The organism is Kribbella lupini (assembly GCF_039529595.1).
Classification (GTDB): domain Bacteria; phylum Actinomycetota; class Actinomycetes; order Propionibacteriales; family Kribbellaceae; genus Kribbella; species Kribbella lupini.
Map to the genome: position 1 here is coordinate 1,462,512 of NZ_BAAANC010000001.1, position 48,019 is coordinate 1,510,530.

Consider the following 48,019-nt stretch of genomic DNA (forward strand, 5'->3'; position numbering starts at 1 on the left):
GACGCCGAGCGTGCCGCGCAGGTGGTGGCGCAGCGAGGCCGACGTACCGAGCCCTGCCGCTTCAGCGATCCGGTCCACGGTCAGGTCGGTCGTCTCCAGCAGGTGACACGCGTGCCGGATCCGCTGCTGCAGCAGCCAGGTGCCAGGGGATTGGCCGGTCTCGGCCTTGAAGCGCCGGCTGAACGTGCGCACACTCATCCGCGCGTACGACGCCATGTCGGCCAGGCTGATCTCCTGGTCGAGGCGCTCGAGTGCCCACACCCTGGTCGGCCCGGTCCCGTCGCTGCCCTCGTCCGGGATCACCCGCTCGATGAATTGCGACTGGCCGCCGTCACGCCACGGCGGTACGACGCAGTGCCGCGCCGCGCGGTTGGCCACCTCGCTGCCGAAGTCGCTGCGGACGAGGTGCAGGCACAGGTCGACCCCGGCGCCGAGTCCGGCCGAGGTGAGCACGTCGCCGTCGTCGATGAACAGCAGGTCCTCGTCGAGCTTCACCTGCGGGTAGAGCGACCGGAACAGCTCCGCGCGGATCCAGTGGGTCGTCGCGGGCCGGCCGTCGAGGAGCCCAGCGGCGGCGAGAACGAACGCGCCGGTGCAGATCGAGGCGATCCGGGTGCCGGGCCGGATCAGCGCGAGCGCCTCGGCGACGTCGTCCGGCAGCGTGCCGGTCTGTCGCGCTTCGGGCAGGTAGGTGCCCGGGATGATCACGGTGTCCGCCTCGGCCAGTGCCTCGGCGCCGTGGTCGGGGACGATCGTGAAACCGGCGGAGGCCCGGACGGGCTCGGCGCGGACGCCGCAGACCTTCACGTCGTACAGCCGCGTGCCGTCGGCCCGGGTGGCGTTGCCGAAGATCGTCGACGGGATGGTCAGGTCGAAGCCGACGACGGGGTCCAGGGCCAGTACGGCGATCCGGTGTGGTCTGCCAGCAAGAGCCATGGCCATATCTTGACACATGGTGGCGGTCAGGCCACTGGTTTGGCGGTCGGGCGGTGCTCATACTCGGCTGGGTGACCGAGATCCTGGAGAAGAAGACGTACCGGCTGCACCGCGCCTGGCCGGTCGCCGCCGTCGGTTTTGTCACGCTGATCGGGGCCGCCGGCTTCCGGTCGGTGCCCGGCGTACTGCTCGACCCGCTGCACGAGGAGTTCGGCTGGTCGCACGCGACGATCTCGGCGGCGGTCTCGATCAACCTGCTGCTCTACGGCCTGATCTCGCCGTTCGCCGCCGCGCTGATGGACCGGCTCGGCCTGCGCAAGGTGGTCAGCGGCGCGTTGGTGCTGATCGCGCTCGGCAGTGGGCTGACGATCTTCATGGACTCGTCCTGGCAGCTGCTGCTGTGCTGGGGACTGCTGGTCGGCGTCGGGACCGGGTCGATGTCGATGACGTTCGTCGCGACGATCACCGGACGCTGGTTCGTGGAGCGGCGTGGGCTGGTCACCGGCATCCTGACTGCTGCTGGTGCGACCGGTCAGCTGGTGTTCCTGCCGCTGATCGCGGCGCTGGCGACGTCGTACGGGTGGCGGGTGCCCGCACTGGTCGCGGCCGGCGCCGCGCTGGCCGTCGTACCGCTGGTGCTGCTGTTCCTGCGGGACTACCCGAGCGACGTCGGACTGCGCGCGTACGGCGCTCCGGAGGGAAGCCTGGCCGGGCAGCGGGTGACGACGACCGGCAGCAGCGCGATGCGAGCGCTGACCGCGCTGCGGGACGCGTCGAAGCGTCCGGCGTTCTGGATGCTGGCGGGTGGGTTCGCGATCTGCGGCGCGTCGACGAACGGGCTGATCGGTACGCACTTCGTCACCGCCGCGCACGACCACGGGATGCCGGTGACGACCGCCGCGTCGCTGCTGGCGCTGGTCGGGGTGTTCGACGTGGGCGGGACGATCATCTCGGGCTGGCTGACCGACCGGTGGGACCCGCGGTACCTACTGATCGCGTACTACTCGCTGCGCGGGCTGTCGCTGCTGGTGCTGCCGTCGCTGCTCGGGCCGACCGCGCAGCCGAGCGTATGGGTGTTCATCATCTTCTACGGGCTGGACTGGGTGGCGACCGTGCCGCCGACGGTCGCGCTGTGCCGCGAGTGGTTCGGCGTCGACGGGCCGATCGTGTTCGGCTGGGTGTTCGCGTCGCACCAGGTGGGCGCTGCGCTCGCGGCGACCGGCGCGGGTGCGATCCGGGACGTGCAGGGAAGCTACAACCTCGCCTGGTACCTCGCCGGTGGGCTGTGTGCCGCCGCGGCGTTGATGTCCGCAAGCATCGGGCGGCGGCTGGTGGTCCCGACCTGATCGGTTAGCCTCGACTTTAGTTGAGGTTGGACCGGAGGGAGTGGGCCGTGGACATCGAGCCGGGCGAGTTGACCGTCGGACAGCTGTCGGAGCGCAGCGGGGTCGCCGTCTCCGCGCTGCACTTCTACGAGCGCCAGAACCTCATCGTCAGCCGCCGTACGTCGGGCAACCAGCGCCGCTACAAGCGCGACACCCTGCGCCGGGTCGCGCTGATCCGGATCGCCCAGCGCGTCGGCATCCCGCTCGCGGAGGTCGCGGCGATCCTCGCGCTGCTGCCCGACAACCGCACGCCGACCCGCCAGGACTGGGAGCACATCTCCGAGTGCTGGCAGGCCGAGCTGGACCGCCGCATCCTCCAGCTCGAACAACTCCGGGACGACTTCAAGGACTGCGTCGGCTGCGGCTGTCTGTCCCTGGACCGCTGCAGCCTGGCCAACCCGTACGACGTGCTGGCGTCGAACGGGCCTGGGCCCCGACGCCTGGTCGACGAGAAAGGCAACCCACGCCATCCGGAGGCGAGCTGCGCGAGCAACACCTGCGAGGCAACCGCTTAACCGGCTTTTGCCAGCAGGGCCAGTTGAGTTCGGGCGACCTCGGCGGCGACCGCTGATGCGTCGATCGTCACCACCGTGTTCTGTTCGACAACTGCCTTGCCGTTGACCAGCAGCAGTTCCAGCGGCGGAGGTGCGCCCAACACGAGCGCAGCCACCGGATCGGCGATCCCGGCGTGGGGGAGCGTGTCCAAACGCCACAGCGCGAGATCAGCCAGCTTGCCGGTCTCGATCGAACCGATCTCGTCCTCCCGGCCCAGCAACCGAGCACCTCCCAGCGTCGCCAGCTCCAGCGCAGCGCGAACGCCGAGTGCCTCCGGCCCGCCGCGGGCGCGCGCGAAGAGGACGGCGTGTCGGACCTCCTCGAGCAGGCTCCCGGCTTCGTTGCTGGCGGCACCATCCACGCCGAGGCCCACGGGAGCGCCCGCGGCCCGGAGGTCGGCGACCCGGGCGATGCCGGCGCCCAGGCGAGCGTTCGAGCTGGGGCAGTGGGCGACCCCGGTGCCGGTCCGGCCGAGCTGCTTGATCTCGGTATCGGTGAAGTGGATGCCGTGCGCGAACCACACGTCGGGTCCGATCCAGTCGACGGACTCGGCGTACTCGGACGGCGTCCAGCCGAACCGCTCGGCACACCAGTCGACCTCGTCGGCGGTCTCGGCAAGATGCGTGTGCAGCCGGACGCCTCGACGCCGGGCGAGCGCGGCCGCCTCACGCATCAGCTCGCCGGTGACGCTGAACGGTGAGCACGGCGCAACGGCGATCCGCAGCATCGACCCCGGCGACGGATCGTGCCACCGATCGATCGCGGCCTCGGTGGCCGCCAGGATCTCGTCACGATCCTGGACGACGGAGTCGGGCGGCAGCCCGCCGTTCTTCTCGCTGAGGTCCATCGACCCCCGCGCCGGGTGGAACCGCAGTCCCACCTCGGCAGCGGCTCGGATCTCGGCGCCGAGCAGGTCGCCGCCGCCGCGCGGGAACACGTAGTGGTGATCAGCGGCCGTCGTGCACCCGGTCAGCGCGAGCTGCGCGAGCGCACCTTGCGCGGCGACGTGGACCGACTGCTCGTCGATCCCCGCCCACGCCGGGTACAGCGTCGTCAGCCACCGGAACAACCCGGCGTCCGGCACCAGCCCGCGCGTCACCCACTGGTACAGGTGCTGATGCGTGTTGACGAACCCGGGCGTGAGCAGGCACCCCCGCCCGTCCACCACCCGAGCCCCCTCGTACGCCGGTGCGGGACCAGGGCCGACAGCAACCACAGTGCTGCCGTCGACAACAACATGGCCGACGAACTCCCGCCGGCCCGGATCGAGGGTGATCACGGTCGCGTTCTCGATCACGACCGCGCCGCGCTGCTCACTCATCCGCGGGGCTCAGCAGAAGCCCGGTACGGCGTGCCAGGCACTGCCCGCGTCGCTGGCCTCGTCACGAACGACCGTTGCCTCGATCAACCCGTACGGGCGGTCCGCGGCGATGAAGACCTCACCGGGGTTCTCGACCTCGAACGGCGACAGGTCGACCAGGAAGTGGTGCTTGTTCGGCGCCGAGAACTTGATCTCCGCGACCTCCGGGTGCCGCTCGAGCACCGCCTCGCCCATCCCGTACAGCGTCTGCTGCAACGCGTAGCTGTGGATCCGCGCGAACTGCTCGAGCAGCAGTCCCTTGATCTCGTCGTACGACTTGTCCCAGTCGACCTCGGTGTGGTCGTAGCGCCACCGGGCGACCAGCGAGGTCGCGAGGATCCGGTCGTCGGTCTCCGGCAGCGTCGTGTACTTGTCCTTGCGGAACCCGTGGAACTCCGAGCCGGTCGACTTCAGCACGGTGAGGTCGTGGATCCCCGAGACGACGTGAGCGCGCCGCTCGGCACCGCGGCCCTCGACGTTGACGATCGTCGACCGGATGCCGCTGCCGGACCGGACGAACGAGTGGTCGTGCTCCTGGCCGTCGACCAGGATCCGCTCCCACGGGTACTCCTCGATCGCGATCCGGGCGCCGTCGGCGGCCGGCGTGGCCTCGAGGAAGTGGTCGCCGAGGGTCAGCGCGAAGTCCTCGATCGCGCCGACGCCCTTCTCCTTGGCGAACGCGAACGCGGTGTTCTTCTGCGTGTCGGTCGGCAGCACCTCGGCCTGGTTGCCGGTGATGTGCGCGTCCTCGAACCGGCCGCGCAGCGCGGACGAGACGTTGAGGTCACGGATCTGGTGGCGCGGGGTGTCACGGTAGATGCGCACGACGCGGCTCTCGGCCTTGCCGTACTGGTTGGCTCCCAGGTGGATCGCCATCGGGTCAGCTCCCTCGATAGGTGGAAAAGGCGAACGGGCTGAGCAGCAGCGGGACGTGGTGGTGCCGCTCGTCGGTGATCGTGAAGGTCACGGTGACCTCGGGGAAGAAGATCTCCTGGCCGGACGCGGCCGCGTAGGCGGCGACGTCGAACCAGAGCTGGTACGTGCCGGGCGCGAGCCCGTGCGGGGTCAGGTCGTTGACGCGGCCGTCGTCGTTGGTCCGGCCGGAGCCGAGCTCGACCACCAGGTCGGCGGCGCGGTCGCCCGGCCGCTCGGTGCCGATCCGCGACAGACGAACCGGTACGCCGGCCGCCGGCTTGCCCAGCGCGGTGTCGAGAACGTGCGTGCTGACGGTGCTCATACGGCCACCTCCTGGTCGACGACCTTGGTCAGCCGCAGGACGGCGATCTTGCGCAGCTCGTCCCGTACGACGGTTCGCTCGGTCGCGTCGTCGTGACCCATCCGCTCGCGCAGCGAGGCCAGCATCTCCGCGGCCGACAGCCCGGTCGCGCAGATCAGGAACACCCGGCCGAACCGCTCCTCGTACAACCGGTTGCCCTCGGCAAGTGCAGCCCGCACGGCGGTGTCCTCGCCGACCCCGGACTGCTCGTCACGCGACCAGGCGGCCTCGGTGGTCGCACCGGACGCCTGGTCGCCGATCCGCGGGTGCGCGGCCAGCGCCTTCTCGACCTCGGCGTCGTCGAACGTGCTGACGGTCCGGTCCGCGACCGCGGTCAGCGCCGCGAGGTCGTCGTACGGGCGCCCGGCGAGCACGCTGTCGACCCAGCGGTCGACGTCGCAGCAGGCCGACAGCGTCGGTCTCAGTCGTTCGGCCGGCTCGGCGTTGAAGGCGCGCAGGTCCATCAGTTCTCCCCAGTGGTGAGCAGCTCGCCGTCGATCCAGACGGCGCGGACGTCGGCGGGTGTGCCGAGCGTGAAGATCCGGGCCAGTACTTCCTCCGCGTCGGCCGCGTGCGTGATGCCGACCGCCAGCGGTGAGCTGTCGGCGGGTCGCAGCAGCTGGGCGTCGAAGCGTTTGCCGACGCTCAGGTCGCCGACCGCGTCCAGACCGAGCGCTTCGGCCCCGGCCGAGGTGGACAGGTGGAGCAGGTGCGCCGAGGTCAGCGGGTGACCGTTGTCGCCGAGGAGCTGCTGGCAGAAGTACGCCTGCAGGCCCTCTTTCAGCAGGGAGAAGCCCGTGCCCGCGCCGACGTCCGATCCGAGCGCGACGCGGACGCCGTGGTCGAGGTGCCGGCCGATCGGGAACAGGCCGCTGCCGAGCGCCGCGTTGCTCGTCGGGCAGTGCGCGACGGTCGCGCCGCTCGTACCCAGCAGCTTCAGCTCGACGTCGGTCGGGTGGACGTTGTGAGCGAAGACGCTGTGCCGTCCGACCAGGCCGTGCTTGTCGTACGTGCTGAGGTAGTCGCTGCCGCCGAACAGCTCGGCGACCGTGGCGATCTCGGCGTCGTTCTCGTTCAGGTGCGAGGTGAACCACGCGTCCGGGACGTCGTTCATGACGTCGTGACAGGCGGCGAGCAGCTCGTCGGTGCACGACAGCGAGAAGCGTGGCGTCACGGCGTACCGGTTGCGGCCGACGTCGTGCCAGCGGTTGGCGAGGGCAACGGACTCGGTGTGCGCGCGATCCGGGGTCGTGAGCAGGTCGGGGCGTAGCAGCCGGTCGCTGACGACCAGGCCGCTGGTGACGCGCAGGCCGACGCGGGAAGCGGCGGAGAAGAGTGTGTCCATCGCGTCGACGTAGTGGGCGCCGAAGACCAGCGCGCTCGTCGTACCGGCGGCCGCGAGACCGCGGACGAACTCGTCGGCCACGCTACCGGCGTACTCCGGGTCGGCCATCCGGGCTTCCTCGGGCAGCGCGTACTTGTCGAGCCACTCCATCAGCGGCATCCCCATCCCGCCGACCGCGCGGATCTGCGGGAAGTGCACGTGCGTGTCGACGAACCCGGGCAGTACCAGCCCGCCGGTCAGGTCGACGACCTGCTCGGCCGGGTGGGCGCGGCGCAGCTCCTGGTAGGGGCCGCGGGCACGGATCACGCCCTCCTCGACCAGGAGTGCGGCGTCCGTGGCGACGCGCAGGGTGCCGCCGGTGAACGGGTTCTCAGGGGTGTCGAGGAACGTGCCTCGGAAGAGCGTCATGCTGTTGCCTCACGATGGGCCGGCGCCTGGTTGCGCTCGGCAATGAACTGGTGGAGCAGCCAGGCCGCCACGCTGACGGCGATGGTGGCCGGCTCCTTGCCGGGCAGGTCCGGCAGACCGATCGGGGTGGTGATCCTGGCGATCGCCTCGGGCGGGTTGCCGTCCTCGGCGAGCTTGCGCTGGAACCGCGACCACTTCGCGCTGGAGCCGATCAGGCCGATCGTCGCCAGTTGACCGTTGCGCAGCGCGGCGTCGCAGAGGGCGGCGTCCTCCGCGTGGTCGTGGGTCATCACCAGTGCGTGGGTGCCGGGCGGCAGCTCGCTGACGACGAGCTCGGGGAGCACGGGAACCTGGTGGATGTGGACGCCCGCCACAGCGTCGTCCAGGACTGAGAGCCGTTGCGCGGTCAGCTGCTCGGGCCGCGAGTCGATCAGGTGCAGCTCGAGGTCGTGCCGTGCCAGGATCCGCGCCAGCTCGAGCCCGACGTGGCCGATCCCGAAGATCGCGACCGACGGCACCACAGCGAGCGGCTCCAGCAGCAAGTTCACCTCACCGCCGCAACACTGCACGGCCTGCTGGTACGGCGCCTTGTCCGACAGCTTGAACTCCAGCACCTCGGGCTCTGCCAGTTGCTCGGCGATCATCGCGCGGGCCCGGTCGACGGCAACCATCTCCAAGTTGCCGCCGCCAACGGTCGCCCACACCTGGTCAGCACCGACGACCATCTTCGCGCCGGCCTCGCGTGGAGCATGCCCCCGCACGGACACCACCGTCACCAGCACCCCGGGACGTCGTTGTTCTCGCAACCGCTGGACTGCTCTGACCCACTCCATCTCAGACACCACTCAAACTCAAAGCAGGTTGTACGGAACGTGCCTTCTCCAGTGCCCAGAACACCGCTTCCGGGGTTGCGGGGGAGGGGAGGTCGACGCTGGTTCCGGCCGGGCCGAACGCAGCGGCGGCTTGGCGCAAGGCTTCTCGCACCGAGAACGCCAGCATGAGCGGCGGTTCGCCGACCGCCTTGGAGCCGTACACGGCGCCGTCCTCGTGCGCCTTCTCCAGCAGGTGCACGTTGAACACCTGCGGCATCTCCGAGAAGCTCGGCAGCTTGTACGTGCTCGCCGCCTGCGTCGCCAACCGCCCGCGGTTCGGGCCGTCGCTCTCGTCCCAGCGCAGGTCCTCCAGCGTCAGCCAGCCGGCGCCCTGGACGAAACCGCCCTCGATCTGGCCCACGTCGATCAGTGGGCTGAGGCTGTCGCCGACGTCGTGCACGATGTCGACCCGGCGCAGCGTGTAGCCGCCGGTGAAGCCGTCGACCTCGACCTCGGACGCCGCGACGCCGTACGCGAAGTACTTGAACGGCTCGCCGTGCATCGCGTTCGCGTCCCAGTGCAGCCCTTCGGTCCGGTAGAAGCCGGCCGCCCAGAGCTGGACGCGCTGGTGGTACGCGCTGTGCACGATCTCCTCCCACGGCACGCCGTCACCGGACAGCCCGCGAGCGATCCCGTCGACGAACCGGACGTCGTGCGGGCTGATCCCGAGGCGCCCACCGGCGACCTGTTCGAGCCGCTCGCGGATCTGCTCGCAGGCGTTCTTGATCGCCGCACCGTTGAGATCGGCGCCCGAACTGGCCGCGGTCGCCGACGTGTTCGGCACCTTGTCGGTGCGCGTCGGCGCGAGCCGCACCCGCTCCAGCGGTACGCCGAGCGTCGTGGCCGCGACCTGCAGCATCTTCGTGTGCAGCCCCTGGCCCATCTCCGTGCCGCCGTGGTTGATCAGCACCGAGCCGTCCTTGTAGACGTGCACCAGCGCACCGGCCTGGTTGAACGCGGTCAGGTTGAACGAGATCCCGAACTTCACCGGTGTCGCCGCGAGCGCGCGCTTGCGGTTCGGGTGCTCCGCGTTGAACCGCGCGATCTCCTCCTGCCGGCGCGCGATCTCGCCGTTGCTCAGCACCTCGCTCCAGCACGCTTCGAGCCGCTCCGCGTGCCGGACCGGCTGCCCGTACGGCGTGGTGTGGCCGGGCTGATAGAGGTTGCGCCGCCGCAGTTCCATCGCGTCGTATCCGAGCAACGGCGCGCAGCGCCCGAGCAGGTCCTCGATGACGAGCATGCCCTGCGGGCCGCCGAACCCGCGGAACGCGGTCTGCGACGTCTTGTTCGTCTTGGCAATCTGTCCGTCGACGCGCACGTTGGGGATCCAGTACGCGTTGTCGATGTGGCACATCGCGCGGGCCAGGACGGGCTCGGACAGGTCGAGGCTCCAGCCGCCGTCCGCGGTGAGCGTCGCGTCGAGCGCGACGATCCGGCCCTCGTCGTCGAACCCGGCCCGCCACCGGCTGTGGAAGCCGTGCCGCTTGCCGGACATCGTCACGTCCTGTGTGCGGTTGAGCCGCAGCCGAACCGGTCGTCCGGTCAGCGTCGCGCCCAGCGCGGCGATCGCGGCGAACCCGTGCGGCTGCATCTCCTTGCCGCCGAAGCCGCCGCCCATCCGCAGGCACTGCACGGTCACCGCGTGACTCGCGACACCGAGCACGTGCGCGACGATCTCCTGGGTCTCCGACGGGTGCTGCGTGCTGCTCTGGACGAAGATCTGACCGCCCTCGTCGACCAGCGCGAGCGCGCAATGGGTCTCCAGGTAGAAGTGCTCCTGCCCGGCGAACTCGAACTCGCCCTGGAACACGTGTACCGCCTCGGAGAGCGCGCTCTCGACGTCGCCGTGCTCGAGGTGCCGGCCGGTGCCCTGGAAGTTGCCTGCGGCAATCGCTTCGCGGACCGTGACCAGGGACGGCAGTTCCTCGTACTCGACCTCGACCGCCGCCGCGCCGAGTCGCGCGGCCTCGAGCGTCTCGCCGAGCACCCAGCAGATCGCGTGGCCGTGGAACATCACCTCGGTGTCGGGGAACAGCGGCTCGTCGTGCTTCACCCCGGCGTCGTTGATCCCGGGGACGTCGTCGGACGTCAGGACGCGGACAACACCTGGTACGTCGTACGCCGGCTTGACCCGCAGGTCGAGGATCCGGGCGTGCGCGTGCGGGGACTGGACCGGGTAGGCGTGCAGGACGTCGCGGGTCCGGACGACGAGGTCGTCGGTGTAGAGGGCCTCGCCGGTGACGTGCAGCGCGGCGCTCTCGTGCGGCAGCGGTACACCGACCACCGCCTGGGCGGGACGCTCGGACAACTGGCTCATGCGCTGACCTCCTCGACGTCGAGCTGCTGGGCGTGGAAGCGGAGGAGCGACTGGCCGAGCATCGCCGACCGGTACGACGCGCTGGCGCGGTGGTCGTCCATCGGGGTGCCTTCGGTCGCCATCACCGCGGCGGCCTCGCGGACCGTGCGCTCGGTCCACGGGCGGCCGATCAGGGCTTGCTCGGTCGCCGTCGCGCGCAGCGGGGTGGCGGCGACGCCGCCGAGGCCGATGCGGGCTTCGCGGACGATCCCGTCGACGACGTCGAGCGCGTAGCCGACGGCCACGCTGGAGATGTCGTCGAAGCGGCGCTTGGCGATCTTGTGGAACGCGGTCAGCGGAGCGAGGGGCCGCGGGACGAGGATCGCGCGGATCAGCTCGTCGGGGGACTTGAGGGTTTGCCGGTAGCCGGTGAAGTAGTCGGCCAGGGCAACGACCCGCTCGCCGCGACGGGACGCCAGGACGAGCTGGGCGTCGAGCGCGAGCAGGGCGGGCGGGGTGTCGCCGATCGGTGAGCCGGTCCCGAGGTTGCCGCCGATGGTCGCGCCGTTGCGAATCAGCCGCGAGGCGAACTGCGGGAACATCTGCTCGAGCAGCGGGACCCGCCCCGCGAGCATCCGCTCGATCTCGGTCAGCGTCAGCGCGGCGCCGATCCGGATCTGGTCGTCACTGACCTCGAACTCGCGAAGCTCACTCAGCCGATCGACAGCAACCACCAGAGGAGACCGAACGCCCCGAAGGTTCACCTCGACCCCCATATCGGTCGACCCGGCAACGACCTTGGCTTCCGGGCTCTCGGCAAGGATGTCGAGTACGTCGCTCAACCGCGCAGGCCGCACGAACTCGGAGTCCCCCGACACCACCCGAGTCACCGCCGCCGGCGGAGGAGCAGCCGCCTGACGAGCAGCCAGCTTGTCGTCGACGTCCGGCTCACCCAACGCGTAGGCAGCGTCGCGAATCGGCCGGTACCCCGTACAACGGCACAAGTTCCCACTCAATGCATGCAGATCGAATCCGTTCGGGCCGTGCTCACCATCTCCTGTGCACGCCGTACGGGTTGGGCGGTAGAACTCGGCGGCCATGCTGCAGACGAAGCCCGGGGTGCAGAAGCCGCACTGGGAGCCGCCGCGCACTGCCATCTCCTGCTGGACGGGGTGGAGGGCCGAGCTCGTGCCCAGGCCTTCCGACGTGATGACTTCCTGGCCGTCCAGAGCGGCGACCGGGACCAGGCAGGCGTTGATCGCCGTCCACTCGGTCGGGCTGTCGATGCCCGGCCGCGCGACCAGGATCGAGCAGGCGCCGCACTCGCCTTCGGCGCAGCCCTCCTTCGCGCCGGTCAGGCCGCGGTCGCGGAGCCAGTCCAGGGTGGTGGTGTGGACCCCGGCGCCGTCCAGCGAGACGTCGGCGCCGTTGACCTTGAGATGCGTGCTCATCGGTTGCTGCTCCAGCGGGTGCGTGCGCTGTGGATGGGGTTGGCGTCGCTCAGGAAGTCGTCGAAGCGGTAGCCGGCGATCTTCGCGATCTCGAGCAGCGCGGCGGCGTGCTCCTGGTTCTCGCAGTTGCCGAGCCGATCGCGGCCCTGCTCGACGATCTTGGCGAACGAGTCCGCGTCGCGGACCGAGATGACCAGCGGGAAGCCGAAGCGTTCGCGGTACTGCTCGGTGATCGCCGCCAGCTCGTCCCGCTCGGGCTCGGCCAGGAAGGTGAGCCCGCGGGTGGCCTGGTCCCGCAGCGACGCCTCGCCGCTCAGACCGTCGGCGACGAACTGCGACCCGAGCTGCGGGTAGGACTCGATCAGCTCACGCTGCTCCTCGACCGACCCGGAGAACAGCGCCTCCTGGAACGACCGCCGCAGCGCGTGGGTGTCGGCGAACGGCCGCATCTCCCAGGCCCGCTCGACCATCCACCGCGGTCCCTGGAACAGCCCGGCGAACGTCTCGACGAACTCCTCCTGCGACATCTTGTTCACCTGGTCCAGCCGGACGGCGCTGGCTCCCGGCTGCCCGGCGACCGCCGGGCCGAAGTCCTTGCCGACGTGGTGGAACAGCAGGTTCAGCAGGATCGCGGTCAGGCTGCCGAGCGTGATGCCGCTGCCGAAGATGATCTCGGCCCAGTCGGGCACGGCCTGGGCGACCTGCGGCTGCGCGGTCACGTACATGGCCAGCCCGACACTGGTCGCGACGATCACCACGTTGCGGTGGTCGTGGAAGTCGACCTTGGTCAGCGTCTGGAAGCCGACGACGGCCACGGTCGCGAACATCGCCAGGGCGGCACCGCCGAGCACCGGGTGCGGGATGCCGGCCACGATCGCGCCGGCCTTCGGCAGCAGGCCGAGGACGATCATGATGACGCCGGCCGCCGCGACCACCCAGCGGCTCTTCACCCGGGTCAACCGGACCAGGCCGACGTTCTCGGCGAAGCAGGTGTAGGGGAAGGAGTTGAAGATTCCGCCGATGGTGGTGGCCAGGCCGTCGGCCCGCAGGGCCCGGGCGACGTCCTCGCGGCCGATCCGCTTCTCGACGATCTCACCGGTCGCGAACACGTCGCCGGTCGTCTCGACCGCGGTGATCAGCATGACGACGACCATCGAGATGATCGCGGCGATCGAGAACTGCGGCCAGCCGAAGTAGAAGGGTGTGGTCACTCCGACCCAGCCGGAGTCGGCGACGGCGCCGAAGTGGGCGTCCCCGAACGCCCAGGCGACCAGCGTGCCGGCGACCAGGCCGACCAGGACGGCGACCGTCGCCATGAAGCCCTTGAACACCCGCTGGATCAGCACGATCAGTCCGAGCGTGCCCAGCGCGTACGCGAGGTTCTTGCCGCTGGTCGGGTCCGAGGTCGGCCCTGCGCCGCCGGTGGCGTCCCCGGCCGCGACCGGCAGCAGCGCGAGGCCGATGATCGTGATCACCGAGCCGGTGACGACCGGCGGGAAGAAGCGGATCAGCCGGCTGAAGAACGGTGCGATGAAGAACGTCGCCAGACCGGCGACCAGGACCGCGCCGTAGATGACCAGCAGTCCGTCCGTGCCGCCGCCGGCGGCCATGCCGATCGCGATCATCGGCGACACGGCGGTGAACGTCACGCCCTGCAGCAGCGGGAGCCGGACGCCGACCTTCCAGAAGCCGACCGACTGGATGATCGAGGCGATGCCGCAGGTGAACAGGTCGGCGTTGATCAGGTGCACCAGCTGCTCGGTGCTGAGGCCGATCGAGTTCGCCAGCAGGATCGGGACGATCACCGCGCCGGCGTAGAAGGCGAGCACGTGCTGGGTGCCGTAGATCGCGAGTCGGCCGGGCGACATCACCTCGTCGACGGGATGACGGGCGGTGTGGCGGCGGGGGCGCAGGGCTGCCTTCATCGAACACCCTCCAAGGGGTCGGCGGCGGGGATTGTGACCTGCACGACAGCTTGCGTTCACCGCGCGGTCCCGGGCTAGCGAGGAACCTCCGAAGTTCGCCCGCTCCGGCCCGCCCGGTTCTGTGCGATCACCCAAAGAGCGGGGCTCAGAGCGACTTGAGCGCCAGGAACACGTCGATCTTGTCCTCGAGCTGGGACAGATCGCGACCGGTCAGTTGCTCTACGCGTTCGATCCGGTACCGGACCGTGTTGACGTGCAGGTGCATCGCCTCGGCGGTCCGCGCCCAGGATCCCGAGCAGGCGAGGAACTCGCGCAGCGTGGCGAGCAGGTCGCCGCCGGTCTTGCGGTCGTGCTCGAGCACCGGGCCGAGCACGCGGTGCGTGTACGTACGCCGTACGTCGTCCGGCACTGTGGCGAGCAGGAGCACGTGGGACGCGACCTGGTCCGAGGTGACCACCGACACGGGCGTGATGCCGGCGCGCGCGACCCGGTGGGCGAACCGCGCTTCCTCCAGTGCGCCGGCCAGGGCGTCGACGGAGGTCTCGCCGCTGATGCCGACGGCGATCCTGGAGCGTCCGAGGCCGGGAGCGAGCCGACCGAAGGCGCGGCGCAGGAGCACTGGCAAATCAGGGGCTGAAGGCAACAATCCGATCAGGAGGCCGTCCCGGCCGGGGGCAACGGTCGCCGGCCCGATCGTGCCGGCCACGTCCTCGAACACCGTGACCGCGACCTCGGCGTCCCGCGGGGCTTGGTCGGCGGGCTGCGGCGTGTGCAGCTCGGCGACGACGACCACCATCGGCCGGTCGGGCTGGGCGCCGGCCTGGCGCAGCCGGGTGGTGACCTCGGGCAACAGTCCGCCGGACTCGACCAGGCTCAACGCGTCGGCCATCAGCGGCCGCAAGGCGTGCCGGCCTTCGTCTCGTCGTACGCGGTCGAGGGCGGCGATGGCGCACAGCTCGTGCACGGTCTCGACCTGGTCGCGCGGCCACTGCGAGTGGTCGCCCTCGATCACCAGCAGCCAGGCGGTCAACCGGTTGCCGAGGCCGGACCCGACCGGGAACACGCTGTACGCCGCGTCGCCCGCGTCGGCGACGGCCGGTGTGCGGTCGGCCGTGAGGAACCGGCGAGTGACCGCGTCGAGCGTCAGGTCGTCCAACGGCTCCGGACCCGGTACGACGTGCCGCCCGGTCGGCGTGATCACCCGGCAGGTGTGCCCGATGTCGGCGGAGATCTGGGCCGCGAGCTCGTCGAGGCTGCGGCCGGACGCGATGGCCGAGAGCAGTTGGCGCTGGCGGACCAGGCTGGCGGAGAGCCGGGCGCCGCTGTCGGTGGCGGCCGCGACGTACTCCGTGACGTCCGCGAACGCGACCTCGGTCGGCACCTCGACCAGCGTGAGCTGGTGGCGGCGGCAGGCCTCGACCAGGTCTTCGGGGATCGTGCCGAACAGCGCCTTGCCGGCCAGGATCGTGGTCGCGCCGCGGCCCGCGACCGACGCCACGAAGGTCTCGCTGTCCGTGGGGCCGCGGCGCCAGACCAGACCGGTCAGGACCAGTTCGCCGCCGCTCAGGTAGTTGCCGGGCTCAAGCAAGTCGGTCGTGACGAGCCGGCCGATCGGGCGGTCGGCGGCGTCCTGGGCCTGGTGCAGCAACCGCAGGCCGAGCTCCGGCGCGTCGAACAGTTCGGACAGCAGCACGCGATCACCTCCGGCCCCTTTGGAGAAACCTACAGCGCCCGGGGCGCTTGACGCTGCCGGTGCGGGCAACTTATCGTCCTTTCGCAAGACAGAAACTAGATTCCACAATGCGGAAGATGAGGCCTGATCATGCTGCGCTACACGGTGAACTGCTCGATCCTGTTCACCGAACTCCCGCTGCTCGAGCGACCGTCCGCCGCGCGGACGGCCGGGTTCGACGCCGTCGAGTTCTGGTGGCCGTTCGCCGAGGCCGTCCCGGCCGACGCCGAGATCGACGCGTTCGTGCGGGCGATCGACAACGCCGGGGTCCAGCTGACCGGGCTCAACTTCTTCGCCGGCGACATGCCGGGCGGCGACCGCGGCCTGGTGTCCTGGCCGAAGCGGTCGGGGGAGTTCCGCGACAACCTCGACGTCACCGTGGGCATCGGCGAGCGGCTCGGGTGCGGGGCGTTCAACGCGCTGTACGGCAACCGGGTCGACTCGGCCCAGCCGGCCGAGCAGGACGAGCTTGCGGTCGAGAACCTCGGGCTGGCGGCTGAGGCCGCCGCGCGGATCGGAGCCGTCGTACTGGTCGAACCGGTCAGCGGCGCCGAGCGGTATCCGCTGCTGACCGCGGCCGACGCGCTGGCCGTGATCGACCGCGTGCAAGCGGCGTACGACGTACCGAACGTCGGGCTGCTCGCGGACCTCTACCACCTCGCGGTCAACGGCGACGACGTCGACCAGGTGATTGCCCGGCACATCGATCGGATCGCGCACGTGCAGATCGCGGACTCGCCCGGGCGCAACGAGCCCGGCACCGGCACGCTGCCGCTGCGGGCGCAGCTGAGCGCGCTCGAAGCCGGTGGTTACACCGGCCTGGTCGGACTGGAGTACAAGCCGTCGACCACCACTCTCAAGAGCTTTGACTGGAGCATCCAATGACCAACATCGCCTTCATCGGCCTCGGCATCATGGGCAGCCCGATGGCCGTGCACCTCGCGAACGCCGGCCACCGCGTCGCCGGGTACAACCTCGACATGGACCGTGCTAAGCCGCTGGTCGAGGCCGGCGGTGTCGCCGCGGCGTCGATCGCGGACGCCGTCAAGGACGCGGACGTGGTCTGCGTGATGGTGCCGGACTCGCCGGACGTCGAGCTGGTGCTGGCCGGTCCGGACGGAGTCTTCCAGAACGCGCCGACCGGTGCCCTGGTCATCGACTTCTCCAGCATCCGGCCCGACGTCACCATCGAGCTTGCCGCCCAGGCCCGGGCGAACGGGTTCCGGTTGCTCGACGCACCGGTTTCCGGCGGTCAGGCGGGGGCGGAGAACGCCGCGCTGTCGATCATGGTCGGCGGTGAGGCCGAGGACTTCCAGACCGCCAAGCCGCTGTTCGACCGGGTCGGCAAGACGATCGTGCACGTCGGCGGGAACGGCGCGGGCCAGACCGTCAAGGCCGCCAACCAGCTGATCGTTGCCGCGAACATCCAGGCGCTGTCGGAGGCCGTCGTCTTCCTCGAGGCGTACGGCGTCGACACGAAGGCCGCGCTCGAGGTGCTGGGCGGGGGACTGGCCGGCTCGGCGGTCCTGAACCAGAAGAAGGAGAACATGCTGTCGCGGACCTTCGACCCCGGCTTCCGGATCGACCTGCACCACAAGGACATGGGCATCGTCACGGCGGCCGCCCGCGAGGCCGGCGTCGTCGTACCGCTGGGTGCTCTGGTTGCTCAGCTCGTCGCGTCGGCTCGCGCCAACGGTGACGGTGGGCTCGACCACTCCGCGCTGCTGCGTGGCGTGGAGCGGCTGTCCGGCAAGGAGATCGGCTGATGGCCAGGATGCGCGCGGTCGACGCCGCGGTCCTGATCCTGGAGAAGGAGGGATCGACGCAGGCGTTCGGGCTGCCCGGTGCCGCGATCAACCCGTTCTACAGCGCGATGCGCAAGCACGGCGGGATCAAGCACGTGCTGGCCCGCCACGTCGAAGCCGCCTCGCACATGGCCGAGGGCTACACCCGCGCCACCGCGGGCAACATCGGCGTCTGCATCGGGACGTCGGGACCGGCCGGTACCGACATGATCACCGGCCTGTACTCCGCGTCCGCGGACTCGATCCCGATCCTGTGCATCACCGGTCAGGCTCCGGTCGCCAAGCTGCACAAGGAAGACTTCCAGGCCGTCGACATCGCGTCGATCGCCAAGCCGGTGGCCAAGTGGGCCGTGACGGTGATGGAGGCCGCGCAGGTTCCGGGCACCTTCCAGAAGGCGTTCTGGTTGATGCGCGAAGGGCGGCCGGGGCCGGTGCTGGTCGATCTGCCGGTGGACGTTCAGCTGGCCGAGATCGACTTCGACATCGACACGTACGAGCCGCTGCCGGTGACGCGACCCGCCGCTTCGCGGGCCCAGGCGGAGAAGGCGCTGGAGATGCTCAACGCGTCCGAGCGACCGTTGATCGTTTCGGGTGGCGGCGTGATCAACGCCGACGCTTCGTCGTTGCTGGTGGAGTTCGCCGAGCTGGTCGGCGTTCCCGTCGTCCCGACGTTGATGGGGTGGGGGACGATCCCGGACGACCACCCGCTGGCCGCCGGGATGGTCGGGCTGCAGACTTCGCACCGGTACGGGAACGCGACGATGCTGGCCTCGGACTTCGTGCTGGGGATCGGGAACCGGTGGGCGAACCGGCACACGGGCTCGCTCCCGACGTACACGGCGGGCCGGAAGTTCGTGCACGTGGACATCGAGCCGACGCAGATCGGGCGGGTGCTCGCACCCGACTACTCGATCGTGTCCGACGCGGCCGCCGCTTTGGCGGTGTTCGTGGAGGTGGCGCGGGAGTGGGCCGCGGCTGGGCGGTTGGTCGATCGGTCTTCGTGGGTCGCCGAGTGCACGGGTCGCCGGACGTCGTTGCAGCGCAAGACGCATTTCGACAGCGTGCCGATCAAGCCGCAGCGCGTGTACGAGGAGATGAACCGGGCGTTCGGGCCCGAAACCCGTTACGTGTCGACGATCGGGCTCTCGCAGATCCAGGCGGCGCAGATGCTGCACGTCTACAAGCCGCGGCACTGGATCAACGCCGGCCAGGCCGGACCGCTGGGGTGGACCGTGCCGGCGACTTTGGGAGTCGCGGTTGCGGACCCCGAGTCGACGGTAGTCGCGCTGTCGGGCGACTACGACTTCCAGTTCCTGATCGAGGAACTGGCGGTGGGGGCGCAGTTCCAGATCCCCTACATCCACGTCGTGGTGAACAACTCGTACCTCGGACTGATCCGGCAGGCGCAGCGTGGGCTGGAGATGGACTACTGCGTGCAGCTGTCGTTCGACAACATCAACAGCCCCGAGGTCGGCGGGTACGGCGTGGATCACGTCAAGGTCGCCGAAGGCCTCGGGTGCAAGGCGCTGCGGGTGACCGCGCCGGACGAGATCCTGCCGGCGCTGGAGCAGGCCAAGAAGCTGATGGTCGAGTTCCGGGTGCCGGTCGTCGTCGAGGTGATCCTGGAGCGCGTCACGAACGTTGCGATGGGCACCGAGATCGACGGCGTGGTCGAGTTCGAGGAGCTCGCCGAGTCGCCCGAGGACGCGCCGACCGCGATCGCCGCGCTCAGCTGATGAAGGTGCTGGTTGCCTCGGACAAGTTCAAGGGCACGTTGAGCAGCGCCGAGGTCGCGGCCGCGGTCGCCGACGGCGTACGGCGGGTTCGCCCGGACGCCGTGGTCGACACGGTCCTGATCGCCGACGGCGGCGACGGCACCCTCGCCGCCGCCGTCGCGGCGGGCTTCGAGCTGGTCCCGGTCGATACCTGTGGACCCACAGGTGAGCCGGTGGTGTCCGGCTACGCCCGCCGCGACGACACCGCGGTGGTGGAGCTAGCGGATGTCTCTGGCCTGATCCGCCTTCCTGCAGGTCAACTCGCGCCCATGACCGCCACCACTCGAGGCACAGGCGAGCTGATTGCCGCCGCGGTAGCTGCCGGTTGCACCCGAGTGATCCTCGGCATCGGCGGCAGTGCCAGCACGGATGGGGGTGCCGGACTCCTCCGAGCCTTGGGCGTCCGGCTGCTCGACGCGACAGGAGCCGAGATCCCGGAGGGGGGAGAGGCGCTGGCCGCGGTGGTCACCGTGGAGCTGGAGTCGCTTCGCAAGCAGTTCAACGGTGTTGAGGTGGTTGTCGCCTGCGACGTGGACAACCCGCTGACCGGCCCGTCTGGCGCCGCTGCGACGTACGGCCCGCAGAAGGGTGCTCGGCCTGAGCAGATCGACGTACTGGACAGATCACTTGGGCACTGGGCTGAGCTTGTTGCGCCTGATCTCAAAAATTCTCCTGGTGCGGGGGCAGCCGGGGGTGTTGGGTTTGCGGCTCTGGCGGTGCTTGGAGCTGAGCTGATGCCTGGGATCGAGCTTGTGCTCGAGCTCGTGGGCTTCCAGGACCGCCTTGCGGGGGTGGATTTGGTGGTGACCGGCGAAGGCGCCCTGGACGAGCAGACCCTGCACGGGAAGGCTGTGGCCGGCGTCGCCTCGGCGGCGAAGGCTGCGGGGATTCCCGTGGTAGCCGTCTGTGGGACCAACCGGCTGGACGACGGGAGATTACGGGCGGCGGGGATCGACGCGGTGTACGCGTTGACGGATCTGGAGCCTGACGTGAGCAGGTGCATCGCCGACCCGGTGCCGTTGCTGCAAGGGCTCGGGGAACGGATCGGCCTACGATGAGATCGACCGAGAGGGGCGTCGCATGACCTCGCTGGACCTTGTCATCCGGGCCCGCCGGGTCGTCACGCCCGCGGGGGAGCAGCCGCTGGCCGTCGGGGTCGCGGGCGGCCGGATCGCGGTCGTCGCGCCGTACGGGACCGAGCTCGACGCCGCCGAACAGATTGTGCTGCGCAACGACGAGGTGCTGATGCCGGGCGTCGTCGACACCCACGTGCACGTCAACGACCCGGGCCGGACCGAGTGGGAAGGTTTCACCAGCGCGACCAAGGCGGCCGCCGCCGGCGGCGTGACGACGATCGTCGACATGCCCCTGAACAGCATCCCGCCGACCTGCGACGTCGCGGCGCTGGAGCTGAAGCGGAAGACGGCCGAGCGGCAGGCGTACGTCGACGTCGGGTTCTGGGGCGGTGCGATCCCCGGCAATCTCGCGGACCTCCGCCCGCTGCACGACGCGGGCGTGTTCGGCTTCAAGTGCTTCCTGCTGCACTCGGGCGTCGACGAGTTCCCGGCGCTGGAGCAGGCGGAGCTCGAGGCGGCGATGCGCGCGATCGGCGCCTTCGACGGGTTGCTGATCGTGCACGCGGAGGACGCGCACCGGATCGATTCCGCGCCGGCAGCGAGCGGTCCGCAGTACGACGGCTTCCTGCGATCCCGCCCCCGCGAGGCGGAGAACGCGGCCGTCGCCGTGGTGATCGAGTTGGCGCGGCGGACCGGGTGCCGGGTGCACATCCTGCACGTGTCCAGCGCCGAGGCGCTGCCGTTGATCGCCCGAGCCCGGCGGGGCGGCGTACGGATCACGGCGGAGACCTGCCCGCACTACCTCACCTTCTGTGCCGAGGAGATCCCGGCCGGCGCCACGGCGTACAAGTGCTGCCCGCCGATTCGCGAAGCGGCGAACCGGGAACTGCTCTGGGACGGCCTGCGCGAGGGGCTGATCGATCTGGTCGTCTCCGACCACTCGCCGTCGACGATCGACCTCAAGCACCTGGACACCGGCGACTTCGGCGCGGCCTGGGGTGGGATCGCCTCCCTTCAGATCGCTCTGCCCGCGGTGTGGACGCAGGCCCGCCGCCGCGGTTTCGGCCTCGCGGAGGTTGCGCGCTGGATGTGCCAGGCCCCCGCCGAACAAGCCGGACTCACCCACAAGGGCCGGATCGAGCCCGGCCACGACGCGGACTTCTGCGTCTTCGCCCCCGACGACGCCTTCGTCGTCGACGCGAACACCCTGCAGCACAAGAACGCCGTCACCCCGTACGCCGGATGGCCGCTCGCCGGCATCGTCCGCCGGACCTGGTTGCGCGGCGTACCCGTCGACATCGACGCCGGCCCCACGGGCCGGCTGCTGACCAGAGGAGACCACCGATGAACCAGCCGCGCTACTACTCGCCGGCCGGCGGCCACCCCGCGCAGACCGAGCTCACCACCGATCGCGCGGTGTTCACCGAGGCGTACGCCGTCCTGCCGCGCGGCACGATGCGCGACATCGTCACCAGCCTGCTGCCGTTCTGGGACAGCACCCGGCTGTGGGTGCTGGCACGGCCGCTGTCGGGGTTCGCCGAGACGTTCTCGCAGTACATCGTCGAGGTCGGACCGGGCGGCGGCAGCGATCGCCCGGAGACCGACCCCGGCGCGGAGGCCGTCATCTTCGTTGTCGAGGGCAACGTGATCCTGACCGCCGACGGCGAGAAGCACGAGCTGGCCCCCGGCGGGTACGCGTTCCTCCCGCCGGGCACGGACTGGACGCTGCGCAACACCAGCGACCAGGTGAGCCGGTTCCACCTGCTGCGCAAGGCGTACGAACAGGTCGACGGGATCGACGTACCGCCGGTGCTGGTGACGAACGAGGTCGACGTCGAGGGCATCGAGATGCCCGGCACGGAAGGCCGCTGGAAGACCCAGCGCTTCGTCGACCCGACGGACGTCCGCCACGACATGCACGTCAACATCGTGACCTTCGAGCCCGGCGGCGTGATCCCGTTCCCGGAGACGCACGTGATGGAGCACGGCATCTACGTCCTCGAGGGCAAGGCCGTCTACCTGCTCAACAAGGACTGGGTCGAGGTGCAGGAGGGCGACTTCCTCTGGCTCCGCGCCTTCTGCCCCCAGGCCTGCTACGCCGGCGGTCCCAGCCGCTTCCGCTACCTGATCTACAAGGACGTCAACCGTCACCCGAAGCTGCCCCGCTAGGCGGCTCAGGCAGCTGGTCGCCGAGCGGGGAGTGCCACCGGTGGCCGATCGGGCGTTTAAGGTGATGCCTGTGCCTGATCACTCTCGGAGACCGCGTGTGCTCGACGTCCTCGGCGTTGAGGGGGCGTGGGAGGTGCCGGACGCCTGGATCGACGGCGTGCGGGGGCGGTTGCGGGAGTGGAGCGACGAGGCGGATGCCCTGCGGCCGGGGGTGTTTCCGGACTTCGTGGAGGGAACGCCGGCGGCCATCTGGTTCGTGCATCAGGTGGCGCCGTTGCTGGCCGGGTGGGTGCCGGTCCTGCGCGGCGAGTACGCCGATCTAGGCGCCGTACTGACTCGGGACTTCTACCGGCCGCAGGTGCGGGTCGGCGGCGACGGGTACGTCGTGCGCGTCGGCGCGACCGACTGGCCGTTGCAGGTGGTGTCGGGGGCTCGCGGGTTCCCCGCGGAGACGCGGGTGCAGGCGCTGCGGTTGTCGCGGGACGTGGTGAGTCTGTTCGTCGGCGCGCCCCCGCTGGCCGCGCGGGCGCAGGCCTTGACGGCGGCGTTCGACCGGGTGCTGGGGGACCGCGAGGCGACCCGGATGCACGCGGCGGCGGACTACGAGACGATCGCGCACTTCTGGCGGACCGCCGTACTGAGTGACGCGGAGCGGGCGGTGCTGCCGGAGCTGGGTGGGCCGGCGGCGGCGTTGCAGTACTCGCTCGACACGCTGCGAGACGTCCACGGGAAGCTGACGGCGGTGGTTGCGGACGACGAGACGCGGGAGTTCGCGCAGCTGCTGGCGCGGATGATCCGGGCGATCGGCCTGCGTGGTCAGCCCGCGGCGGTCGGGCAGGTCCTCGGCGTCGCCGGGTGGGACGTCGAGTACGCGATCGCGGACCTGGACAAGAAGGGCTTCGACCCGCGGCGCTGGCTGACGCGGAACACGGCGTGGCTCGCGCAGGCGGTCACCGACGACCAGGAGGTCCTGGCGCGAGCCTGGGCGGCCGCGGCGACGCGGGTGTCGGTGCACCTGGCCGGCGTACTGGAGCGTGGGGCGTGGCCGGAGCCGGAGGTGCCGGATCTGGGCGCGTTCTTCCGGCTGCTGGAGCGGCCGGCGGCGGTGGACGAGTCGATCAAGCTGGTCTGGGGCGAGAAGAAGCCCGAGGTCGCCGTACCGGAGCCGAAGTCCGAGCCGAAACCGGAGCCCGAGCCGGAGCCCGAGCCGAAGGTGGAAGCACCGAAGATCGAAGAGCCCGAGCCGGTCGAGCCCAAGCCCGAGCAGCTGGTCCTGCCCGAGCCTCTCCCGCCGAACGCCGGCGCGATGGCCGAGCTCGACGCCCTGGTCGGCCTGGAGTCGGTCAAGGACGCGGTCCGCCGGATGGTCGCCGAGATCAAGACCAACCTGCGCCGCCAGGAGTTCGGTCTGCCCGCGCAGGAACGCGCCCGGCACATGGTGTTCGTCGGCAAGCCCGGTACGGCGAAGACGACGATCGCCCGGTTGCTGGCCCGGATCTACAAGGAGCTCGGCGTGCTCGAGAGCGGGCACGTCGTCGAGGTCGACCGCTCCGACCTGGTCGGCCCGACCGTCGGGACGACGGCGCCGATGACCGCGGCCAAGTTCCGCGAGGCGCTCGGCGGAGTGCTGTTCGTCGACGAGGCGTACACGCTGGTGCCCGAGGGACAGCCGGGCGACTTCGGGCTCGAGGCCGTCGCCACGATCCTGAAGATGATGGAGGACCACCGCGACAAGTGCGTGGTGATCGTCGCCGGGTACCACCGCGAGATGCAGCGCTTCATGGAGTCGAACACCGGTCTGCAGTCGCGGTTCCCGAAGCTGCTGTCGTTCAGCGAGTACGACACCAACCAGCTGGTCGCGATCTTCGAGCTGCAGGCCCGCCAGCAGGGCATGGCCTACACCCCGGAGGTGCTCGAGCGGGTCCGCAAGGTCATCCCGCCCGCGCCCCGGGGCCACAACTTCGGCAACGGCCGCTTCATCCGCAACCTGCTCGAGGAAGCGATCTCCAACCAGGCGACTCGCCTGGCCCGCCGCGACCCCGACACCCTGACCGAGCGTGACCTGCGCGAGCTTCTGCCGGAGGACGTCAAGCCGGCCGCCTCGATGCGCGCCGAGGACTACCTGCTGCAGAAGCCCGGCACCTGACCGACCGGCAGCAACCGGTCGGCCAGGTTCCAGCGGTCAGATCGCCGGGACCTGTTCGCCGTCACGCACCGGTCCCGGGGGAGTGCCGTGACCGAACGGCTTGCCGCCGAGAGCCTCACGGCCGTGGGGCGTGTGCCAGTTGCTGAGCTCGGGACCCTTCGGCACGATCTGGGTCGGGTTGATGCCGGTGTGCACGACGTAGTAGTGCTGCTTGATCTGCTCGAAGTCGATCGTGTCGCCGAAGCCCGGCGTCTGGAAGAGGTCGCGCGCGTAGGCCCACAGCACCGGCTGCTCGCTGAGCTTGTTGCGGTTGCACTTGAAGTGGCCGTGGTACACCGGGTCGAAGCGGACCAGCGTGGTGAACAGCCGGATGTCGGCCTCGGTGATCGTGTCGCCGACCAGGTACCGGCGGTCGATCAGCCGGTCCGACAGCCAGTCCAGGGCCGCGAAGAGCTTGTCGTACGCCGACTCGTACGCCTCCTGCGAACCGGCGAAACCGCACTGGTACACAGCGTTGTTGACGTCGGTGTAGATGCGCTGGGCAACTTCGTCGATCTCGTCGCGCAACGCCTCCGGGTACAGGTCGGGCGCGCCCTCGCGGTGGAAGGCGGTCCACTCCGTCGACAGGTCGAGCGTCATTTGCGCGAAGTCGTTGGTGACCACGGCGCCGGTCGTCTCGTCCACGATCGCGGGCACCGTGATGCCCTTCGCGTAGTGCGGGTCGCGCTTGAAGTACGCGTCCTGCAGCCGCGGGATCTTCAGCACCGGGTCGACCCCACCGGGATCGAGGTCGAACGTCCAGCTCCGCTCGTCGTGCGTCGGGCCGCAGAACCCGATCGAGAGCACGTCCTCGAGGCCGAGCAACCGCCGGACGATGATCGCGCGGTTCGCCCACGGGCAGGCGCGCGCGACCACGAGCCGGTAGCGGCCCGGCTCCACGGCGAAGCCGTCGCGGCCGTCCGCGGTGATCCGGGTGGCGATGTAATTCGTGTCACGGTCGAACTCGTCGTTGGGGGGCACCCTTCCAGAGTGCCCCACCGACGACGAGTTCACTCGGTCACGGCGTGAGGCGTAGGTAGTCCACGTTGAACCCGCCGGTCTCGCAGAACACCGTCAGGTCCTGCTCGCCCGCGGGCAGCGTGATCTGAGCGGTCACCGACTGGTACGTCGCCCAGCCGCCGGTGTCCGGGACCGACAGCTTGGCGAGCACCGCCCCGGACGCGTCGCGCAGGGACACGGCGTCCGTCGCAACCGCCCCGGTCCCGTTCGCCGCCCGGAACTCGACCTGGTACGTCGCCGCCTGCGGCACGTCGAGCCGGTACCGCAGCCAGTTCCCGGCTGCCGTCCAGCCCACGTTCTTGCCGCCGCTGGCCGACGGGTTGGTCTCGACGAAGTTCGCGCCGCCGTCGGTCCAGCCGTGCTGGGCGACGTACGCCTCGGCCTCGACCTTCTCGCCGACCGGTGTGCCCTTGGCGTTGACCGTGATGTGCAGCGTGATTTCGTCGTACGCCGCACCGTCGGTGACGCGGAGCTTGACCTCCTGCTTCCCGGCCGTGGTCGGGCGCAACGTCACCAGGCCACTGCGCGCGTCCAGGCTGACACCGGCCGGCAGGTCCTTGGCGTAGTACGCGAGCCGGTCACGGTCCCGGTCGGTCGCGGACAGTTGCACCTGGGTGGTCGCGTACTGGTCGGCGACGACCTCCGGCACGTCGTTCAGCACCGGCGCGCGGTTGTGGTGCTCCGACGGCACGTCGCCCTTCCACCGGTACGTCGCGAACGAGTTCGCGGGCACGGTCGTCGTGAACGACTTCCCGGCGAGCACGACGCGCACGGTGGTCGGCGTCGGGTTGGAGTTGCCGAGGATCGCGACGAAGTGGTCGCCGCGGTCCTGGTAGACGACGTTGCTGACGCCGTTCGACGTGGCGCTCGACTCGACCCGCGTGTGCTCCGGCCCGAGGTAGCGGGCGAACTGGCCCATCGCGTAGAGCTCGTCGCGCACGGTGAAGGTGCGAGCGGTCGTGTCGACCTTGACCAGGCGGTTCGGCCACTTGGTGGTCCGGCCGACCTCCTCCCAGTCGATGTTGTTGTCGCGGGCCGGCGTCCAGTGCAGCGTTCCGCCGTCCTGGTCGGTGGTCTGAGCCCACATCACGTACGACGACGCGTCGAGCCGGAAGTAGTTCAGGATCGTCGCCGGGTTCAGGTCGCTGGTCTCGGTCATGTGCACCGGCTTGCCGGTCTGCTCGTACGCGTCCCGCATCACCGTGGGGTCACCCCAGTACGGGTGGAACGCGATCGCGTCACTGGCCTTGCGCGTCGCCGGGTCGTCGAAGATCCGGTGGTAGTTCTTGGTCTCGGTGCTGTTCGGGTCGCGCCAGTCGTAGAAGTTGAAGTCGTGCACGTAGAGCTCGGTGCCGAGCCCGGCGCGCCGGACCTCCCGCTTGATCGCGACTGCGAGCTTCTGCTGCTGCGCGATGCTGATGTCCATCGCCGGGTAGACCACGTCGATGCCCGGCTCGTTCAGCAGCGTCAGCGCGTCGACCTTCACGCCGTACTTCGCGTACGCCTGGACGTACTTGACGTAGTACCGGGCGAACACGTCGATGCAGTCGTCCCGCAGCTTGCCGACCTGGTAGTACGACGTGGTGCTGCCGGGCTTGAGCGCGACCTCGCCGGTGAACCGGTTGTTGGTCTTCATCCAGGCCGGCGCGCTCCAGGCCGAGGCGAAGAACGTCGCTCGCGGGTTGTAGCGCTGGATCAGCTTGATCGTGTCGATGATGTGCGCGTCGACGTCGCGCTTGATCGAGAAGTGCTTCAGGCCGAAGTCCTCGCTGACACCGGCGGGCAGCTCGTCGTACGACCAGAACGGCAGGTGCTCGATCAGGTCGGGGCTGCCGATGGTGAGCCGGAAACGGTCGAAGCCGGCGCCCTGGCGTGGGTCGACCAGCAGGCGGATCGCGCGGTCGCGCTCGGCCGGGGTCAGCTTCCACAGGTTCGACACGCTGGTTTCGTCGAGTGAGAAGCCGATGCCGGTGTACTGCTGCCGCAGGGTGCTCGGGTCGACGACGACGGTCGCGTCGGCGGCCCCGCCCTCGTCGCGCGTCACGTGCGTGGTCGGCAGCGGCTGCCACGCCTGGCCGGCGCCGCTGGAGTAGGTGCCGGTGACGGCGGCGCCGCGGTCGGGCCGACCGGCGGTGGCCGGGAGCCCGGCGGCGGCCAGCACGCTGCCGGCCGCCAGCGCGACGACGACCGCCGCGGAGATGGAACGCCTCACGAAACCTCCTGGAACTGGGGCGGAAAGCGCTTGCGCCCAGGACGCTACCGGCAGCATGCGCATTCCACACCCCCTTCCCGGTTCCGGAACTTCCGGCCGGTGCAGCGGATCAGCGGCCCGGCGCGCGGGTGACGATCTCCTGCAGGAACCAGCCGTTGCCGTCCGGGTCCTCGAACGACAGCCACGACCCGTAGTCGCGGCGGTCGGCGTCCGGGCCGTCCACGCGGTTCGCCGTACCGGCGCGGTGGAACACGCCGTCGGCGTCGTGCCAGACCTCGGAGACGTCGATGCCGAGCCCGAGCAGGTGCTCGCGGGCCGCGACGACGTCCTTGACGGTGAGCTGCAGGCCCTGGAGCGAGCCGGGCTCACCGTTGGTCACGCCGGTGCCGAAGATGATCGAGCACTCCGAGCCGGGCGGCGTGAACTGCACGACCCGGAAGCCGTCGCCGACCGAGAAGTCGGCGTCCTCGCGCCATTGCAGCTGCTGGTAGAACGCCTTGGCCTTGTCGACGTCCGCGACCGGTACCACCACGACCTCGAGCTTGAAGTCCACCGCTTGATCTCCTGTTCCGTCCTGGGCGCGCCCGCGCGCGCCCAGGATCGACAGTCGCAGGGCGGTGTGCACGTTGTGTCAGCGTTCTGTGCACGGCGGCTTTTGCGGAAGTGGACCGTCCGGGACGGCCGTTAGGGTCCTGGCCATGGAGATGATGACGGGCGCACAGATCGCCGCCGCGAACCTGACCGACTGGCGCAAACTGGGACAAGGCCTGCACGCCCGCTACGTGGTCGACGACTTCGGCGCCGGAGCCCGGTTCGTCGCCGCGATCGCGGAGGCCGGTACGGCGTTCGGCCACCAGCCGCGGGTGACGCTCGGCGACACTTTCGTCGACCTCAAGCTGATCAGCGAGGACGCGGTGTACGTCGTCGACGGCGTCGAGCACGTCGTCGAGTACACGACCCGCCGGGACCTCGACCTCGCGCAGCAGATCACCGAGCTCGCGGCCGCGCAGGGCGTCACGGCCGACCCGGCCGGGATCACCACGATCGAGCTCGCGCTCGACACCGCGAACGCGGCGAAGCTCGCGCCGATGTGGGCCGCCCTGCTCACCGGTGACACGGCCGCGGTCGGCCGCGGCAGCGTCTCGACCGACGTCCGCGACGCGACCGGGCGGGTCCCGATCCTGTGGTTCCAGAACTCCGACCAGCACGAGACGCCGCGGCAGCGCTTCCACCTCGACGTGTGGGTCGCCCCCGAGTACGCCGAGCAGCGGATCGCCGCGGCCGTCGCCGCCGGCGGCACGGTCGTGGACGACAGCGAGGCTCCGTCGTACGTCGTACTGGCCGATGCCGACGGCAACAAAGCCTGCGTCTGCACGGACCCGCTCGGGATCAGCCGCTAGCGCCGACGGCACCCCGGCACCGCCGCCTCGGAGTCCGCATCGGGCGGCGTCGCGGGAGCCGTGGTGGGCGGCGCTGCCGAGTCTGCTGCGGGCGGCGCGGCCGCCGTCCGGCGCCTCGTCGCGAGGGTCGCGGCGGTCACAGCGGCGGCCGTGGCGGCGACGGTCAGCCAGCCTGACGTGTGGTCGACGCCGGGGCCGACGGCGGTCGCGATCCCCACTCCGAGCGCGACCATCACCGCCGTACCGAGCTGCGCGGCGGTGTTGAGCAGTCCGGCGGCGGACGCCTGTTCCTCCGCCGGGACGTCCGTGCCCAGCGTGTAGGCGGCGACCGCGCCGATCCCGTTGCCGAATCCGCTAAGAACCAGCGCGACGACCGTCACCGGGATCTCCGGCTCGAGGACCACGCCCAGTGCGCCGAGGCCGATGAGGATCAGGCCGACCACCAGGACCAGTCGCGCGCCGCGTTTGACCAGCCGGGCGGCGAGCGCGGCGCCGAGCACGACGGCGAAGCTGAACGGCAGGATCATCAGCCCGGCCGCGCCCGGGCCGAGGCCGCGGGCGTCCTGGAACCACAACGTCGTGATCACCACGAAGGTGCTGGTGGTCGCCGTGATCCCGAAGGACCCGATCACCCCGCCGGCCGTGCCGTGCCGCCGCCAGATGCCGGGCGGGATCAGCGGACTCGCCGTCGACCGTTCCCGGACGACGAGGGCGGGCACCAAGGCGATCGCCAGGACGGCGAGCAGGCCCGCCGCGAGCCAGGAGCTGCCGAAGGCGTTGGCAGCAGCGACCAAGGCGCTGACCGACACGACCTGCAGGACCACCGAGCCGGCGTTCAGCGACGTCGCCGTTCTTGCGTCGGCAGGGCCGACCAGCCGCACGATCGCCAGGGCCAGTACGGCGGTTGCCGCCAGAGTGGCCCAGAAGATCACCCGCCAGCCGAGGCTGTCGGTGACCAGTCCGCCGACCAGCAGCCCGGACGCGCCGGCCAGTCCGCCGGTGGCGTTCCAGGCGGCCAGCGCCCGGTTGCGTGACCGGCCGGGTTCGGTCGCGCCGATCAGCAGGACCAGGGCGTTCGGGATGCTGATCGCCGCCGCGACACCTTGCAGCAGCCGGCCGGCGACGAGCCAACTCACCGCCGGGGCGACCGCACAAAGCACCGATCCGAGCGCGAACACCGCGAGCCCGGCCAGCAGCACGCGACGAGGGCCGCGCGCGTCGCCGAGTCTGGCTCCGAGCAGCAGCAGGCCGCCGAAGCCCACGGCGTACGCCGGAACCAGCAGGCCGGCCTGCGTCGGCGAGCCCTGCAGGTCGGCCAGCATCCGCGGCAGCGCCGCGACCACGACCGTGACGCCCATGACGTCGATGAACTGCACTCCGCAGATGACGGCTGTCCGTGCTCGTTCCCGGTTCATCCTTCGACACTAGATAACGCTTTTCAATCGGTAAAGCATTAGCGTGTCGCGCTAGACTGCGAGGATGGACGACGTACCGAGCTGGACCTGGCTGGAGGGCTGGCCCGCGCTCGACTTCGTCAACACCGTCATTCGCCGCGGTTGGACCGAGATCGAGCTGATCCGGTCGCCGGCCGATCTGGACTCCTGGCTGGACGCGGCGGCGTTGCCCGGTCCACGCCCGGAGCAGGTGAGCGCGCGGGACGTGGCGGATTTCCTCGCCGTCCGGGATCCGGCGTTGCGGCTCTTGCGCGCGGCGACCGGGCACGGGGAGTGGGACGCGGCCGACGCCGCCGTACTGAACGAAGCGCTGGCGGCGGCGCCGGAGGTGCTGGCTCTCGGCGATGCCCCGGGGACGGCCGAGGCAAGGCCGGTGGGGTCGCCGCGTCCGTTCACGCTGCTGCTGGCGCGGCTCGCCGGTGAGGTGCGGGACGTGCTGGTCGCCGGACCGAGCGAGCTCGCGCTGTGTGACGCGCCGGGCTGCGGGCAGCTCTTCTACCGGCGTCGCCCGAACCAGTCCTGGTGCGGTACGCCGTGCGGTAACCGGGCGCGGGTCGCCCGGCACCACGGAAAGGACCGCGCCGAGGCCTGACGGCCCCGGCGCGAGGTCAGGCGGCTGCCGGTTGCAGCTGGTCGCGGAGCCCGGCCAGGATGCGGGTCAGCAGCCGGGAGACCTGCATCTGGCTGATGCCGAGCTTGTCGCCGATGTCGGCCTGCTTCCAGTTCTCGACGAAACGGAGCTCGAGGATCTCGCGGTCGCGGGGTTCCAGGCCGGCGATCAGCGGCGACAGCATCTCGGTGGCCTCGAACCGGTGCAGCTGGGGGTCCTCGGTGGCGGCGATGACGTCGGCCAGGACCAGTTCGTTGTCGTCGCGGCCGGCCGGACGGTCGAGGGACAGCACGGTGAAGCAGCCCCGCGCGCCCTCGGCCTGGCGGACCTCGCCGACCCCGACCCCGAGCGCGGCGGCGATCTCGTCGAGGGTCGGTTCGCGGCCGAGCTCCTGCTCCAGCCGCGGCAGGACGGCGGCGATCCGGCCCTGGAGCTCCTGCAGCCGGCGCGGGATGCGGACCGTCCAGCTGCAGTCGCGGAAGTAGCGTTTCACCTCGCCGCGAATGGTCGGGACGGCGTATCCGATGAACGGGACGCCGTCGTCGAGCCGGTAGCCGCGGACGGCCTTCATCAGGCCGAGGCAGGCGACCTGTTCGAGGTCCTCGTCCTCGACGCCCCGGCCGCGGAACCGCTGCGCGATGCCGCGGGCGATCTCGAGGTTGAGCTGGACGACCTCTTCGAGCAGCCGCTGCCTTTCGGCGTCGTCGGTGGACCGGGCACGGGATTCCAGCAGTTCCTGGGTGGCCGCCTCGCGCAACGCGCGGTCCTCGGCCGTGGAGCAGTGGGTGGGTACGACGGTGTGCATGAAGGTGACCTCGCGACGTGATCGTCACGGCGCGGCCGCTTCTCCGGACCGCGGTCATTTTGCATCGCACTCGTACCCAGGCATCAAACGTCGGGTGCAGCACCGGATCGGTGCTGCACCCCCGTCGATCAGCTGAACGTCGGCCCGGCCGTGGTGCCTTCTCCGTCGGGCATGGCCATCAGCGCCTGGGCCTGCGCCTTCAGCGTGTACATGGTGCCGACCGACGCGCCGAGCTGCTGCGGCGACCCGTTGAACGCGAGCTGGAGCTGCGCCAGCAGCCCCCGGTACGTCTTGTTGAACGCGTCCTGAGCCGCTCGGACCGGGCTGCCGGCCTCGGCGAGCTGGGGGTTGCGTCGCATCGGCAGCACCCCGGCGTAGTCGACCGCCAGCTTCTCGCCGCTCGGCCCCGAGCGCGGCGTGTCGCCGAGCTGGTACCGCCGGCCCTGGGCCAGCTCCTGGAAGCGGTAGTAGTGCGCGACCTCGGCCCGGTCGGGGTGGAAGACGTCCTGATCGCCGTCCCACACCTCTCCGTGCGACGTCCCCTCGCCCTGCTCGACGATCTCCTCCAGCGCGGCCAGCGCCGACGCCAGATCGGTCACCGCGGTCACCTTGCTGCTGCTGTGCGCGAACGGCCCGGCCGTGACCTGGTACGACGGGTCGCCGGTGAACACCGCCGCCTCACCGAGCCGTTCGGTCAGGTCGCGCAGGCCGTCCTCGATCGCGGTGTAGAACTGCCCGATCGTCTCGTAGTCGTCGCCCTCGGCCGGAGCGTTCGGCGGCGCCGGCTGCTCCAGCCGCAGGAACATCTGCAACGCCTCGGCCCCGAACGGCACCAGCGACAGCTCCAGCGACCGGTCGCCGTGCGGCATCGTCCGCGGGTGCCCGGGCAGGATGGCCGGCGTGTCCAGCCGCGGCGTACCGCCGACCGCGTTCAGCAAGTTCGCCGCCAGCGCGAGGTGGATCATCTCCTCGGCGAACACGCTGCCCACCACCTGCACGGCGTCCGGGTTGCGCTCCGGGTCGAGGGAGTAGAGCGCCACGAGGTACGGCGGCAGCGTGGCGTGCTCCAGCTCGATCGCCCACTGCAGGTGCTCCCGCAGATCTTCCAGCTCCACGATTCTTCCTTTCGAAGGGTCAGGACGCGCGCAGGTGCTTGCGCTGCTCGAGCTCGTCGGCTTCGACCAGGACCAGCATCGGCTGGCTCGGGTCGCAGAGCATGGTGACGGTGAAGCGCAACGTGGTCTCGTCGCTGGCGTTACCGTCGGAGTAGTGGATGACGTCGCCGCCCGGCTCCCAGAACGCCTCGCCCGCCGTGAGGACCCGCGGCGGCTCACCTTCCAGCTCGAATCGCATCTCGCCCTCGATCACGTACCCGAACGCCGGGCCGCCGGGGTGACGGTGCGGGGGAGCGCCCGGGTCGCCGGGCGGGTACTCGATGACGACGGTCATCGCGTGCGCGCCGTCCGGGATCACCGGCGGCTCGACCTCCTGCAGGACGGTCAGCGCGTTCTGCCAAGACATGGGAGTACCTCCAAAGGGAAGGGGGATGGATCAGGAGTTGGAGCGCAGCCACTCGCCGTACGGCGTCTCGCCGAGCTGGGCGTCGTCGCCGGGGACGAGGGCGTACTCGGTGGGGGAGATGCCGAAGTAGACGGCCTCCGGGTCGGTCACGACCTGCCGCGGGTCGTTGCCGGCAGCAAGTACGTCGCGGAAGAAGTCGTCCATCCGGAAGCGCTCCGGGCCGGCCACGTTCACCGTGCCGTTCAGCGGCTCGCCGACCGCGGTCCGGCCGACCGCCCGGGCCACGTCGGCACCGGCCATCGGCTGGAAGAAGACGTGCTTGAGGTGCACCGTCGCGCCGTCGGTCGACGCGTCGGCGATGCTCGGGACGAACTCGAAGAACTGGGTCGCGCGGACGATCGAGTACGGCACCGGGGAGCTCTCGATCAGCTTCTCCTGCGCGAGCTTGGCCCGGAAGTAGCCGCTCTCCACGAGCTGCTCGGTACCGACCACCGACAGCGCGACGTGGTGCCGGACGCCGGCCGCCTGCTCGGCGGCGAGCACGTTGCGGGTGGACGTCTCGAAGAACTCCATCACCGCGTCGTCCTCCCAGACCGGCGCGTTCGACACGTCGACCACCACGTCGGCGCCGGTGAGGGCCTCGGCCAGCCCCTCACCGGTCAGGGTGTTGACGCCCGTGCTCGGTGCGGCGGCGACCGCATCGTGCCCGTGCTCGCCGAGCTGCGCGACGATCTTCGAACCGATCAGACCGGTACCGCCGATGACGACGACCTTCATCGTGACGCCTTCCTGTTCGCCGGCGGCACCCGTTGCCGTCCGGTCACCAGCTAAGACAGGACAGCCACGAGCCCTGTGACAGCGCCGGTGAACAGGTTGCCTAGGGCCTCATTCCACGAGCTTGCCCTCGGTGGAGACCTCACGCATCAGCGCGCTCAGCTCGGCCGGGACCGCCGGGATCTTCTCTTGCTCGACCTGGCCACGACCCGACCAGACGAGGTTGACCTGCAGCTTCTCGTCCAGCTCGGGGTAGTCCGAGCGGTTGTGGCAGCCTCGCGTCTCCCGCCGTACCAGCGCGGCTTCGAGCGTGGCCCGCGCGGCCAGCGCCGAGGCCTTGAGGTCGAAGGCGTGCGCGAGGTCCTGGAACCCGGCGATGTCGGGATGCACGCCGAGGTCGGCCATCCGGTCCTCGACCTCCGACAGTTCGTCGAGGCCGGCGGTCAGCCCTTCCTCGTCCCGTACGACGCCCGCCCGCGTCGTCATCGTGTTCCGCAGCGCTCGCTGGAGAGCGCGGACGTTCTCCTCGCCGTCGCTCGCGAGCAGCCCGTCGACCTCCGCGCGAGCTTCACCGACCGCCGCGGCCGAGCGCTCCTGCCGCTGCAGACCGGTCGAGTACCGGGCCGCGTCCTCGGCGACGATCCGGCCGAAGACCATCAGTTCGATCAGCGAGTTGCCGCCCAGCCGGTTCGCGCCGTGCAGCCCGCTGGCCGCCTCGCCGATCGCGTACAGGCCGTCGACGCCGGTGCCGTGGTCCTCGGGCCGGACCCACACGCCACCCATCGAGTAGTGGGCCGTCGGCGCGATCTCGATCGGCTCCTTGGTGATGTCGAGCATCTGCAGCTCGAGCAGCGTCTGGTAGACCCGCGGCAGCCGCCGCATGATCGTCTCGCGCGGGAGGTGCGAGACGTCGAGCCAGACGCCGCCGTGCTCCGTCCCGCGGCCTTCCTTGATCTCCGTGTACGCCGCCAGCGCGACGCGGTCCCGCGTGGACAGCTCCATCCGCTCGGCGTCGTACCGGGCCATGAAGCGTTCCCCGGCCGCGTTGCGCAGCTGGCCGCCTTCGCCGCGGGCGGCCTCGGAGACCAGCGTGCCGGCCGCGTTCTCCGGCTCGATCAGGCCGGACGGGTGGAACTGGACCAGCTCGGGGTCGCGGATCCGGCCACCGGCCTCGACGGCGAGCCGGAACGAGTCGCCGGTGTTCTCGTCGCGCCGCGACGAGGTGTGCCGCCAGATCCGGGTGTGACCGCCGGCGGCCAGGATCACCGCGTCGGCGCGGATCAGGTACCGCTTGCCGGTCACCTGGTCGAAGCCGTACGCGCCGAAGACGCGGTTGTCCTTGGTCAGGATCCGGGTCACGTAGACGGTGTCGAGGATCGGTACGTTCAGCTGGACCGCGCGGTTGACCAGCGTGCGCTGGATCTCGAGCCCGGTGTAGTCACCGGCGAACGCCGTCCGGCGGTAGGTGTGCGCGCCGAAGAACCGCTGCGAGATCCGCCCGTCGGCCTCGCGGGCGAACGGCATGCCGTACCGCTCCAGGTCCGCGATCCCGCGGGCAGCCTGCTCGGTGACGATCTGGACGGTGACGGGATTGGCCAGCAGGTAGCTCTCGCGCAGGGTGTCGGCGGCGTGCTGCTGCCAGGTGTCCTCGGGGTCCATCGTGGCGAGCGCCGCGTTGATCCCGCCGGCGGCCAGCGAGGTGTGCGCGTCCGAGCGCGAGCGTTTGCCGAGGGCCAGGACGTCGATGCCCCGCTCGGCGAGTTCGATGGCGGCGCGCAGCCCACCGCCGCCGGTCCCGATCACCAGGACGGAGGTGGAGATCTGCTGCTCGGTGACGGTCACGGTGACGCTCCTCTGGATAGCCCGGGATGGTGCCTGCTACCCAGAGGACCGCGCGCGACGGCCGAATGTGACCTGGTGTGAGTGAGCTAACTGCCCGGCGACACCGGGTCGAGGCGTGGGTATGGCGCATCAGACAGTCCGAGGTCGCGCCAGACGAACCGCGGGATGCCGGCCAGGAACTCGCGCAGGAAGCGTGAGCTGTGCGCGATCGAGTGCTGGCTGTGGTCGCCGGGGGAGAACCAGACCCAGTCCTCGACGATCCGGAACGGCGCCGGGGAGCTGGCCATCAGGAACTCCATCTGGCGCGGGTGGATCACGTCGTACGCGAACTTGGTGCTCGGCGAGGTGACCTTGAACTGGTCGTTGAACCGTTCGCTCTCGAAGCTGATCCCGCGCCCGAACGAGCGGCCGGCCACGGTCAGCTCGGGCATCGGCACCGGCAGCTGGAACCCGAGGATCGCCTCGCTGTGGTTCTCGGTGACGGTCCGCGTCTGGGTCCGGCCCTCGCTGTCGGTGTAGCTCTCGGTCCGGGTCGTCTGCCAGTGGTGGGTGAACGCGACGAACGGCGGGCCGTCGCCGTCGCGGCCGCGGATCACGTCCTCGGTGCGGTGGCTGTGGCCGGACCGCGAGGTCGGGGTGACCTCGAGCAGGCTGTCGTCGACGCCGATCCAGTACCAGTCCGGGTGGTGGTAGAAGGAGAAGCGCGGAGGCAGCTCGGGCTGGATCCAGTGGTCCAGCGGCGTCGCGTCGATCGCGTCGGCGACGGCGGCCAGCTGGTCCAGCCAGGGACCGAGCTGCTCGACGTCCTTGCGCGGCGGGTCGAGCACGGTCAGCTGGTCGGAGTCGATGCTGAGGTTGAGCCCGGGCATTCCGCCTGCGAGCCCGTTGAGCTGGTTGCAGACCTGCGGGGTGAGCACCTCCGCGGCGTACGCCGGATCGAGCGCACCGATCTGCCAGCCCGGGCCGAGCGCGGCCGGGGACGGCATCGCGGCCGCCTCCACGCCGTACCGGGGCCTGGTGTCGCCGCCCATCACCCACAGCTCGGGCAGCCGGCGGGAAAGCGTGACCATGCCGACCCAGCCCTTCCAGTGGCCCGAGCTGTACTCAATCACCTGGAACGGACGGCCGGACGTGGTGTGACCGGTGATCTGGTCGTCCGGATCGCGCCGGAAGCCGATCCCGAACGGCGGGTTGGTGAGTCGCGCGACGGCGTCGAGCTGCGGGCTGTTCACGAAGGTCCAGCCGCGTTCGCGCAGCGACTTGATGTACTGCTGCCGCCGGACGAGCGCGACGATGCCCCACGTCAGCCCGGCCGCAGCGACCAGGCAGATCACTACGACGACTACTGTTCCACCGCTCATGCTGACCGCCTCCCCGAGTTCCCTGGACGATAGCCGGGGATCAGGCCAGTCGATGCTCCTCGAGCCAGGCAGTCGCCCGCCGCTTGGAGGCGCGGGACAGCCACGCGTCCTGGATCACCTCGGCCAGTTCCTGCCTCGACAGGGCGCCGAGCTCGCTGCCGCGGACCAGGACCGACAGGTGCCCGTCGAAGTGCGGGGTGGTGAAGAACGGGCTGCCCTCGTCGGAGACCAGCGCGAGCTTGTCCTCCTCGGCCGGGACCCAGATCACGATCACGTCGTCGTACCGCTCGCCGGTCTCCGGGTCGAACGCGTCCGGCCGCGGGGTCCGGAAGAAGACGAACGACTTCCCGCCGACCTGGTAGACCGGGTTGCCGGATCCACCCTTCTCCACGGTGACGTGCGGCATCGCGAGGGCGATCTCGTGAACGTCGGCAACCTTCGCTCTGCGGCCCGGCATCTGGTCAGTTTAGATGTCAAAGCCTGCCCGGCCGCTCCGACCAAGGGGTGTCAGCAGGAACTCACCGGAGGGAACGATCATGGGCAAGGTTCGGGTTCACAATTTCACGATCACGCTGGACGGGTTCGGCGCGGGCACGAATCAGCGGCTCGACGCGCCGTTCGGGGACGGGGTCGACCACCTGCACGACTGGATGGACCCGCTGTTCGACGGGACCGCGACCGGGCTGGACGCCGAGGTCGGCCTGGACGCCGAGTCGTTCGGGGCGACCATCATGGGCCGCAACATGTTCGGGCCGGTGCGGGGCGAGTGGCCGGACGAGTCGTGGACCGGCTGGTGGGGCCCCAACCCGCCGTACCACCACGACGTCTGGGTGTTCACCCACCACCCGCGGGCGGACGTGCGGATGGAGGGTGGCACGACGTTCCACTTCACCGACGAGCCGATCGAGGTCGTGCTGGACAAGGCGAAGGCGGCGGCTGGTGAGAAGGACGTCATCGTCGCGGGCGGCGCGGCGACGGTCCGGCAGTACCTGCGGGCGGGGTTGATCGACCAGCTCGACATCGCCGTCGCGCCGATCCTCGCCGGGGCCGGCGAGCCGCTGTTCGCCGGCCTCGGGGACGCGTTGAAGCGGTACGAGGTCGTCCGGCACCTCAGCTCGCCGGCGGTCACCCACTACACGCTCGTACGTCGCTAGGGGTGTCTCCCGGGCTCCCTCTAGCGGCACAGCTCCTTGTCGAGGAGGGCGTTGACGGCGGCCTTGTGGTTGCCCGCACCCCAGGTGACCGAGACGGTGACGCTGCGGTGGTTGTCCGGCGCGACGAAGGTCCAGGTCGAGTAGCCCGGCGCGTCACCGTCCTTGCCCCAGGCGGTGCCGCACGGCAGCTTGCGGCTGATCACGCCCAGGCCGTACTTGGACTCGCGGGCCGTGCTCTGCAGTTCCCGCGTCAGGTCGGCGGAGAGCAGTTCGCCGTCCAGCAGGGCCTGGAAGAAACGGTTCAGGTCGCGGGTGGTGGAGATCATCTCCCCGGCCGCGTTCAGGATCGAGGGGTTGACCTCGGTGATGTCCACCAGCCCGCGCTCGAGCGGCAAGTAGCCCCGTGCGTGCGGCCCGGGGATGAACGGGTTCGTGCCCGGGAGCGAGGTGCTCTTCAGCTTCAGCGGCTGGATGATGCGGTGCTTGATCTCGTCGCCGTACGAGTGGCCGGTGAGCTTCTCGACGATCAGGCCGAGGACCAGGTAGCCGGTGTTGTTGTAGACCACCTGGGAGCCGGGGACGAAGTCCACCGGGTACGCCGTCGCGCGGGCGACCAGCTCCTCGGTGGTCCAGGTCTTCCAGCGGATCGCCAGGAACTCCTCCGAGCGCGGTGACGGCATCGTCGCGAGCACCTCGTGCAGACCGCTGCTGTGGTTGAGCAGCTGCCGGACCGTGATCCGGTCGTCGTGCACAACTCCCGGTAGAACTCGCTCGACCTTGTCGTCGAGGTTCAGCCGGCCTTCGTCGACCAGTTGCAGCACGACGGTCGCCAGGAACGTCTTCGTCTCGCTCCCGATCCGGAACCGGGCGTTGTGCGGGACCGGCCGGTTCGTGCCGGCCACGGCGGCGCCGCTCGACGCGCGGACCGGCCGGCCGTCGCCGCTGATCTCGACCGTCGCGCTCGTGGCGCCCGCGGCGACGACGGCGTCGACCTCTTGCTGCAGTTCGGTGGTGGGCAACGGCGTCACCATCAGCGCGGTGCTCAGGGCCGCGGTCCCCAGGTTGATCATCATGAGCACCACCCTGCCGCCGCCCACCGGCCGCCGGTAACCGGGAAAGACCTGAACCGGCCCCCGGGAAACCCCCGCTATCCCAGGGCTTCGGGCAACGGATCGGCGTGCACGATCTGCAACCGGCTGACTGCGCGCGTCAGTACGACGTACAGGCGCTGCAGCCCGCGCGGCTCGGCCGCGACGATCCGCGCCGGTTCGGCGACGACCACCGCGTCGAACTCCAGACCCTTGGCGAGCGTCGCCGGGACGCAGACCAGTCGGGTCGTGTCCATCGCGTCCTCGACCGCCCCGAGCAGCGCGGGCTGCAGACCGGCCGCGGCCAGTACGTCGCGCAGCTGCTCGACGTGGTCGTCGGCGGCGATCAGCGCGACCGACCCGACGCCGGCCAAGGCTTCCCGGCAGGCCTCGACGATTGTTGCCGCGAAGGTTTGCTTGTCAGCGGCAACGACTTTGAGGGCCTCGGCAACGGTTCGGATCCCGCTCGGCGTACCAAGGGTCGGAGCGATGACCGGCAGCAGCCGCGCCGCGAAGTTGATGATCTGCTCGGGCACCCGGAAGCCGCGGTCGAGCTCGGCGACGATGCCGTCCTCCTTGCCGAGATGGGCGAGGACCTGGTCCCACGGACCGGCCGCCCAGGCGGTCGTCGCCTGGGCGAGATCGCCGAGAACAGTCGCCGAACCGCTCCGGCAGCGTCGCCCGAGCGCGCGCAGCTGCATCGCCGACAGGTCCTGCGCCTCGTCCAGCACGAGGTGCCCGAGCGAACCGGCGTGCCGCTCGATCAGGTCGTCGAGCTCGTCCAGCAGCACGGTGTCGGCGCTCGACCACTTCGCCGACTTCGCCGAGCGCGGTGGCTTCGGCCAGAGCAGGGCCTGGCGCTCTTCATCGGTCAGCTCGGGTGCTTGGGTTGCCAGGAACTCCGCGTCGGAGAAGAGCTTCCACAGGATCTGCTCGGGCGTCACCTTCGGCCACACCGCGTCGACGAGTTGCTTCACCGGCTTCGACCGGGCGACGGCGTTCTGCACGCGGTCGTCGGGAGACTCGCCGCGGCGTTCCATCAGCACCAGTACGGCGTGCGCGATGCGCTGGGCGAGCGCGTTCCGGCCCGGGGTGTACCGGGTCGACCCGTGCAGGGCGGTGACGATGTCGACCAGCTCGTAGTCGTGCACCCGGTAACGCTGGGATCCCTTGCTGTACAGGATTCCTTCGGTCGGCGTACCGACGGACGTCCAGAGCGCGCGGCGCAGGATCTCGGCCATCCGCGCGTCGCCTTTGATCCGCGCGGCCTCCGAGCTGTCGACGGCGAGCACCGGCTGCGTGATCAGCTCCTCGATGGTGATCTGCCGGACGTTCACCTCGCCGAGCGCGGGCAGCACCTTGCGGATGTAGGACAGGAACGAGCGGTTCGGCCCGACGATCACGACGCCGCCGCGGCTCAGGCGCTCGCGCTCGGTGTAGAGCAGGTAGGCGACGCGGTGCAGGCCGACGGCGGTCTTGCCCGTACCGGGGGCGCCCTGGACGCAGACGCTCGGCTGCAGCGGGGCGCGGACGAGGTCGTCCTGCTCGGGCTGGATGGTGGCGACGATGTCGCGCATCGGGCCGGTGCGCGGGCGCTCGATCTCGGCGCGCAGGAAGCGGTCGGCCTGGTCGAGCTCCTCGGCGCCCATCATCGGCTCGTCCTCGAAGCCGGTCAGCTCGGCGGTGTCGGAGAACCCGTACCGGCGACGCAGCAGGACGTGCTGCCGATCGCTGCGGGTCGCCCGGTAGAACGGGACCGACACCGGCGCCCGCCAGTCGATCACCATCGGTACGCCGCTGCCGTCGTGCACGTGCCGGCGGCCGATGTAGAACCGGTCGAGATCCTCGATCGCGCCGCGCTCGTAGTCGAGCCGGCCGAAGAACAGCGGAACGTCGGGCAGGTCGAGCAGCGCCAGGGTGCGCTGCTGGTGGGCGCGCTGGTTGGCCTCGTTGGTGAAGCGCTCGTCGTTGTCCTCGCCGCCGATCACCGGGATCTCCCGGACGGTGACGTCGTGGTGCATCCGGCGCAGCGCGGCGCGGGACTCGGCCAGGTAGGCGCGCTCTTGGTCGAGCTCGGAGCTCTGCTGGGTTTCGGCCATCGGTGTGGGACCTCTCGTGCTGGAGGGAACGAACGAGCGCGTCGGCGGCGGCGATCTTCGAGATCCCGCCCCGGAGCACGTCCGGTTCGTTGCGATCCTTCACGCAGTGCAGACAAGCCACCCGAAAAGACAGACCGGCGACGCTAGCAGGTGGTGAGCTCGATCACCACTCGATTAACGGTGAGGCCCAGGTCACGCCGGCGCGCTGTCACGGGGTCCGGTCAGCAGGTGTCTCGTGGACGACCAAGTCACGAGAAGGAGAACGATGATGGAAGCTCGGATCAACCTGCTGGCCGGCGCCACCTCCACCAAGCTGGCCAAGCGGTTCGCCGGAGCGGCGATGATCTTCGAGACCTCTGCGCTGCCGCGGGAGTTACGGGAACTGGTGCAGCTGCGGGTGAGTCAGATCAACGGCTGCGCCGCCTGCGTCGACATGCACACCAAGGAGGCGGTCGCGGCCGGCGAGAGCGAGCACCGACTCAACATGGTCGCCGTCTGGCGTGAGGCCACCGTCTTCACCGAACCGGAGCGGGCCGCGCTCGCGCTGGCCGAGGAGGGCACTCGGCTCGCGGACGCCTTCGAGGGAGTCTCCGACGAGACCTGGGCGACCGTGCGCAAGCACTTCGACGAGGACCAGGCCGGCACGCTGATCTGTCTGATCGCCTTCATCAACGCCGCCAACCGGATGAACATCATCGCCCGGGTCCCCGGCGGCGACTACCAGGCGGGAATGGCGGCCAAGTTCCTCGAGTAGTCATCACTGGACCTGCGACGCCTGCCAGGAGGCGAGGATGCGCAATCCGTCGTACGACGGGCTGCCGGGCTCGGCGGTCAGCACCATCAGGCGCTGGCCGCTCCCGTCCGGGCTGGCCCACACGTCGCAGTCGAGCGTGAGGTCGCCGACGACCGCGTGGCGGTAGTGCTTGGTGCCGTACGCGGCCGAGTTGACCCGCTGCTCGGCCCACCAGACGCGGAAGTCGGCGTCGGTGACCGACAGCTCGCCGACGAGCTGGGCGAGCGCCGGGTCGTCCGGAGTCGCCACGGCCTCCATCCGCAGCGCGGCGACGGCGTCGCGGGCGTCGTGCTGCCAGTCGACGTGCATCGCCCGGACCGCGGGATCGGCGAAGATCAGCCGGATGTAGTTGCGGTGGGCAACGGGTAGCTGCGCGAAGTCGGTGAAGAGCGCGGCGGCGGTGCGGTTCCAGGCGACGATGTCCATCCGCTGGCCGAGGGCAACGGCCGGGGTCTCGCCGAGCTGGTCGAGCAGCCGCCGGATGGCCGGGCGCACCTTCTGCACCGGACGGCGCCGGCGCGGGCGGGCGTCGGTCTTGCCGGCCACGGCGTACAGGTAGGTCTGCTCGTCGTCGGTCAGGCGCAGGGCGCGGACGAGCGTGGCGAGCACGGTCGCCGACGCTTGGACGCGGCCCTGCTCGAGGCGGGTGTAGTAGTCGACGCTGATGGCCGCGAGCTGGGCGACCTCCTCGCGGCGCAGGCCCTTGACCTTGCGCCGACCGAGGTCCGGCAGTCCGACCTCGTCCGGCGACAGCGCCGCCCGTCGCGCTTTCAGGAAGGCGCCCAGTTCGTCGGTCATGCCTTCATTGTCGGCCGCTGAGGGTGGTGGTGGGAGGGAAGGATCCTTCCCGGGCAGAAACCCGACTCTTTTGGGGTGGCCGCCGCGGGGAGAGCGTGGTGCCATGAGCAAGCACATCGTGAGTTTCGACAGCAACGGCATCACCGTCGCCGGCCACCTCTACCTTCCCGAGCAGGCGACAGCAGCGTCCGGGCGTGCAGGACGCGCTGCGCCGGGGCCGGCCGTCGTGGTCGGGCACCCCGGCACCGGCGTGAAGGAGCAGGCGTCCGGCCTGTACGCGCAGAAGCTGGCCGCGGCCGGCTTCGTGGCGCTGGCCTTCGACGCGGCGTACCAGGGCGAGAGCGGCGGCGCACCGCGCGGCCTCGAGGACCCGGCGCAACGCATCGAGGACTTCAAGGCGGCGGTCTCCTACCTGACCACACGCGACGAGGTCGACCCGGAGCGGATCGGCGCGCTCGGCATCTGCGCCTCCGGCGGCTACGTCCTGAACGCCGCCGCGGGCGACCACCGCATCAAGGCCGTCGGCACGGTGAGCGCGGCCGACGTCGCCCGCCAGTTCCGCTTCGGGGCCGACGGCGCGCAGGACCCGGCGGTGTTCCAGGGTCTGCTCGACCTGGCCGCCGCGGCGCGCACGGCGGAAGCCCGCGGCGAGGTCGTCGAGCCGCTGAACCTCTTCCCAGCCACGGCCGACGAGGCCCGTGCCGCCGGCGGGGAGCACGCCGCCGAGGGCTTCGACTACTACCGCACGCCGCGGGGCGAACACCCCCGGTCGCCCGGCATCATGCCGTGGCCGAGCGTCGACCGAATGGCCACCTTCGACGCCTTCGCCGCCGTACCACTGATCCGCCAGCCGCTCCTGATGCTCGTCGGCTCCCGCGCGGTCACCGCCTGGATGACCCTCGACGCCTTCCAGCGCGCGACGGGCCCGAAGCGCCTCCACTGGCTGGATGGGGCTTCGCACGTCGACACCTACGACAAGCTCGAGTACGTCGACCCGGCCGTCGAGGAGCTCGCCGGGTTCTACACCGCATCCCTCGCCCGCTGAGGGCGACGCCCACCACCCACCAAGCCCCGCCTGGTGCCGTCGCTCACGCTCAGCGGGAGGCGGATGGCGGCGCTCCACGGTCGTTGGGCGGTGGTGGGCGTCGACGCGACCAGCCGGCTCGGTCGCGTGGCGGTCCCGCGCGAGATCACCGGCGCCCACCACCCACCAAGCCCGCCTGGTGCCGTCGCTCACGCTCAGCGCGAGGCGGATGGTGACGGTCAGCGGTCGTTGGGCGGTGGTGGGCGTCGACGCGACCAGCCGGCTCGGTCGCGTGGCGGTCGCGCGAGATCACCGACGCCCACCACCCACCAAGCCCCGCCTGGTGCCGTCGCTCACGCTCAGCGCGAGCCGGATGGCGGCGGTCACCGGTCGTTGGGCGGTGGTGGGCGTCGACGTGATCAGCCGCTCGGTCGCAGGGCGGCGACGCGACCAGCCGCCCGCTCGCGACGGTCCCGCGCGAGATCGCCGACGCCCACCACCCACCAAGCCCGGCCTGCTGCCGTTGTCCACGCTCAGCGCGTGGCGGATGGCGGCGCTCCCCGGTCGTTGGGCGGTGGTGGGCGTCGACGCAGCCGCTCGGTCGCAGGGCGGCCACGCGACCAGCCGCTCGGTCGCGCGGCGGGCCCGCGCGAGATCGCCGACGCCCACCACTGATCAACGGTCGGTCCACCGTGACCTCCACGCTCAGCTGGGGCTGGATTCGGCCGTGGTGCGGGGCTTGATCAGTGGTGGCGGGTGACCTGGCAGAGCGAACGAGGTGTAGGGCAGTCGCCGGCGGCGCGGGAGTCGGCTTCGCGGCGGTGGGCGGACATGCACCACTCACCAACCCCGGCGCCGCGGCGACGCTCGCGCTCGCAGCCGGTGGGAGTCTCGGGTTGCGGGAGGTTGGTGAGTGGTGGGCGTTCAGCTGGTTGTCCAGGGGCGGAGCTTTTCGGGGTTGCGGACGGCCCAGATGTTGCTGATGCGTTGGTGCTCGACGTGGAGGGCCATCACGACGACTGTCACGCCGTCGAGCTTGGCGATGACGCCCGGGCGGCCGTTGACCTGGCGTTCGAGGATGGTGAAGCCGGGGGCGAGCGTCGAGATGTCGACCAGCATCCGGGCGATCTGGGCGGCGCCGGTGACGGGGTTCAGCTGGGCGGAGACGACGCCGCCGCCGTCGGCGACGGCCAGGGCATCGGGGTCCAGGACGCCGATCAGGGCGTTCACGTCGTTGGCGGACCAGGCCTGCTGGAAGGCGCGGACCACGGCGGCGTGCTCGGGGGCGGGACGGACCGGGGCGCGGGAGCCCGTGAGCCGGCGGCGGGCGGACGAGGCGAGTTGGCGGCAGGCGGCCGGCGTACGGCCGACGATCTCGGCGACCTCCGGGAACGGGTAGCGGAACACGTCGTGCAGGACGAACGCGACCCGCTCGGCCGGCGTCATCGACTCCAGGACGACGAGGAAGGCCATGTTGACCGACTCGTCGAGCGTCACCCGGTCGGCGGGATCGTCGGGAGTGCCGCGGCCGCCGAGCCAGTCGGTGTCGTCCGGGAGCGGTTCGGGGATCCACTCGCCGACGTACCGCTCCCGTCGGGCGCGGGCCGACCCGAGCACGTCGAGGCAGATCCGGCTCGCCACGGTGGTCAGCCAGGCGCCGGGGGAGTCGATCGCCTCGCGCTGCGCGGCGGTCTGGGCGTACCAGCGCGCGTAGGTCTCCTGGACGACGTCCTCGGCGTCGGCGAGCGAGCCGAGCATCCGGTACGCCAGGTTGATCAGCTGCCGCCGCTCGTCGATCACCCGGCTGAGGCTGTCGTCCTCGGTCATCCACCGCTCCCGCTGCTCGCTGGTTCTGCCTGTCACCTGGTCCGACGAAACAGGCTCCCGATCTGTCAGGCCTCACACTCCGCGCGGCTGCGTCGTCGTACCGGAGGACCAGCAGACGAGTGAGGAGAGGAAACCGATGAGCGACTTCGAGGCTATCGCCGACCGGGTCGAGATCGAGGCCCTGCGGGGTGAGTTCACCGACGCGGGAATGCAACGCGACTACGAGCGGCTGGCGGGGCTGTTCACCGAGGACGGGGTCTGGCGGATCGTGCCGGTCGATCTCGAGTTCGCCGGGCGGGACACGATCCGGGAAGCGGTCGCACGGCTGCAGAAGCAGTGGGAGTACTTCGTCCAGACCGCCCACCTGGGGTCGCTGGTGATCGACGGCGACACCGCGACCGGCCGCGCCTACGTGACCGAGTTCGGTCGTCTGTACGACGGGCGCTCGCACTTCAACTGCTCGATCTACCACGACCGGTACCGGCGGACGCCCGACGGCTGGAGGTTCGCCGAGCGGTCGTACGAGATGAGGTACCGGGACGAGACCCCGTTGCCCGGCGAGGGCAACTCACCGGAGGTTTGAGATGAACGACTACGTGCTCGACGCGCGGCTCGGCTTCAGCGTGCGTCAGGGGTTCGGGCGGGTGCGGGGCAGCTTTGACACGGTGGAAGGGAGTCTGACCGTCGAAGCGGACGATCCGTCGACGGCGAGCGTCGAGCTGACGTTCCGGGCCGACAGCATCCAGACGCGGAACAAGCGGCGTGACGATCACCTGCGGCGCAGCTTCCTCGCGGCGGCCGAGCATCCGTTGGGCACCTTTGTGTCGACGGAGGTGACGCGGGTCGACGACAGCGTCTTCCGGGTGACCGGGGTGCTGACGATTCGCGGTGTGGCGAAGCCGATGAGCTTCGATCTGAAGCAGAGCGAGGAGTTGAGGTTCGAGGGTGAGCTGACGCTCGACCGGCGGGACTGGCGCGTGGTGTGGAACGCGCTCGCCGAGGGATGGGGGCTGTTCGTCGCGTACGACGTACGCGTGCGCCTGGACGTCACCGTCACGCGGCGCGTCTCAGGACCAGTCGCGGCCGGCTTCGAGGCGGAGGCGCAGTAGCTCCTTGAGCGGCATCGACTCGCCGTCGCGGGCGCCCAGGCCGACCGTGAGCGGCGGATCGGACGGCTCGACCTGGAGCCCGGACAGCCGCGCCTTCAGGCTGGACTGGACGCCGAGCAGGTAGAAGTTGCCCTCGGCATCGACGGCGAGGGACTTGTTGCGCTTCAGGTACCAGCCGACGAGGTTGGTCCGGTAGCTCGCTCCCGACCCCACCACCTGCGCCCGCAACGGCTGGGGCTCGATCCCGGCGGCCTTCGCCTGCGCCACGAACTCCAGCAGCAGGTCGCGGGCCTTGGCGGTCTCCTGGGCGCGCCGCCGGTCGAGCGCCGCCGCCTGCTCGGCGGCCGCCTCACGCCGCCGATCGCGCCAACTGGTCTCGTTCTCCACGCCGCCACCTTAGACGCCGCCCCCGAGACACGATCGGGCCGGCGAGGCCGCCGGAGCCCGGAGCCGAACCGCCGCCGTCACGGCGCCGAGCTGCCGCTCCGCGAGCACCCGCCGCAGCCCGCCCACCGCCGGAGTCCGGCTTACCGCTGGAGCCCGCCTACCGCCGGAGCCCTCTCGCCGCCGGAGCCCG

General features: G+C 70.6%; 44 protein-coding genes (1 of these 44 running past the window's edge). 17 read left to right on the forward strand and 27 right to left on the reverse strand.

The window, feature by feature from the left end:
• Positions 1-936: the 5' portion of a GlxA family transcriptional regulator gene (locus ABD235_RS06655; protein WP_344170996.1), read on the reverse strand. It extends 39 nt beyond the left edge of the window; only the first 936 of its 975 coding nucleotides appear in the window; it begins with the start codon at positions 934-936; the stop codon falls past the left edge of the window.
• Between the two features lie 71 nt (positions 937-1,007).
• On the opposite strand from ABD235_RS06655, the gene ABD235_RS06660 reads away from it, so the two are divergent.
• Together ABD235_RS06660 and soxR are read left to right on the forward strand one after the other, a co-directional pair.
• A complete protein-coding gene (locus ABD235_RS06660; protein WP_344170999.1) occupies positions 1,008-2,282 on the forward strand; it encodes an MFS transporter in 1,275 nt (424 codons plus the stop codon).
• Positions 2,283-2,329: 47 nt separating this feature from the next.
• On the forward strand, positions 2,330-2,836 hold the full coding sequence (gene soxR / locus ABD235_RS06665; RefSeq protein ID WP_344171002.1) for a redox-sensitive transcriptional activator SoxR: 507 nt from the start codon (positions 2,330-2,332) through the stop codon (positions 2,834-2,836).
• On the opposite strand, the gene ABD235_RS06670 is transcribed toward soxR, so the two are convergent.
• From ABD235_RS06670 to ABD235_RS06715, 10 genes are all read right to left on the reverse strand, one after another.
• Positions 2,833-4,197 carry an 8-oxoguanine deaminase gene (locus ABD235_RS06670; RefSeq protein ID WP_344171005.1) on the reverse strand — a complete coding sequence of 455 codons (1,365 nt, stop codon included), beginning with the start codon at positions 4,195-4,197 and terminating at the stop codon, positions 2,833-2,835. The genes soxR and ABD235_RS06670 overlap by 4 nt on opposite strands.
• Before the next feature lie 9 nt (positions 4,198-4,206).
• Positions 4,207-5,112, reverse strand: a complete 906-nt coding sequence (pucL, locus tag ABD235_RS06675) for a factor-independent urate hydroxylase (protein WP_344171008.1) — start codon at positions 5,110-5,112, stop codon at positions 4,207-4,209.
• Between the two features lie 4 nt (positions 5,113-5,116).
• Entirely contained in the window at positions 5,117-5,473 is a 357-nt protein-coding gene (gene uraH / locus ABD235_RS06680) for a hydroxyisourate hydrolase (protein WP_344171011.1), read from the reverse strand.
• On the reverse strand, positions 5,470-5,976 hold the full coding sequence (gene uraD, locus ABD235_RS06685; protein WP_344171014.1) for a 2-oxo-4-hydroxy-4-carboxy-5-ureidoimidazoline decarboxylase: 507 nt from the start codon (positions 5,974-5,976) through the stop codon (positions 5,470-5,472). The genes uraH and uraD (ABD235_RS06685) overlap by 4 nt, the downstream gene beginning before the upstream one ends.
• Complete coding sequence (guaD, locus tag ABD235_RS06690) at positions 5,976-7,265, reverse strand: guanine deaminase (protein ID WP_344171018.1); 1,290 nt, start codon at positions 7,263-7,265, stop codon at positions 5,976-5,978. The genes uraD (ABD235_RS06685) and guaD overlap by 1 nt, the downstream gene beginning before the upstream one ends.
• Positions 7,262-8,098: a xanthine dehydrogenase accessory protein XdhC gene (xdhC, locus tag ABD235_RS06695; protein WP_344171021.1), complete on the reverse strand. Its 837-nt coding sequence runs from the start codon at positions 8,096-8,098 to the stop codon at positions 7,262-7,264. Before xdhC ends, guaD begins: the two co-directional genes overlap by 4 nt.
• Before the next feature lies 1 nt (position 8,099).
• Positions 8,100-10,454 (reverse strand): xanthine dehydrogenase molybdopterin binding subunit, encoded by a 2,355-nt coding sequence (gene xdhB, locus ABD235_RS06700; protein ID WP_344171024.1) that lies wholly within the window; start codon positions 10,452-10,454, stop codon positions 8,100-8,102.
• Positions 10,451-11,884 (reverse strand): xanthine dehydrogenase small subunit, encoded by a 1,434-nt coding sequence (locus ABD235_RS06705; protein ID WP_344171027.1) that lies wholly within the window; start codon positions 11,882-11,884, stop codon positions 10,451-10,453. The genes xdhB and ABD235_RS06705 overlap by 4 nt, the downstream gene beginning before the upstream one ends.
• Positions 11,881-13,809, reverse strand: a complete 1,929-nt coding sequence (gene uraD / locus ABD235_RS06710) for a 2-oxo-4-hydroxy-4-carboxy-5-ureidoimidazoline decarboxylase (RefSeq protein ID WP_344171030.1) — start codon at positions 13,807-13,809, stop codon at positions 11,881-11,883. Before uraD (ABD235_RS06710) ends, ABD235_RS06705 begins: the two co-directional genes overlap by 4 nt.
• Before the next feature lie 145 nt (positions 13,810-13,954).
• Positions 13,955-15,502 carry a PucR family transcriptional regulator gene (locus ABD235_RS06715; RefSeq protein WP_344171033.1) on the reverse strand — a complete coding sequence of 516 codons (1,548 nt, stop codon included), beginning with the start codon at positions 15,500-15,502 and terminating at the stop codon, positions 13,955-13,957.
• A gap of 129 nt (positions 15,503-15,631) precedes the next feature.
• On the opposite strand from ABD235_RS06715, the gene ABD235_RS06720 reads away from it, so the two are divergent.
• From ABD235_RS06720 to ABD235_RS06750, 7 genes are all read left to right on the forward strand, one after another.
• Positions 15,632-16,426, forward strand: coding sequence for a hydroxypyruvate isomerase family protein (locus ABD235_RS06720; RefSeq protein WP_344171036.1), 795 nt, complete (start codon positions 15,632-15,634; stop codon positions 16,424-16,426).
• The gene (locus ABD235_RS06725; protein ID WP_344171038.1) at positions 16,423-17,307 is read left to right on the forward strand and encodes a 2-hydroxy-3-oxopropionate reductase; all 885 of its coding nucleotides are present in this window, start codon (positions 16,423-16,425) and stop codon (positions 17,305-17,307) included. Before ABD235_RS06720 ends, ABD235_RS06725 begins: the two co-directional genes overlap by 4 nt.
• Positions 17,307-19,082 (forward strand): glyoxylate carboligase, encoded by a 1,776-nt coding sequence (gene gcl, locus ABD235_RS06730; protein ID WP_344171041.1) that lies wholly within the window; start codon positions 17,307-17,309, stop codon positions 19,080-19,082. Before ABD235_RS06725 ends, gcl begins: the two co-directional genes overlap by 1 nt.
• A complete protein-coding gene (locus ABD235_RS06735; RefSeq protein ID WP_344171043.1) occupies positions 19,082-20,179 on the forward strand; it encodes a glycerate kinase in 1,098 nt (365 codons plus the stop codon). The genes gcl and ABD235_RS06735 overlap by 1 nt, the downstream gene beginning before the upstream one ends.
• Positions 20,180-20,201: 22 nt before the next feature.
• A complete protein-coding gene (gene allB / locus ABD235_RS06740; RefSeq protein WP_344171046.1) occupies positions 20,202-21,545 on the forward strand; it encodes an allantoinase AllB in 1,344 nt (447 codons plus the stop codon).
• Complete coding sequence (locus ABD235_RS06745) at positions 21,542-22,366, forward strand: bifunctional allantoicase/(S)-ureidoglycine aminohydrolase (RefSeq protein ID WP_344171049.1); 825 nt, start codon at positions 21,542-21,544, stop codon at positions 22,364-22,366. The genes allB and ABD235_RS06745 overlap by 4 nt, the downstream gene beginning before the upstream one ends.
• Before the next feature lie 70 nt (positions 22,367-22,436).
• A complete protein-coding gene (locus ABD235_RS06750; protein WP_344171052.1) occupies positions 22,437-24,512 on the forward strand; it encodes an AAA family ATPase in 2,076 nt (691 codons plus the stop codon).
• A 36-nt stretch (positions 24,513-24,548) separates the two neighbouring features.
• On the opposite strand, the gene ABD235_RS06755 is transcribed toward ABD235_RS06750, so the two are convergent.
• The 3 genes from ABD235_RS06755 to ABD235_RS06765 form a co-directional block, all read right to left on the reverse strand.
• Positions 24,549-25,532: a glutathione S-transferase family protein gene (locus ABD235_RS06755; protein ID WP_344171055.1), complete on the reverse strand. Its 984-nt coding sequence runs from the start codon at positions 25,530-25,532 to the stop codon at positions 24,549-24,551.
• Between the two features lie 37 nt (positions 25,533-25,569).
• A complete protein-coding gene (locus ABD235_RS06760; protein ID WP_344171058.1) occupies positions 25,570-27,783 on the reverse strand; it encodes a carbohydrate-binding protein in 2,214 nt (737 codons plus the stop codon).
• Positions 27,784-27,892: 109 nt separating this feature from the next.
• On the reverse strand, positions 27,893-28,336 hold the full coding sequence (locus ABD235_RS06765) for a VOC family protein (protein WP_344171061.1): 444 nt from the start codon (positions 28,334-28,336) through the stop codon (positions 27,893-27,895).
• 145 nt (positions 28,337-28,481) lie between these two features.
• On the opposite strand from ABD235_RS06765, the gene ABD235_RS06770 reads away from it, so the two are divergent.
• On the forward strand, positions 28,482-29,183 hold the full coding sequence (locus ABD235_RS06770; protein ID WP_344171064.1) for a VOC family protein: 702 nt from the start codon (positions 28,482-28,484) through the stop codon (positions 29,181-29,183).
• On the opposite strand, the gene ABD235_RS06775 is transcribed toward ABD235_RS06770, so the two are convergent.
• A complete protein-coding gene (locus ABD235_RS06775) occupies positions 29,180-30,598 on the reverse strand; it encodes an MFS transporter (RefSeq protein ID WP_344171067.1) in 1,419 nt (472 codons plus the stop codon). The two genes, ABD235_RS06770 and ABD235_RS06775, sit on opposite strands and share 4 nt — an antisense overlap.
• A gap of 64 nt (positions 30,599-30,662) precedes the next feature.
• On the opposite strand from ABD235_RS06775, the gene ABD235_RS06780 reads away from it, so the two are divergent.
• Positions 30,663-31,229, forward strand: a complete 567-nt coding sequence (locus tag ABD235_RS06780) for a CGNR zinc finger domain-containing protein (RefSeq protein WP_344171070.1) — start codon at positions 30,663-30,665, stop codon at positions 31,227-31,229.
• 16 nt (positions 31,230-31,245) lie between these two features.
• On the opposite strand, the gene ABD235_RS06785 is transcribed toward ABD235_RS06780, so the two are convergent.
• From ABD235_RS06785 to ABD235_RS06815, 7 genes are all read right to left on the reverse strand, one after another.
• Complete coding sequence (locus tag ABD235_RS06785) at positions 31,246-32,052, reverse strand: SigB/SigF/SigG family RNA polymerase sigma factor (protein WP_344171073.1); 807 nt, start codon at positions 32,050-32,052, stop codon at positions 31,246-31,248.
• Between the two features lie 128 nt (positions 32,053-32,180).
• Complete coding sequence (locus ABD235_RS06790; protein WP_344171076.1) at positions 32,181-33,167, reverse strand: ferritin-like domain-containing protein; 987 nt, start codon at positions 33,165-33,167, stop codon at positions 32,181-32,183.
• 19 nt (positions 33,168-33,186) lie between these two features.
• Positions 33,187-33,573, reverse strand: a complete 387-nt coding sequence (locus tag ABD235_RS06795) for a cupin domain-containing protein (protein ID WP_344171079.1) — start codon at positions 33,571-33,573, stop codon at positions 33,187-33,189.
• A 30-nt stretch (positions 33,574-33,603) separates the two neighbouring features.
• A complete protein-coding gene (locus ABD235_RS06800; protein ID WP_344171082.1) occupies positions 33,604-34,350 on the reverse strand; it encodes an SDR family oxidoreductase in 747 nt (248 codons plus the stop codon).
• 108 nt (positions 34,351-34,458) lie between these two features.
• On the reverse strand, positions 34,459-36,189 hold the full coding sequence (locus ABD235_RS06805; RefSeq protein ID WP_344171084.1) for an L-aspartate oxidase: 1,731 nt from the start codon (positions 36,187-36,189) through the stop codon (positions 34,459-34,461).
• An 86-nt stretch (positions 36,190-36,275) separates the two neighbouring features.
• The gene (locus tag ABD235_RS06810) at positions 36,276-37,550 is read right to left on the reverse strand and encodes a hypothetical protein (RefSeq protein ID WP_344171087.1); all 1,275 of its coding nucleotides are present in this window, start codon (positions 37,548-37,550) and stop codon (positions 36,276-36,278) included.
• 40 nt (positions 37,551-37,590) lie between these two features.
• The gene (locus ABD235_RS06815; RefSeq protein ID WP_344171089.1) at positions 37,591-38,007 is read right to left on the reverse strand and encodes an MmcQ/YjbR family DNA-binding protein; all 417 of its coding nucleotides are present in this window, start codon (positions 38,005-38,007) and stop codon (positions 37,591-37,593) included.
• 79 nt (positions 38,008-38,086) lie between these two features.
• Here ABD235_RS06815 and ABD235_RS06820 point away from each other — a divergent pair, with 79 nt between their 5' ends.
• Positions 38,087-38,704 carry a dihydrofolate reductase family protein gene (locus tag ABD235_RS06820; protein ID WP_344171091.1) on the forward strand — a complete coding sequence of 206 codons (618 nt, stop codon included), beginning with the start codon at positions 38,087-38,089 and terminating at the stop codon, positions 38,702-38,704.
• Between the two features lie 20 nt (positions 38,705-38,724).
• Here ABD235_RS06820 and ABD235_RS06825 read toward each other — a convergent pair whose 3' ends face one another.
• Both ABD235_RS06825 and ABD235_RS06830 read right to left on the reverse strand, forming a co-directional pair.
• Complete coding sequence (locus tag ABD235_RS06825; protein WP_344171093.1) at positions 38,725-39,777, reverse strand: serine hydrolase domain-containing protein; 1,053 nt, start codon at positions 39,775-39,777, stop codon at positions 38,725-38,727.
• A 74-nt stretch (positions 39,778-39,851) separates the two neighbouring features.
• Positions 39,852-41,891, reverse strand: a complete 2,040-nt coding sequence (locus ABD235_RS06830; protein WP_344171095.1) for a HelD family protein — start codon at positions 41,889-41,891, stop codon at positions 39,852-39,854.
• A gap of 268 nt (positions 41,892-42,159) precedes the next feature.
• Between ABD235_RS06830 and ABD235_RS06835 the strand changes: the two genes are divergently transcribed.
• Positions 42,160-42,645, forward strand: coding sequence for a carboxymuconolactone decarboxylase family protein (locus tag ABD235_RS06835; RefSeq protein WP_344171097.1), 486 nt, complete (start codon positions 42,160-42,162; stop codon positions 42,643-42,645).
• Between the two features lie 3 nt (positions 42,646-42,648).
• On the opposite strand, the gene ABD235_RS06840 is transcribed toward ABD235_RS06835, so the two are convergent.
• Positions 42,649-43,482 (reverse strand): helix-turn-helix domain-containing protein, encoded by an 834-nt coding sequence (locus ABD235_RS06840; protein WP_344171099.1) that lies wholly within the window; start codon positions 43,480-43,482, stop codon positions 42,649-42,651.
• A 103-nt stretch (positions 43,483-43,585) separates the two neighbouring features.
• Here ABD235_RS06840 and ABD235_RS06845 point away from each other — a divergent pair, with 103 nt between their 5' ends.
• Both ABD235_RS06845 and ABD235_RS06850 read left to right on the forward strand, forming a co-directional pair.
• Positions 43,586-44,527: an alpha/beta hydrolase gene (locus ABD235_RS06845; RefSeq protein ID WP_344171101.1), complete on the forward strand. Its 942-nt coding sequence runs from the start codon at positions 43,586-43,588 to the stop codon at positions 44,525-44,527.
• Positions 44,528-44,705: 178 nt separating this feature from the next.
• A complete protein-coding gene (locus ABD235_RS06850) occupies positions 44,706-45,266 on the forward strand; it encodes a hypothetical protein (RefSeq protein WP_344171103.1) in 561 nt (186 codons plus the stop codon).
• A 164-nt stretch (positions 45,267-45,430) separates the two neighbouring features.
• Here ABD235_RS06850 and sigJ read toward each other — a convergent pair whose 3' ends face one another.
• Entirely contained in the window at positions 45,431-46,333 is a 903-nt protein-coding gene (gene sigJ, locus ABD235_RS06855) for an RNA polymerase sigma factor SigJ (RefSeq protein ID WP_344171105.1), read from the reverse strand.
• Positions 46,334-46,469: 136 nt separating this feature from the next.
• Here sigJ and ABD235_RS06860 point away from each other — a divergent pair, with 136 nt between their 5' ends.
• On the forward strand, positions 46,470-46,916 hold the full coding sequence (locus ABD235_RS06860) for a nuclear transport factor 2 family protein (RefSeq protein WP_344171107.1): 447 nt from the start codon (positions 46,470-46,472) through the stop codon (positions 46,914-46,916).
• Between the two features lies 1 nt (position 46,917).
• Positions 46,918-47,442, forward strand: a complete 525-nt coding sequence (locus ABD235_RS06865) for a YceI family protein (RefSeq protein WP_344171109.1) — start codon at positions 46,918-46,920, stop codon at positions 47,440-47,442.
• On the opposite strand, the gene ABD235_RS06870 is transcribed toward ABD235_RS06865, so the two are convergent.
• Positions 47,401-47,829, reverse strand: a complete 429-nt coding sequence (locus tag ABD235_RS06870) for a hypothetical protein (RefSeq protein WP_344171111.1) — start codon at positions 47,827-47,829, stop codon at positions 47,401-47,403. The two genes, ABD235_RS06865 and ABD235_RS06870, sit on opposite strands and share 42 nt — an antisense overlap.
• Between the last annotated feature and the right edge of the window lie 190 nt (positions 47,830-48,019).

Excerpts from the sequence above, each read along its gene's own strand:
- ABD235_RS06670 (WP_344171005.1), bottom strand. The coding sequence starts at position 4,197 with ATGAGTGAGCAGCGCGGCGCGGTCGTGATCGAGAACGCGACCGTGATC.
- pucL (WP_344171008.1), bottom strand. The coding sequence starts at position 5,112 with ATGGCGATCCACCTGGGAGCCAACCAGTACGGCAAGGCCGAGAGCCGC.
- uraH (WP_344171011.1), bottom strand. The coding sequence starts at position 5,473 with ATGAGCACCGTCAGCACGCACGTTCTCGACACCGCGCTGGGCAAGCCG.
- uraD (WP_344171014.1), bottom strand. The coding sequence starts at position 5,976 with ATGGACCTGCGCGCCTTCAACGCCGAGCCGGCCGAACGACTGAGACCG.
- guaD (WP_344171018.1), bottom strand. The coding sequence starts at position 7,265 with ATGACGCTCTTCCGAGGCACGTTCCTCGACACCCCTGAGAACCCGTTC.
- xdhC (WP_344171021.1), bottom strand. The coding sequence starts at position 8,098 with ATGGAGTGGGTCAGAGCAGTCCAGCGGTTGCGAGAACAACGACGTCCC.
- xdhB (WP_344171024.1), bottom strand. The coding sequence starts at position 10,454 with ATGAGCCAGTTGTCCGAGCGTCCCGCCCAGGCGGTGGTCGGTGTACCG.
- ABD235_RS06705 (WP_344171027.1), bottom strand. The coding sequence starts at position 11,884 with ATGAGCACGCATCTCAAGGTCAACGGCGCCGACGTCTCGCTGGACGGC.
- uraD (WP_344171030.1), bottom strand. The coding sequence starts at position 13,809 with ATGAAGGCAGCCCTGCGCCCCCGCCGCCACACCGCCCGTCATCCCGTC.
- ABD235_RS06720 (WP_344171036.1), top strand. The coding sequence starts at position 15,632 with ATGCTGCGCTACACGGTGAACTGCTCGATCCTGTTCACCGAACTCCCG.
- ABD235_RS06725 (WP_344171038.1), top strand. The coding sequence starts at position 16,423 with ATGACCAACATCGCCTTCATCGGCCTCGGCATCATGGGCAGCCCGATG.
- gcl (WP_344171041.1), top strand. The coding sequence starts at position 17,307 with ATGGCCAGGATGCGCGCGGTCGACGCCGCGGTCCTGATCCTGGAGAAG.
- ABD235_RS06735 (WP_344171043.1), top strand. The coding sequence starts at position 19,082 with ATGAAGGTGCTGGTTGCCTCGGACAAGTTCAAGGGCACGTTGAGCAGC.
- allB (WP_344171046.1), top strand. The coding sequence starts at position 20,202 with ATGACCTCGCTGGACCTTGTCATCCGGGCCCGCCGGGTCGTCACGCCC.
- ABD235_RS06745 (WP_344171049.1), top strand. The coding sequence starts at position 21,542 with ATGAACCAGCCGCGCTACTACTCGCCGGCCGGCGGCCACCCCGCGCAG.
- ABD235_RS06770 (WP_344171064.1), top strand. The coding sequence starts at position 28,482 with ATGGAGATGATGACGGGCGCACAGATCGCCGCCGCGAACCTGACCGAC.
- ABD235_RS06775 (WP_344171067.1), bottom strand. The coding sequence starts at position 30,598 with ATGAACCGGGAACGAGCACGGACAGCCGTCATCTGCGGAGTGCAGTTC.
- ABD235_RS06780 (WP_344171070.1), top strand. The coding sequence starts at position 30,663 with ATGGACGACGTACCGAGCTGGACCTGGCTGGAGGGCTGGCCCGCGCTC.
- ABD235_RS06785 (WP_344171073.1), bottom strand. The coding sequence starts at position 32,052 with ATGCACACCGTCGTACCCACCCACTGCTCCACGGCCGAGGACCGCGCG.
- ABD235_RS06795 (WP_344171079.1), bottom strand. The coding sequence starts at position 33,573 with ATGTCTTGGCAGAACGCGCTGACCGTCCTGCAGGAGGTCGAGCCGCCG.
- ABD235_RS06800 (WP_344171082.1), bottom strand. The coding sequence starts at position 34,350 with ATGAAGGTCGTCGTCATCGGCGGTACCGGTCTGATCGGTTCGAAGATC.
- ABD235_RS06810 (WP_344171087.1), bottom strand. The coding sequence starts at position 37,550 with ATGAGCGGTGGAACAGTAGTCGTCGTAGTGATCTGCCTGGTCGCTGCG.
- ABD235_RS06815 (WP_344171089.1), bottom strand. The coding sequence starts at position 38,007 with ATGCCGGGCCGCAGAGCGAAGGTTGCCGACGTTCACGAGATCGCCCTC.
- ABD235_RS06820 (WP_344171091.1), top strand. The coding sequence starts at position 38,087 with ATGGGCAAGGTTCGGGTTCACAATTTCACGATCACGCTGGACGGGTTC.
- ABD235_RS06825 (WP_344171093.1), bottom strand. The coding sequence starts at position 39,777 with ATGATGATCAACCTGGGGACCGCGGCCCTGAGCACCGCGCTGATGGTG.
- ABD235_RS06830 (WP_344171095.1), bottom strand. The coding sequence starts at position 41,891 with ATGGCCGAAACCCAGCAGAGCTCCGAGCTCGACCAAGAGCGCGCCTAC.
- ABD235_RS06835 (WP_344171097.1), top strand. The coding sequence starts at position 42,160 with ATGGAAGCTCGGATCAACCTGCTGGCCGGCGCCACCTCCACCAAGCTG.
- ABD235_RS06840 (WP_344171099.1), bottom strand. The coding sequence starts at position 43,482 with ATGACCGACGAACTGGGCGCCTTCCTGAAAGCGCGACGGGCGGCGCTG.
- ABD235_RS06845 (WP_344171101.1), top strand. The coding sequence starts at position 43,586 with ATGAGCAAGCACATCGTGAGTTTCGACAGCAACGGCATCACCGTCGCC.
- sigJ (WP_344171105.1), bottom strand. The coding sequence starts at position 46,333 with ATGACCGAGGACGACAGCCTCAGCCGGGTGATCGACGAGCGGCGGCAG.
- ABD235_RS06860 (WP_344171107.1), top strand. The coding sequence starts at position 46,470 with ATGAGCGACTTCGAGGCTATCGCCGACCGGGTCGAGATCGAGGCCCTG.
- ABD235_RS06865 (WP_344171109.1), top strand. The coding sequence starts at position 46,918 with ATGAACGACTACGTGCTCGACGCGCGGCTCGGCTTCAGCGTGCGTCAG.